The 45,549-nt window shown below is 62.4% G+C and carries 44 protein-coding genes; 31 read left to right on the top strand and 13 right to left on the bottom strand.

What is annotated here, in order from left to right; genetic code table 11:
• Positions 1–273 precede the first annotated feature (273 nt).
• Genes WD767_05765 through WD767_05715 form a run of 11 tightly spaced genes read left to right on the top strand, consistent with a single transcriptional unit; the run spans position 274 to position 11,251 of the window.
• Positions 274–2,541 carry an NADP-dependent malic enzyme gene (locus WD767_05765; protein MEX2615583.1) on the top strand — a complete coding sequence of 756 codons (2,268 nt, stop codon included), beginning with the start codon at positions 274–276 and terminating at the stop codon, positions 2,539–2,541.
• A 47-nt stretch (positions 2,542–2,588) separates the two neighbouring features.
• Entirely contained in the window at positions 2,589–3,986 is a 1,398-nt protein-coding gene (gene mgtE, locus WD767_05760) for a magnesium transporter (protein ID MEX2615582.1), read from the top strand.
• Between the two features lie 53 nt (positions 3,987–4,039).
• Complete coding sequence (locus WD767_05755; protein ID MEX2615581.1) at positions 4,040–5,212, top strand: isovaleryl-CoA dehydrogenase; 1,173 nt, start codon at positions 4,040–4,042, stop codon at positions 5,210–5,212.
• Positions 5,213–5,222: 10 nt separating this feature from the next.
• Positions 5,223–5,558: a diacylglycerol kinase gene (locus WD767_05750; GenBank protein MEX2615580.1), complete on the top strand. Its 336-nt coding sequence runs from the start codon at positions 5,223–5,225 to the stop codon at positions 5,556–5,558.
• Between the two features lie 44 nt (positions 5,559–5,602).
• Positions 5,603–6,079, top strand: coding sequence for a cupin domain-containing protein (locus tag WD767_05745; protein MEX2615579.1), 477 nt, complete (start codon positions 5,603–5,605; stop codon positions 6,077–6,079).
• 27 nt (positions 6,080–6,106) lie between these two features.
• Positions 6,107–6,520, top strand: coding sequence for an MAPEG family protein (locus tag WD767_05740; protein ID MEX2615578.1), 414 nt, complete (start codon positions 6,107–6,109; stop codon positions 6,518–6,520).
• 13 nt (positions 6,521–6,533) lie between these two features.
• The gene (locus WD767_05735) at positions 6,534–7,193 is read left to right on the top strand and encodes an SDR family oxidoreductase (GenBank protein MEX2615577.1); all 660 of its coding nucleotides are present in this window, start codon (positions 6,534–6,536) and stop codon (positions 7,191–7,193) included.
• A gap of 51 nt (positions 7,194–7,244) precedes the next feature.
• A complete protein-coding gene (locus WD767_05730; protein MEX2615576.1) occupies positions 7,245–8,852 on the top strand; it encodes a carboxyl transferase domain-containing protein in 1,608 nt (535 codons plus the stop codon).
• A 13-nt stretch (positions 8,853–8,865) separates the two neighbouring features.
• Positions 8,866–9,663, top strand: a complete 798-nt coding sequence (locus tag WD767_05725; protein ID MEX2615575.1) for an enoyl-CoA hydratase/isomerase family protein — start codon at positions 8,866–8,868, stop codon at positions 9,661–9,663.
• Entirely contained in the window at positions 9,660–10,463 is an 804-nt protein-coding gene (locus tag WD767_05720) for an enoyl-CoA hydratase-related protein (GenBank protein ID MEX2615574.1), read from the top strand. Before WD767_05725 ends, WD767_05720 begins: the two co-directional genes overlap by 4 nt.
• Positions 10,460–11,251: an enoyl-CoA hydratase-related protein gene (locus tag WD767_05715; GenBank protein ID MEX2615573.1), complete on the top strand. Its 792-nt coding sequence runs from the start codon at positions 10,460–10,462 to the stop codon at positions 11,249–11,251. Before WD767_05720 ends, WD767_05715 begins: the two co-directional genes overlap by 4 nt.
• Positions 11,252–11,257: 6 nt before the next feature.
• Here the strand turns inward: WD767_05715 and WD767_05710 are convergent, their stop codons facing one another.
• The gene (locus WD767_05710) at positions 11,258–12,016 is read right to left on the bottom strand and encodes a hypothetical protein (GenBank protein MEX2615572.1); all 759 of its coding nucleotides are present in this window, start codon (positions 12,014–12,016) and stop codon (positions 11,258–11,260) included.
• Positions 12,017–12,215: 199 nt separating this feature from the next.
• On the opposite strand from WD767_05710, the gene WD767_05705 reads away from it, so the two are divergent.
• From WD767_05705 to WD767_05670, 8 genes are all read left to right on the top strand, one after another.
• The gene (locus WD767_05705; GenBank protein MEX2615571.1) at positions 12,216–12,719 is read left to right on the top strand and encodes an RT0821/Lpp0805 family surface protein; all 504 of its coding nucleotides are present in this window, start codon (positions 12,216–12,218) and stop codon (positions 12,717–12,719) included.
• Positions 12,720–13,074: 355 nt separating this feature from the next.
• The gene (locus WD767_05700; protein ID MEX2615570.1) at positions 13,075–13,932 is read left to right on the top strand and encodes a xanthine dehydrogenase family protein subunit M; all 858 of its coding nucleotides are present in this window, start codon (positions 13,075–13,077) and stop codon (positions 13,930–13,932) included.
• Entirely contained in the window at positions 13,932–14,408 is a 477-nt protein-coding gene (locus WD767_05695; GenBank protein MEX2615569.1) for a (2Fe-2S)-binding protein, read from the top strand. The genes WD767_05700 and WD767_05695 overlap by 1 nt, the downstream gene beginning before the upstream one ends.
• A gap of 115 nt (positions 14,409–14,523) precedes the next feature.
• On the top strand, positions 14,524–14,772 hold the full coding sequence (locus WD767_05690; protein MEX2615568.1) for a MoaD/ThiS family protein: 249 nt from the start codon (positions 14,524–14,526) through the stop codon (positions 14,770–14,772).
• Positions 14,773–14,840: 68 nt separating this feature from the next.
• Positions 14,841–15,722 (top strand): alpha/beta hydrolase, encoded by an 882-nt coding sequence (locus tag WD767_05685; GenBank protein ID MEX2615567.1) that lies wholly within the window; start codon positions 14,841–14,843, stop codon positions 15,720–15,722.
• A 247-nt stretch (positions 15,723–15,969) separates the two neighbouring features.
• Complete coding sequence (locus tag WD767_05680; protein MEX2615566.1) at positions 15,970–17,346, top strand: MmgE/PrpD family protein; 1,377 nt, start codon at positions 15,970–15,972, stop codon at positions 17,344–17,346.
• Between the two features lie 61 nt (positions 17,347–17,407).
• On the top strand, positions 17,408–20,980 hold the full coding sequence (locus WD767_05675) for an ABC transporter ATP-binding protein (GenBank protein MEX2615565.1): 3,573 nt from the start codon (positions 17,408–17,410) through the stop codon (positions 20,978–20,980).
• Positions 20,981–21,372: 392 nt separating this feature from the next.
• On the top strand, positions 21,373–21,747 hold the full coding sequence (locus WD767_05670) for a helix-turn-helix transcriptional regulator (GenBank protein ID MEX2615564.1): 375 nt from the start codon (positions 21,373–21,375) through the stop codon (positions 21,745–21,747).
• A 47-nt stretch (positions 21,748–21,794) separates the two neighbouring features.
• Here WD767_05670 and WD767_05665 read toward each other — a convergent pair whose 3' ends face one another.
• Positions 21,795–22,229, bottom strand: a complete 435-nt coding sequence (locus tag WD767_05665; GenBank protein ID MEX2615563.1) for a hypothetical protein — start codon at positions 22,227–22,229, stop codon at positions 21,795–21,797.
• Positions 22,230–22,280: 51 nt separating this feature from the next.
• Entirely contained in the window at positions 22,281–22,508 is a 228-nt protein-coding gene (locus WD767_05660) for a hypothetical protein (protein ID MEX2615562.1), read from the bottom strand.
• Between the two features lie 316 nt (positions 22,509–22,824).
• Here WD767_05660 and WD767_05655 point away from each other — a divergent pair, with 316 nt between their 5' ends.
• The gene (locus WD767_05655) at positions 22,825–23,433 is read left to right on the top strand and encodes a glutathione S-transferase family protein (GenBank protein MEX2615561.1); all 609 of its coding nucleotides are present in this window, start codon (positions 22,825–22,827) and stop codon (positions 23,431–23,433) included.
• 1 nt (position 23,434) lies between these two features.
• Here WD767_05655 and WD767_05650 read toward each other — a convergent pair whose 3' ends face one another.
• Positions 23,435–23,809, bottom strand: coding sequence for a DUF983 domain-containing protein (locus WD767_05650; GenBank protein MEX2615560.1), 375 nt, complete (start codon positions 23,807–23,809; stop codon positions 23,435–23,437).
• Between the two features lie 121 nt (positions 23,810–23,930).
• On the opposite strand from WD767_05650, the gene WD767_05645 reads away from it, so the two are divergent.
• Complete coding sequence (locus WD767_05645; protein ID MEX2615559.1) at positions 23,931–24,854, top strand: polysaccharide deacetylase; 924 nt, start codon at positions 23,931–23,933, stop codon at positions 24,852–24,854.
• Between the two features lie 122 nt (positions 24,855–24,976).
• Here the strand turns inward: WD767_05645 and WD767_05640 are convergent, their stop codons facing one another.
• A complete protein-coding gene (locus WD767_05640; GenBank protein ID MEX2615558.1) occupies positions 24,977–25,384 on the bottom strand; it encodes a LysR family transcriptional regulator in 408 nt (135 codons plus the stop codon).
• Positions 25,385–25,573: 189 nt separating this feature from the next.
• Between WD767_05640 and panB the strand changes: the two genes are divergently transcribed.
• The 4 genes from panB (at position 25,574) to WD767_05620 (ending at position 29,912) form a co-directional block, all read left to right on the top strand.
• Positions 25,574–26,398 carry a 3-methyl-2-oxobutanoate hydroxymethyltransferase gene (gene panB, locus WD767_05635; protein MEX2615557.1) on the top strand — a complete coding sequence of 275 codons (825 nt, stop codon included), beginning with the start codon at positions 25,574–25,576 and terminating at the stop codon, positions 26,396–26,398.
• Positions 26,399–26,412: 14 nt separating this feature from the next.
• Positions 26,413–26,610, top strand: coding sequence for a hypothetical protein (locus WD767_05630; GenBank protein MEX2615556.1), 198 nt, complete (start codon positions 26,413–26,415; stop codon positions 26,608–26,610).
• Positions 26,603–28,015: an amidase gene (locus tag WD767_05625; GenBank protein MEX2615555.1), complete on the top strand. Its 1,413-nt coding sequence runs from the start codon at positions 26,603–26,605 to the stop codon at positions 28,013–28,015. The genes WD767_05630 and WD767_05625 overlap by 8 nt, the downstream gene beginning before the upstream one ends.
• Positions 28,016–28,184: 169 nt before the next feature.
• Positions 28,185–29,912, top strand: a complete 1,728-nt coding sequence (locus WD767_05620; GenBank protein ID MEX2615554.1) for a hypothetical protein — start codon at positions 28,185–28,187, stop codon at positions 29,910–29,912.
• 286 nt (positions 29,913–30,198) lie between these two features.
• Here the strand turns inward: WD767_05620 and WD767_05615 are convergent, their stop codons facing one another.
• Positions 30,199–31,110 carry an NAD(P)-dependent oxidoreductase gene (locus WD767_05615; protein ID MEX2615553.1) on the bottom strand — a complete coding sequence of 304 codons (912 nt, stop codon included), beginning with the start codon at positions 31,108–31,110 and terminating at the stop codon, positions 30,199–30,201.
• 114 nt (positions 31,111–31,224) lie between these two features.
• On the opposite strand from WD767_05615, the gene WD767_05610 reads away from it, so the two are divergent.
• Positions 31,225–32,328 carry an LLM class flavin-dependent oxidoreductase gene (locus WD767_05610; GenBank protein MEX2615552.1) on the top strand — a complete coding sequence of 368 codons (1,104 nt, stop codon included), beginning with the start codon at positions 31,225–31,227 and terminating at the stop codon, positions 32,326–32,328.
• A gap of 5 nt (positions 32,329–32,333) precedes the next feature.
• On the opposite strand, the gene WD767_05605 is transcribed toward WD767_05610, so the two are convergent.
• The 3 genes from WD767_05605 to WD767_05595 form a co-directional block, all read right to left on the bottom strand.
• Positions 32,334–33,284 carry a 2-hydroxyacid dehydrogenase gene (locus tag WD767_05605; protein MEX2615551.1) on the bottom strand — a complete coding sequence of 317 codons (951 nt, stop codon included), beginning with the start codon at positions 33,282–33,284 and terminating at the stop codon, positions 32,334–32,336.
• A 154-nt stretch (positions 33,285–33,438) separates the two neighbouring features.
• The gene (locus tag WD767_05600) at positions 33,439–34,005 is read right to left on the bottom strand and encodes an OsmC family protein (GenBank protein ID MEX2615550.1); all 567 of its coding nucleotides are present in this window, start codon (positions 34,003–34,005) and stop codon (positions 33,439–33,441) included.
• Between the two features lie 44 nt (positions 34,006–34,049).
• The gene (locus WD767_05595; protein ID MEX2615549.1) at positions 34,050–34,964 is read right to left on the bottom strand and encodes a hypothetical protein; all 915 of its coding nucleotides are present in this window, start codon (positions 34,962–34,964) and stop codon (positions 34,050–34,052) included.
• A gap of 253 nt (positions 34,965–35,217) precedes the next feature.
• On the opposite strand from WD767_05595, the gene WD767_05590 reads away from it, so the two are divergent.
• The 3 genes from WD767_05590 to WD767_05580 all read left to right on the top strand — a co-directional run bounded on the left by WD767_05590 (position 35,218) and on the right by WD767_05580 (position 39,253).
• Complete coding sequence (locus WD767_05590) at positions 35,218–35,340, top strand: hypothetical protein (protein ID MEX2615548.1); 123 nt, start codon at positions 35,218–35,220, stop codon at positions 35,338–35,340.
• A gap of 276 nt (positions 35,341–35,616) precedes the next feature.
• On the top strand, positions 35,617–38,706 hold the full coding sequence (locus WD767_05585) for an AAA family ATPase (protein MEX2615547.1): 3,090 nt from the start codon (positions 35,617–35,619) through the stop codon (positions 38,704–38,706).
• 1 nt (position 38,707) lies between these two features.
• A complete protein-coding gene (locus tag WD767_05580) occupies positions 38,708–39,253 on the top strand; it encodes a DUF4242 domain-containing protein (protein ID MEX2615546.1) in 546 nt (181 codons plus the stop codon).
• Between the two features lie 6 nt (positions 39,254–39,259).
• On the opposite strand, the gene WD767_05575 is transcribed toward WD767_05580, so the two are convergent.
• Entirely contained in the window at positions 39,260–40,129 is an 870-nt protein-coding gene (locus WD767_05575) for a TauD/TfdA family dioxygenase (GenBank protein ID MEX2615545.1), read from the bottom strand.
• A 30-nt stretch (positions 40,130–40,159) separates the two neighbouring features.
• The gene (locus WD767_05570; protein MEX2615544.1) at positions 40,160–40,957 is read right to left on the bottom strand and encodes an enoyl-CoA hydratase-related protein; all 798 of its coding nucleotides are present in this window, start codon (positions 40,955–40,957) and stop codon (positions 40,160–40,162) included.
• Between the two features lie 219 nt (positions 40,958–41,176).
• On the opposite strand from WD767_05570, the gene WD767_05565 reads away from it, so the two are divergent.
• Positions 41,177–41,548: a cytochrome c family protein gene (locus WD767_05565; protein MEX2615543.1), complete on the top strand. Its 372-nt coding sequence runs from the start codon at positions 41,177–41,179 to the stop codon at positions 41,546–41,548.
• A gap of 11 nt (positions 41,549–41,559) precedes the next feature.
• On the opposite strand, the gene WD767_05560 is transcribed toward WD767_05565, so the two are convergent.
• Together WD767_05560 and WD767_05555 are read right to left on the bottom strand one after the other, a co-directional pair.
• Positions 41,560–42,909 carry an MmgE/PrpD family protein gene (locus WD767_05560; GenBank protein ID MEX2615542.1) on the bottom strand — a complete coding sequence of 450 codons (1,350 nt, stop codon included), beginning with the start codon at positions 42,907–42,909 and terminating at the stop codon, positions 41,560–41,562.
• Positions 42,906–44,132, bottom strand: a complete 1,227-nt coding sequence (locus WD767_05555) for a CaiB/BaiF CoA-transferase family protein (GenBank protein ID MEX2615541.1) — start codon at positions 44,130–44,132, stop codon at positions 42,906–42,908. The genes WD767_05560 and WD767_05555 overlap by 4 nt, the downstream gene beginning before the upstream one ends.
• 159 nt (positions 44,133–44,291) lie before the next feature.
• On the opposite strand from WD767_05555, the gene WD767_05550 reads away from it, so the two are divergent.
• Positions 44,292–45,497 (top strand): mandelate racemase/muconate lactonizing enzyme family protein, encoded by a 1,206-nt coding sequence (locus tag WD767_05550; GenBank protein MEX2615540.1) that lies wholly within the window; start codon positions 44,292–44,294, stop codon positions 45,495–45,497.
• Positions 45,498–45,549: the final 52 nt, after the last annotated feature.

Below are 45,549 nucleotides of genomic sequence, written 5' to 3'. Positions count from 1 at the left end.
TTGAGGTCGCTGTGGGAGAAATCCCGTGGAAGTTCGAGTCTTCTCGACCGCACCACAGTTCAAAGGGTTCGCCGGAAACGGCGGGCCCTTTTGCATTTTCGGGCCGCGCGCCGCATTTTTTCGGCGGTTCCGGCGGTCATTTTCCCGTCATTGCAACCGGATTTGTGGTATCTGCTTAACAGCGGGTCATACTTCTTTAATGACCGCTGGCTAAACAGCATACGATAACGAAAAGCCGTCGCTCCGGGCGGCGCCAGAGGGGGATTTCAGGCTATGAGCAATGAGCTGGACAAGGCGGCAATCGTCTATCATCAGATGGATCCGCCGGGCAAGCTGGAGATCGTGGCGACGAAGCCGATGGCGAATCAGCGTGACCTGGCGCTCGCCTATTCTCCCGGGGTCGCTGCTGCCTGCATGCTGATCGCCGAAGATCCGAGCGAGGCAGCCAGCGTCACTGTGCGCGGCAACCTGGTCGGCGTCATCACCAACGGCACCGCCGTGCTCGGCCTCGGCAATATCGGCGCGCTGGCCTCCAAGCCCGTCATGGAAGGCAAGGCCGTCCTGTTCAAGAAATTCGCCAATGTCGATGTCTTCGATATCGAAGTCGATGAAACCGATGTGGAAAAATTCGTCGAATGCGTCGCCCGGCTGGAGCCGACTTTCGGCGGCATCAACCTGGAGGATATAGGCGCGCCGGCCTGCTTCGAAATCGAGCGGCTGTTGCGCGCGCGGATGAACATTCCGGTATTCCATGACGACCAGCACGGCACCGCCATCGTCGTCGCCGCCGCGATCTACAATGCGTTGCGGGTCGTCGAAAAGGATATCAGGAAGGTTCGCCTCGTCACCTCCGGCGCCGGCGCCGCCGCGCAGGCCTGCGTGCATCAGCTCATCGCTCTCGGCCTGCCGCTGGAAAACATCATCGTCACCGACCGGACCGGCACGATCTACAAGGGCCGTACCGAGCGGATGGACAAGTACAAGGAATATTTCGCCAACGACACCAAACACCGGACGCTGACCGAAGCGCTGGTCGGCGCCGATATCTTCCTCGGCCTGTCCGCGCCGGGCACGCTCACCGGCGAGATGGTCAAGACCATGGCCGACAAGCCGATCATCATGGCGCTGGCCAATCCGAACCCGGAAATCACCCCGGAGGAGGCCCACAAGGCGCGGCCGGACGTGATCATCGGCACCGGCCGGTCGGACTATCCCAACCAGGTCAACAATGTGCTGTGCTTTCCGTTCATCTTCCGCGGCGCGCTGGATGTCGGCGCGACGGTGATCAACGAGGAAATGAAGGTCGCCTGCGTCAAGGCGATTGCCGATCTGGCGATGGCGGAAAGCTCCGATATCGTGCAGGCGGCGTTCGGTGGGCAGAATGTCGCTTTCGGTCCGGAAAAGCTGATCCCGAAACCTTTCGACCCGCGACTGATCACCGAAATTGCGCCAGCCGTCGCCAGGGCGGCGATGGACAGCGGGGTGGCGACCCGGCCGATAACCGATTTCGCCGAATACCGGCGCAAACTGGCCTCTTTCGTATTCCGTTCGGGTCAGGTCATGCGCCCGATATTCGAAAAGGCGCGGCTCGATCCCAAACGGGTCGTCTATGCCGAAGGCGAGGATCCCCGGATCCTTCGCGCGGTACAGATCGCGGTCGATGACGTGCTGGCCTTGCCGATCCTGATCGGCCGGACGGCGGTCATCGAGGAACGGGTCAAGGAACTCGGCCTGCGCGTGAAGATCGGCAGCGATGTCCAGATCGTCGATCCGCAGGATGAGGCGAACACCGACGCACTGGCCAGGATCTACCACGAAATGAACGTGCGCAGCGGCGTAACGCCGACCCATGCGCAGGAAGTCGTCCGCAACAATCCGACCGTCCTGGGTGCCATGATGGTGAAACAGGGCATGGCGGATGCGCTGATCTGCGGTACCCATGGCCAGTACGAAAAGGACCTGAACGACCTGGCGCAGATCGTCGGCAAAGCCGAGGGCGTTACGGATGTCTCCGCGCTCAGCCTTGTCGTCGTGCCCAGCGGATCCTATTTCCTCTGCGATACCCATGTGTCGCCGGACCCGTCGGCGGAAGAAATCGCCGGGATGGTGCGCCTGGCGGCGGAAGAAGTGAAGCGGTTCGGTCTTGTACCCAAGGTGGCGCTGCTGTCGCATTCCAATTTCGGCACGCGCAACAGCCCGTCGGCGGTCAAGATGCGCGAAGCGGTGGCCCTGCTGCACGCCAGCGATCCGGACCTGGAGGTTGAAGGCGAAATGCATGCGGACGCGGCGATCAACGAAAGCATCCGCGCCCGCGTGTTCCCGAATTCGAAGCTCAGGGGCAGCGCCAACCTGCTGGTTGCGCCGTCGCTGGATGCGGCGAATATCGCCTTCAACCTGCTGAAGACCATCGGCGACGGGCTGTCGGTCGGACCGATGCTGATGGGCATGGCAAAACCGGTGCATATCGTGACCCAGTCGGTCACGACCCGCGGCGTCGTCAACATGACGGCTTACGCGGTGGTGGACGCGCAGGACCACTGATAACGGGGCGCTCGGGGTCGGCCGCCTCAAAGGAAGGGATTTTATAGATGGCCGATCCAGGCGCTGCGGATGTGGAAGAGCGGGAAGAGGACGACCTGGACGGCCTTTACGGCCTGACAGACGAACTCGTACGGTCGGTCCATGAGGCGATTGCCGAGGACGACCGGGAAACCCTGAAGGAACTGGTCGAGCCGCTGCACGCGGCCGACCAGGCCGACCTTGTCCAGGCGCTGTCGACATCCGATCGCGACCTGATCGAAAATTACCTCGGGCGGGAATTCGACCCCGAGCTGTTTTCCTATCTTGACGAATCGGTCCGCGAGGACCTGCTGGAGGATCTGGAACCTGAAGCGCTGGCCCGGGTCGTCAACGAACTCGATACCGACGACGCGCTCGACATCATTGAAGATCTCGATGAAGAAGAGCAGGCTGCGCTGCTGCAGCAGCTTTCGGTCGTTGACCGGGCGCTCTACGAGGAGGCCCTCAGCTTTCCCGAGGAAAGCGCCGGACGGCTGATGCGCCGGGAATTCGCCGCCATTTCGCTGGAATGGAATGTGGGGCAGGCGATCGACTACATGCGCTCCGGCGTCGAACTGCCCGATGCGTTCTACGGGCTGTTCGTGGTCGGGCCCGACCGCAAGCCGAGCGGCATGGTCATGACCAGCCGGCTGCTGCGCCGCCGACGTTATGTGCCGGTCAGGAATATCATGGAGACCGATATCAAGATGATCCCGGCAACGATGGATCAGGAGGATGTCGCCTTCCTGTTCCGCCAGTACGGGCTTGTCGAGGCGCCGGTGATCGACGATGCGGGACGGATCGTTGGAGTTATCACCGTAGACGACGTGGTCGACGTCATCCATGAGGAGCACGAAGAAGACCTGCTGAAGCTGGGCGGCGTGCAGTCCGACGATCTGTATGCGGCGGTCGTCGAGACCACGCGGCTGCGCGGTTCCTGGCTGTTCGTCAACCTGGTGACGGCAATCCTTGCATCGCTGGTGATCGGAATGTTCGAGGCGCAGATCGAAAAAATCGTGGCGCTTGCGGTGCTGATGCCCATCGTCGCCTCGATGGGCGGCAATGCCGGGACGCAGACACTGACGGTGGCGGTGCGCGCGCTGGCCGTGCGCGAACTGACCGCCGCCAACGCCATGCGCGTCCTCGGCAAGGAGATGCTGGTCGGGTTGATCAATGGTATCGCCTTCGCTGTCCTGATGGGCAGCATCGCCTGGTTCTGGTTCTCCGACCTGACGCTGGGCCTGGTGATCGGCGCCGCTATGGTCATCAACCTGATCGTCGCCAGCCTGGCCGGGCTGCTGATCCCGCTGGGACTGGACCGCGCCGGCATCGACCCCGCCGTCGGGTCCACCGTCATCCTGACGACGGTGACCGATGTCATCGGATTCCTCTGCTTCCTGGGGCTGGCCGGGCTGGTGCTTTTCTAGTCAGCGCCGCGAAATCGGCCCATAATTGCCGCGCCTGACCTGAGGGAGCGACGATGATTGCCAATCAACTGCCGGGGCTGAATTTTCATCTGGGCGAAAGCGCCGACATGCTGCGCGACATGGTGCGCAGCTTTGCCGCCGATCATATCGCGCCGCGCGCGGCCGAAATCGACCGGAACAACGAATTTCCCATCGACCTGTGGCCGCAGATGGGCGCGCTGGGCCTGCACGGGATCACGATCGCGGAGGAATATGGCGGCGCGGGCATGGGCTATACCGAACATGTCGTCGCAATGGAGGAACTCAGCCGCGCCTCCGCCGCCGTCGCCCTGTCCTATGGCGCGCATTCGAACCTCTGCATCAACCAGATCCACCGCAACGGGACCGAGGCGCAGAAGCGCCGCTACCTGCCGAAGCTGATTTCCGGCGAGCATGTCGGCGCGCTGGCGATGAGCGAAAGCGGCGCCGGCTCCGATGTGGTTTCCATGCGGCTTCGGGCCGACCGCAAGGGCGACCGCTTCATCCTGAACGGCACCAAGATGTGGATCACCAACGGTCCGGTTGCCGATACGCTGGTGGTTTATGCGAAGACCGACCCGGAAGCGGACAAGCGCGGTATTTCCGCCTTCCTGATCGAGAAGGGATTCAGGGGCTTCTCGACGGCGCAGAAGCTGGACAAGCTGGGCATGCGCGGCTCGGATACCTGTGAGCTGATCTTCGAGGACTGCGAGGTCCCGGCAGAGAACATGCTTGGCGACGAAGGTCGTGGCGTCAATGTACTGATGAGCGGGCTGGACTATGAACGGCTGGTGCTGGCCGGCGGTCCGCTGGGCATCATGCAGGCCTGCATGGATGTGGTCGTGCCGTATATCCACGAACGCCGGCAGTTCGGCCAGGCGATCGGCGAGTTCCAGTTGATGCAGGGCAAGCTCGCGGATATGTACACCACGATGAATGCGACGCGGGCCTACGTCTACGCCGTGGCGCAGGCCTGCGACCGGGGCGACACGACACGCAAGGACGCGGCCGGGGCGATCCTCTATGCCGCGGAGAAGGCGACCTGGATGGCGCTTGAGGCGATCCAGTGCCTCGGCGGCGTCGGCTACATGAACGAGTTCCCCACGGGCCGCCTGCTGCGCGATGCGAAGCTGTATGAAATCGGCGCGGGCACCAGTGAAATTCGCCGCATGCTGATCGGCCGCGAATTGTTCGAGGAAACGAAGTGAGGCGCGCGCGATGCAGCGGCTCATAAACGCGACCGGCTATTCTCTCGCGGGGTTACGGGCGACATGGGCGAATGAGGCGGCATTTCGCCAGGAAGCCATGCTTGCCGCGATCATGATGCCGATAGGTCTCTGGTTGGGCGATACGGGGCTGGAGCGGGCGGTGCTGGTGGGGTCGCTGCTGCTGGTCCTGATCGTCGAATTGCTGAACAGCGCTATTGAAGCCGTGGTCGACCGGGTCGGCAGGGAAATCGTGCCGCTGTCCAAAATCGCCAAGGATGCGGGGTCGGCGGCAGTGCTGGTCAGCCTGCTCAACGTCGTTGTGGTGTGGACGCTTGTGCTGGTTTGAAGGCATGATGACATCTGCGGCGGCAAGCATGCGGGAGATAAACCATGAGCGGAAAACCGGAAAAACCGGCTCTTGACCCGGCGACCCTTGCCGTGCGCCACGGCGCCGGCTACCCGGGCGATCTCAATGCGGTATGCGCGGGGCGGGAAAAGCGCGCGCTGGGCGATGCGGCCGGGTTGACCAATTTCGGCGTCAATCACGTCATCCTGCCGCCGGGCGTCGCCTCGGCGCACCGGCACTGGCACGCAAAGCAGGATGAACTGATTTATGTGCTGGAAGGCGAGATCGTGCTGGTTAGCAATGCGGGCGAACAGGTGCTGACGCCCGGCATGGCGGCAGGGTTCCCGGCGGGCGTGGCCGACGGACACCAGCTTGTGAACCGCACGGACCGGCGGGCCGTGTATCTGGAAGTCGGCGACCGTACGGCGGGCGACACGGTGGATTACCCCGATATCGACCTGACGCTGACAAACGGGCCGGAGGGGCGCGTTTTCAGGCACAAGGACGGCAGGCCCTATTGACCTGCCCTGAACCGGGAGGTGTGTGTCATGATGAATGAAGCGATGTTGTCAACGGACCTGATGATGCTGACCTGGAGCGCCGCGCTCTGCGCCGTGATCTGGGTGCCGTATATCCTGGCGCGACTCGCCGCTTGGGGCGTGCTCGACGCCGTCGGCTACCCGGAATCGCCGCCGCAGGTGCCGGCCTGGTCGGCGCGGATGCACAAGGCGCATCTCAACCTGGTGGAAAATCTCGTGCCGTTTGCGGCGCTGGTGCTGGTGGCGCATGTCGCCGGCGTTGCGAACGAGACGACGGCGCTGGGCGCGCAGATTTTCTTCGGGGCCCGGGTCGTGCATGCTGTCGCCTATATCTTCGCGGTTCCGTTTGTGCGGACAGTGGCATTCGCCGCTGGCATCGTCGGCATGGCGATGATCTTCATGGTCATCGTCGGATTGATATAGCAGGGAGACATTCATGCCTACCGTATTGATCACCGGGGCGGGCCGGGGGATCGGCAAGGGGTTTGCAGGGCATTATGCTGCGGAAGGCTGGCGCGTGATCGCCACTGCCCGCAATCCCGAGGGGCTGCCGGAGGAGGCGATGCCGCTCGATGTCACCAGCGACGGTTCCGTGCAGGCGCTGGTGGACAGCCTGACGGGCGAACCCATCGACCTGCTGATCAACAATGCGGGTATCACCGGGCCACGCGGTTCCGGCGTGAGCAATCTCGATTACGAGGCCTGGGCGGAAGTTCTCGAAGTCGATGCAATCGCCCCGATCCGGGTCGCTGCTGCGCTGGCGGATAATGTCGCGAAATCCGACCGCAAGCTGATGGTCTTCATCTCGTCCAGGATGGGCAGTATCGGCCAGACCCATTCCAGCGATTCGATCTTCTATCGTTCAGCCAAGGCATGCCTGAACCAGGCGGTGAATGTGATGTCGCATGACCTGAAATCGCGCGGCATTGCCTGCGTGCTGTTCCATCCCGGATGGGTGCGCACCGATATGGGCGGGGCTGGCGCCGCCATCGACGTGAAAACCAGTATTCGCGGTATGACCAGTGTCATCGCCCGGCTTGGCGCCAGGGATAACGGCCGGTTCATAAATTATGACGGGTTCGATATTCCCTGGTAGGACCGGTTAGCGTAAACACATCATCCCGATCCACGAGGAGCCGATCCTGATATGAGTGTTCTGCAATCCGCCATCAAACCGCGCGCGGCGGAATTCAAGGCGAATGCCGAGGCAATGGCGGCATTGGTCGACGACCTGAACGAAAAGCATGAAACCGTCGCACGCGGCGGCAGTGAGGCGGCGATGGAACGCCATGTTGCGCGGGGCAAGATGCCGGTGCGCGAACGCATCCGCGTGTTGTGCGATCCGGGTGCGCCGTTTCTGGAATTCTCGGCGCTCGCCGCCCACGGCATGTATGACGACAATATCGCCGCCGCCGGAATCGTTACCGGCATCGGCGTGGTGTCCGGCATCGAATGCGTCATCGTCGCCAATGACGCGACGGTGAAGGGCGGGTCGTATTATCCGATCACGGTGAAGAAGCATTTGCGCGCGCAGGACATCGCGCGCGAAAACAACCTGCCCTGCATCTACCTGGTCGATTCCGGTGGCGCCAACCTGCCGAACCAGGAGGGGATATTCCCCGACCGCGACCATTTCGGGCGGATATTCTATAATCAGGCCACCATGTCCGGCCTGGGCATTCCGCAGATTGCCTCGGTCATGGGGTCCTGCACGGCGGGCGGCGCCTATGTGCCGGCGATGTCGGACGAGGCCGTGATCGTACGCGGGCAGGGTACAATCTTCCTTGGCGGCCCGCCGCTGGTGAAGGCGGCAACTGGCGAAATCGTCACGGCGGAGGATCTCGGCGGAGCCGACCTGCATTCCCGGACCTCCGGCGTGACTGATCACTTCGCAAACGACGACGCGCACGCGCTGTCGATCTGCCGCCGTATCGTCGCCAACCTGAACCGGACAAAGCGGGTGGATTTGGCGCTGCGCGAACCGCGCGATCCGGTCTACCCGGCGGAGGAACTCTACGGCATCGTCAATGCTGACCCGCGAAAGCCCTATGACGTCCGGGAAATCATCGCCCGCGTCGTCGACGGCAGCGAGTTCGACGAGTTCAAGCAGTTGTACGGCCCCACGCTGGTTTGCGGCTTCGCCCATCTGCACGGCTATCCGGTCGGGATCGTCGCCAATAACGGCATCCTGTTTTCCGAATCGGCGCTGAAGGGCGCGCACTTTATCGAACTCTGCTGCCAGCGCGGCATCCCGCTGATCTTTCTGCAGAACATTTCCGGCTTCATGGTCGGACGGAAATACGAAGCCGGCGGTATCGCCAAGGACGGCGCGAAGCTTGTAACCGCTGTCGCCTGCGCCAATGTGCCGAAATTCACCATGATCATCGGCGGCTCGTTCGGCGCGGGGAATTACGGCATGTGCGGCCGCGCCTTCGGCCCGCGCATGCTGTGGATGTGGCCGAATGCGCGGATTTCCGTCATGGGCGGGATGCAGGCGGCCAGCGTGCTGGCGACCATCCGCCGCGATGCGATGGAAGCGAAGGGCGATGCGTGGAGCGCCGAGGAGGAGGACGCCTTCAAGGCGCCGATTCTCGACCAGTATGAACGCGAGGGGCATCCCTATTACGCCACCGCCCGGCTGTGGGATGACGGGGTAATCGACCCGGTCCGGACACGGCAGGTGCTGGCGCTGGGCATTTCCGCCGCACTGAACAAACCGATCGAACCGACCCGGTTCGGCGTGTTCCGGATGTAAGGGCCAGAAATTTATGAATGACGAAATCCTGTTGTGTGAAACGGACGGGCGCGGCGTCACCACGGTGACGCTGAACCGGCCGGATATCCACAATGCGCTGAATGCGGAACTGATCGCGGCGTTGACCGAAACCTTCGAGCGGCTGAACGCCGACGATGCGGTGCGCGCGGTGGTGCTGACCGGAAACGGCAAGAGCTTTTCCGCCGGCGCGGACCTCAACTACATGAAACAGGCGGCGGGCCAGAGCGAGGCGGAGAACCTTGCCGATGCCCGCCATATCGCGGCCATGTTCCACGCGCTGAATACAATGCGCCATCCGACCGTGGCGCGGGTCAACGGGGCGGCCTATGCGGGCGGCACCGGGCTGATCGCCTGTTGCGATATCGCGATCGGCGCCGACCATGCTCAATTCGCCGTGACGGAGGTGCGGATCGGTATCGCGCCCTCGACCATCAGCCCCTATCTGCTGGCGGTGATGGGCCCGCGCGCCGCGCGGCGCTACTGGCTGACGGCGGAGCGGTTCGGTGTGGAAGAGGCGATGCGCTACGGGTTACTGCACGACGCCGTACCGGCGGCGGAACTTGAGGTGAAGGTCGCGGCGGTAATCGACGACCTGCTGCTGGGCGGGCCCGGCGCCATTGCGGCGTGCAAGGCGCTGGCGCAGCAGTTGCACGGTCCGGTGACCGCTGAGATGCGGGAACGGACGGCGGCGGGCAACGCCCGGATCCGGGTCACGGATGAAGGCCGCGAGGGGCTCAACGCCTTCCTGGAGAAACGAAAGCCTTTCTGGCAGACGGGGGGCGCAAGATGAATGACGAACCGGTTGTCCTTTGCGATATCGACGCGCGCGGGGTCGCGACGGTCACGATCAACCGGCCCCGGGTCAACAACGCCTATAACGGCGAGGTCGTCGATGCGTTGCTCGACGGCGTGCTGGCGCTGGGCGCGAATCCCGATGTCCGCCTCGTGGTGATCCGCGGCAACGGCCGCCATTTCCAGGCCGGTGCGGACCTGAAATGGCTGAAGTCTGTCTCCGCCCTATCGGTCGAGGAAAATATCGAGGTATCGCGCCGCACGACGAACGCCATCCTTTATCTGGACGCCTGCCCGAAACCGACCCTGGCGCTGGTGCATGGCGGCTGTTTCGGCGGCGGCACCGGTATCGCGGCGGCCTGCGATATCGTCATCGCCTCGGAGGACGCGGTGTTTTCGATTGCCGAGGCCCGCTGGGGCGTCATGGCGGGGCCGATTTTCCCGCAGCTCAATGCGGCCATGGGCGCGCATAATGTCCGACGCTACGCGCAGACCTGCGAACGCTTCACGGCGGCGGAGGCGCGGGAGATGGGGTTCGTGCATGAAGTCTGCCCGACCGGCGGGCTGGACGCGGCGGCGGCGCCGGTGATCGCGGCGACCCTGTCGAACGGCCCCAATGCGGTGACGGCGACCAAGGCGCTGATCCGCGAGATGGCGAGGCTTGATGTCGACGAGGCAGCGGCAGAGTCGCTGGCGCGCGGCCACGCCACGAAGCGAATGTCCGCCGAAGCGGAGGAAGGCCTGACGAGTTTTGCCGAGAAACGCGAAGCCGCCTGGTATCCGGGAGCGGAATCATGAGCGGTCCTCTACTGGAAACGCGAGACAGGCGCGGGGTTGTTACACTGACAATCGACCGGCCGGTACGGCGCAATGCACTGGATATGGCGGTAATTGACGCCATGACGGAAGCCTTTGCGCGCGTCGAGGCGGACGTTTCGGTGCGGGCCGTGGTTATCGCCGGGACCGGGCTGGTCTTTTGCGCCGGCGTGGATTTCGATTGGCTGCGGCGCGCGCAGGGCCAGGACGAGGCCGCGAACCGGACCGATTCGGACAGGCTGGCGGCGATGTACCATGCCGTCGACGCCTGTACCCGGCCGGTCGTGGCGCGGGTGCAGGGCGGCGCCTGGGCCGGCGGATGCAGCCTGCTGGCGGCCTGCGACGTTGTGGTGGCGGGAGAGAGTGCGCGCTTTGCCATTACAGAGGCGCGGATCGGCCTGACGCCGTCTCTGATGCTGCCGTATATGATGGGCAGGGTCGGATTGCGGCAGGTCCGCCGATACTGCCTGACCGGCGAGGTCTTCGACGCGGCGACGGCGCGGCGGATCAACCTGGCCAGCAGTGTCGCGCCCGATGCGGAACTCGACTCCGCCGTGGCGGGGATTGTCGATGCGCTGCTGCACTGCGCGCCGGATTCGCTGGTCCAGACCAAGGCACTGGTCCGGGAATGGACCCGTCCGCCCGTGACCGTATCCGTCATCGCCCTCTCGGCCGGGGCCTTCACGCGGGGAAGGGGTGGCGACGAGGCGCGGGAGGGACTGGCCGCCCGCGCCGCTGGGCAGCCGCCGCAATGGGCTACCAGTGGCTGAACGCTACTACTTCGGGAAAATATCGTCGCCTGTGAGTTCGGTGAACTTGTACGCCATATTGAAGGGGAAGTGGGCGTTTCCGGTGTCCGGCGTGCTGCCCTGCGCAAAAGCCAGGGCGCCGGCCCGGTTCGCGCCCTGGGGCGGGATCGGCTGGAACCGCGTATTTCGCCGGGTCGTAATGCCGCGGATCCGGATATTGTCCAGCAGGTTGGCGACCTGGGCCTCGGAATAGGCCGGCCCCCCGACCTTGCCGCAACTGTACCCGAACAGCACCTTGCTGTTGCGGAAATCGGGATCGTCCTGGCGGGCATCCCATTCATTGGCGAAACCGACGCAGGGACGATTGTTATCCGCCAGCCTGAAATGCTGGTAGAAATAGGAACCGAGCGCGGTGCCGAGTTGGCCTTTCGCGCCCCAGGAAACACCGTGATTGCGGGCGATATTCCAGGTTTCGACCATGCGCTGTATCGTCATTCCATAGTTCAGCACGATGGTGTCGCGCTCGTTGGCGACGGACAAAATGATTTCACTTTGCGCATCTTCGCCCTGGAACAGGGCGTATTCCTCACGCTGCCACATATCCGTAAACACGACATGGCGCGACGGCGCGTTTGCGAATTCGTCGGTGGTCAGGAGGATGGCGGCGTCATCGATGCCGGCCCAGGCGACGTCCGGCCCGCTAGTCCCTGTCGTCTCGCAACCTGTCAGGGCAAGCGCGGCGACAAAGAGCGGCGCAATGAATTTTGACTGGAAATCCAAAGACATTTCAATCGTCCCGCGCAGTTCTATTCCTCGCCATTAGATAGGCAGCGGATCAATAAGAACAAGTATTAAAAGTACAGTCAATATTGAATGTAAATAGTTAACGAATTATTTCCAGTCCCCTGCACCGCCATATTGTAGTCACAATGTTTGTTATCCTGTGATAAATCGGAATCGGGTCCGCTCCCGGCCGGATGTGAACATGTGGAAAAAACGAATAAGCACCTTTCGGTTCATCCATGTCGGCCCCCTCTTTGGAATGTTGCTGGCTGGCGTGTTCCTGGCTGGCTGTGCGGGGACGACCGTGGGCGGTGCACTAAGCGAGGCGGATCATGCTATTCGTGTCGCCGCCCGCGCCGATGCGTTGGAGAATCGCAAATCCGGCGAAGCCGCCAACTGGCATAATCCCGATTCGGGCAACCGGGGAACGGTGGTGCCGACGCGGACGTACAAATCCGATTATGGCGAGGATTGCCGGGAATTTCAGGAGACAGTGACCGTCGGGGACCGCACTGCCGTCTACAATGGCACATCCTGCCGCCGGGCGGATGGCACCTGGCGCATCGCGCGCGGCCCGTACCAGCGGGACAGTGCGGCTTATTACGATCCCTGGGGACCACATTGGAGCTACGGCGCCCGCCACCGCCATTTCGGTTACTGGGGACCGCACCGCTTCGGTTACGGGGCTTATTACGGCGGCTGGTAGGGCGTTCGCCAAATGGTTGCGGCGGCCATTCCGCCGTCCCCGGTGAAAATGCTGTCGCGACGCTGGCGAAAAGCAGCATTCCGCCCTTAAACACTGCCCGCAATACTTGATGCGACGGGGGCGGCACTGTATGTATAAGATAGGCGTTTGCCGAGAGGCCGCTTCGCTCTTGCGCGAAGCGGTGTACCTTGGCAAGGTAACGTTTGAGGCGATTTCATCGACATCACGTCAAGCGCGTCAACGGGGACACCGAACTATCCCGCGCGTTAGTGTGGGCGGTGCATGTCGTGGCGTCGCAATACGCGATGCTAAGAGGAAGTCAGGCTAAAAACCCATAGGGAGTGACATGGACACATTGCGATATGAAGCGCCAGGTTCGGTCGATGAGGCGGTAGCCCTGCTGGCTGGCGCGGACGGATGCCGGGTTCTGGCAGGTGGGACCGATTTGCTGGTGCAACTGCGGGCCGGCATGATTTCGCCGTCTGTCATTGTCGATATCAAGAATATTCCGGAACTGACGTCGATCTCGGAAAAGGACGGTGTCTTTACGGTCGGCGCCGCGGTGCCGGGCGCGGAGCTCAGCGAGCATGCCGCCCTTTGCAAGGCATGGCCTGGCGTCGTGGAAGGCATGGATCTGGTCGGATCGACACAGATACAGGGGCGCGCCTCTCTCGGCGGCAACCTGTGCAATGCCTCGCCGGCGGCGGACAGCGTTCCCGCGATGATTGCCGCGCGTGCGGTCTGCATTATTGCCGGGCCGAATGGACAGCGCGAAGCGCCGGTGGAAGACGTCGCGATCGGTCCGGGCAAGACCTCGCTCGCCAAGGGCGAGTTCGTGGTCTCGATCCGTTTGCCGAAGCGTCCGCCGCATTCCGGGGATGCCTATCTGCGGTTCATTCCGCGGACGGAAATGGACATCGCGGTCGTCGGCGCCGGCGTCAGCCTGACACTGGATGACAGCGGTACCTGCACCGATGCCCGGGTTTCCCTCGGCGCGGTCGCGGCACGGGCGCTTATCGTCGATGCCGGCGCGAAGGCGCTGATCGGAACGAAGGTGGACGATGCCGCGCTCGAAGCGCTCGGCGCCGCCTGCAGTGCCGCCGCGACGCCGATCACCGACAAACGCGGCACCATCGAATTCAGAACCAAGGTCTCCGGCGTCATGGCCCGCCGGGCGGCCGCAATCGCGCTAGAGCGTGCGAGGAGCAACTAATGGCGAAAAATCACGTAATAACGACGATCAATGGCGAACCGGTCGAGTATCTGTGCGAAACCAGCCAGACCCTGCTCGACGTGCTTCGCGATGAACTCGGTCTGACGGGAAGCAAGGAAGGCTGCGCTTCGGGCGACTGCGGCGCCTGCAGCGTCACGATTGATGGGCGTCTCGTCTGTTCCTGCCTCGTGATGGGTGCCGAAGCCAATGGCAAGTCGATCACGACCATCGAAGGGATGGCCGACGGAGAGAAGCTGCACCCGCTGCAGCAGAAATTCCTGGAGCAGGCGGCGCTGCAATGCGGCATCTGCACCCCGGGTATGCTGATCGCGGCGAAATCTTTGCTGGAACGCAATCCGGATCCGACGGAAACGGAAGTCCGCTACTGGCTGGCCGGCAACCTGTGCCGCTGCACCGGCTACGACAAGATCATCCGCACGGTTATGGACGTCGCGGCGGAGATGCGCAGCGCCTGATCGCGTCGCATCGCTATCTGAAAACCCCGTCGCGGGAAGTCGCGGCGGGGTTTTTCTTTTGTTGTGCAAGCCGCGTCGGAGATATCATTGCATCGCATTGATGGGGTGAAACACTATGGCCAACGTTATTTTGTCGACCGATCTGGCGCGTGAATTCGCAGATGGCGAAACCGAATTTGAAATCGATGCGGACAATATCCGCGCCGTAGTAAAGGCGCTGGACGCCCGCTTTCCCGGAATCCGCAAGGCGCTGGGGCCGGGCACCGCCGTCGCCATTGACGGGCAGATCCACCGTGAATTTTTCCTGGAGCCTGTCGGACCGAACAGCGAAGTCTGCTTTTTCCCCGCGGTCGAAGGGGGTTGATGGCGGCGTTTCCTCCCGTGTTGCGTTGTGCCTAAGATGAGCCGCACACGAATCAAGGAGGGAAATCCATGCCACACGCGACGACCGATGACGGCGTAAAGCTGTATTATGAAGAAACAGGAACTGGCGACCCGGTTCTGTTCATCCATGAATTTGCCGACGATTATCGCGGCTGGGAACCCCAGGTGCGGAGCTTCTCGCGCCGCTACCGCTGCATCACCTATAACGCGCGTGGCTTTCCGCCCTCCGACGTGCCGCCCGATTCGAGCAGCTATTCGCAGATGCGGGCCGTTGGCGACGCCATCGCGGTGCTGGATCATCTTGGCATCGAAAAGGCGCATATCGTCGGGCTGTCGATGGGCGGTTTCTGCGCGCTGCATTTCGGTCTGAACCATCCGGACCGGGCCCTGTCGCTGACGGTCGGCGGCTGCGGCTACGGTGCAGAGGCGGACAAGCGTGCGCAGTTCCGTGCCGAGGCGCTGGCGACTGCCGACAGTTTTGAAGCGGACGGCATGGCGAAGACCGCCGAGCGTTACGCCATCGGGCCGACCCGGGTGCAGTACCAGAACAAGGACCCGCGCGGCTGGCAGGAATTCGCCAGCAAAATGGCCGAACATTCCGCGCTCGGTTCCGCCAACACGATGCGCGGCATACAGGCCGAGCGGCCGTCGCTGTATGACCTCGTGGACGACATGAAGACGCTGACGGTGCCGACGATGATCATCACCGGCGACGAGGACGAGCCCTGCCTGGAGCCGGGACTGCTGATGAAGCGCTCGATTTCCAGTTCAGGTCTGGTCATTCTGCCGCTGACCGGCCATGCCTGCAATCTGGAAGAACCGGAGTTGTTCAATCAGGCGGTACAGGATTTCTTCACCGCCGTGGAACACGGTTCCTGGGGGCCGCGCGATCCGCGTTCGGTTACCGCGAGCATCACCGGAATGAAATGACACGTCCTGCGGCCAATATATGAGGCTGTATTCGGTTCTTCCCGCGCGGCTTGTGTCGGCGACCACATCCTTGTCGCCGGCACAACGGCGCCGGTACCGGATTCGGCGCGTCCAATTTCCCGCGTCTCGATATCCGGCGCAAATTACCGAACGGGAAAATGACGGCAGCGGGTATACTGGACAATAATCCCGGCCGCATGGCACTCTTTCATGCAAGACAAACCACAGGAATTCACGGGGGTAAATCATGGCCGACGCGTCTTTGCAACAGGCTGACGATACGGATCTGACGCTTCAACTCGCCGGGAACAGCATGCGCGTGACGCTCGAAACGCTGCCGCCGGAAGTGGTCGAGGTTGCCCGGCACTGCCTGCTCGACTGGCTGGGGGTGACCCTGGCCGGGTCGCGCGAACCGCTGACGCGTATCCTGCTCGACGAGGCGCTGGAAGAAGGGGGAAACCCCCAGGCGACCGTCATCGGGGACGGGCGCAAGCTTTCGATGCTGCAGGCCGCGGTCGTGAATGGCTCCGCCGGACATGCGCTGGACTATGACGATGTGATCCTGGTCATGCCGGGGCACCCGACGGTGCCGGTCGTGCCGGCATTGCTGGCGCTGGGTGAAAAGCTGGGCAGCAGCGGGCGGGAATTCCTGACCGCGCTGGTGGCCGGGATCGAGGCGGAATGCCGCGTCGGCGCGCTGGTCAACAATTCGCATTACGAGGCGGGCTGGCACACCACCGGGACGGTCGGCACATTCGGCGCGGCGGCGGCGGCGGCACGGCTGCTGGGGCTCGATGCGGAAGCCTGCGCCAACGCCATGGGTATCGCTGGAACCCAGGCGGCGGCGCTGAAATCCATGTTCGGCACCATGTGCAAGCCGTTCCATGCCGGCAAGGCGGCGTCGAACGGGCTCTATGCGGCGTTACTGACCGGGAAGGGCTTCGAGAGCCGTCCCGACGTGCTGGAATGCAGCCAGGGATTCGCCGATACACAGACGAAAAATTACGACCCGGCGGCGGCGCTGGACGGGCTGGGCCACGTCTTCCATACACCGGATGTCCTGTTCAAGTATCACGCGGCCTGTTACGGCACCCATGCGGCGATCGACGCGACGGCGGCCCTGAAACGCAACAACAATATCGACCCGGCGAATGTCGCGCGCATCGAAGTGCATGTGAAGGAAGCCAATCTGAAAATGTGCAATATCCAGAACCCGGTCACCGGGCTGGAGGGAAAATTCAGCCTGCGGTTCACGGCGGCAATGGCGCTGTTGGGAGAAAATACCGGATTGATCGCCAATTTCAGCGATGACAAGGTGCAGGATCCGGAGGTCATTGCCATCCGCGACAAGATCACGGTGGTGCCGAGCGCCGAAATGGGACTGGCGGAAGCCGAGGTCGTCATTTCGATGCTGGATGGCACGGTGCATCGGCTGCGCCTGGATGTGGAAACGCCGGAATCGGATCTGGATCGTCAGTGGTCGCGGCTTTCGGCAAAATTCCTGGACAACGCGATGCCGGTGATCGGGGCGGCCAACGCGAAATCGGTCGTCGACCGGGTGCGCCGGCTGGAGGATTGTCGCGATATCGGCGAAATCGTGCGGTTATGCGTCGCGTCGTCCTGAGCGCGTAACCGCACGGAGACGAATGCCGGGCAACGGGCCTGGCAGAGCAGGAGATAGGGTTTTGTATTTCGACCGGCGTCTCTGGGGGTTCACGAAGGGCGTGCGGCTGCGCATCCTGTGGGCGGTATTCGTCGGCCTGGCCTCTGCCACGGTCGGGGTGGCGCGGCTGGCCCTGCTTGGCTGGTTGCTGGCAAGCATCTTTGCCGGCGAATCCTTCGAGTCGATGATAATTCCCTTCGCGGTCGTCGCGGCGATTATGGTGCTGCGCGGCTTTCTGGAATACGCCCGCAACATGGTGGCGCACCGGACGGCGGCGGCGGTGCAACTGCATATCCGCGAACAGCTTTATAACAAGGTCGTCGCACTCGGCCCGGCCTATTTCGGGCAGGAACGGACCGGCGATGTCATCCTGGCGATGGTCGACGGGGTGGAGCAGCTTGAAGTCTATTTCGGCCAGTACCTGCCGCAGTTGTTCATTTCCGCGCTGACGCCGATTGGCATTTTCGCCTTCGTCGTGTTCCTCGACCCGCTTTGCGCGGCGATTCTGACCGGCGCGGCGCTGATAACAATGGTTGCGGCCCAGGCCTTCCATCGCTGGGACAGCCGCAACAGCCTGTCGCGGTCGCGGGCCTATAAATCCTTCGCGGCGGAATTCCTGGATTCCGTGCAGGGCCTGGGGACGCTGAAATCCTTCGGGCAGAGCGGCGCACGCGCCAGGATGCTGGCGGAGAAGGCGCATACGCTGTTCCGCAGCACGATGTGGCTGCTGGCGACCAGCGCGCTGTCACGCGGTATTACCGATGCGGGGATCGCCATCGGCGCGGCGGCAACCCTGGCGGTGGGCGCTTACCGGGTCGCGGACGGCGCAATGAGCATTACAGCGCTGCTGATCATCCTGATGATGGGGGTCGAGGTCTTCCGGCCATTGCGCGAATTGCGGGTGTTGCTCCACCAGGGCATGGTTGCGCAAGCGGCGTCGCTCGGCATTTTTAACCTGCTGGATGCAAAGCCGCCCATCGCGGCGCCCGCGCGGCCGCTGTCGGTCGACCGGATCGCGCCGACGATCGCCTTCGAGCATGTCGGGTTTTCCTATCCGGGCGGCCGGCATGCGGCGCATCGGGACCTCGATTTCACGGTGGCAGAGGGCGAAAGGGTCGGCATCGTCGGGCCCAGTGGGTCGGGCAAATCCTCCATCGTCAAGCTGCTGATGCGCAATTACGACCCCACCGAAGGGACCATCCGGCTGGGCGGCCACGATATGAAGGCGCTGTCCTTCGACGATATCCACGCACAGCTCGCCGTGGTCAGCCAGGACGCCTATCTGTTCCACGGCACGGTCGAGGACAATCTGCGCTTCGGCAAGCCGGACGCGACACAGGCGGAACTGGAGGCGGCGGCGGACGCGGCCAATGCGCACGAATTCATCGCCCGCCTGCCGCAGCGCTACCAGACGGTGATCGGCGAACGCGGGATCCGCCTGTCCGGCGGCCAGCGCCAGCGCATCGCCATCGCCCGCGCCCTGTTGCGCGACGCGCCGATCCTGGTGCTGGACGAGGCGCTGTCGGCGGTCGATGCGGAAAACGAGGCGGTGATCCAGCAGGCGCTGGACCGGCTGATGCAGGGCCGCACGACGCTGATTTTCGCCCACCGTCTGTCCAGCGTGATCGATGCGGACCGCATCCTTGTGCTGGATGAAGGGCATGTGGCGGAAAGCGGGACCCATGAGGCGCTGATGGCACGCCACGGCAAGTATTTCACCCTGATGGCCGCGCAGGCTGAAGGCGACGATACCGCCGATGCGCCGCTTGAGGGACTGACGGCCGACAAGCCGGTCTTGTCCGAAGCGGCCTATGTCGATTCGCAGGAACCGACCGATTCGATCCTGCGCGCCGAAGGGCTGGGCTGGGGGCAGGCGACGGTCGCGCTCTTCCGCCACATCATGCCCTACAAGCTGAAACTGACTGCGACATTCCTGTTTGGCGTCGCGCGGGTCGTAGCCTTTATCGGCGTCGGCGTGGTCAGCGCGCTGACCGTCGCGGCTGTAAAGCAGGGCGAGCCCTTCGACGACCTGCTGATCCTGCTCGCCGTGCTGGCGCCGCTTGCCGGTATCCTGCACTGGTTCGAATCCTGGATCGCCCATGACATGGCGTTCCGCCTGCTGGCGAATATGCGCGTTGCGCTGTTCAAGCAGCTCGACCGGCTGGCCCCGGCTTATCTGCTGCGGCGACGCACCGGCGACCTGGTGGCGATGGCGACACACGATGTGGAACTGGTCGAATATTTCTTCGCCCATACGGTGGCGCCCGCCTTCGTCGCATTGCTGGTGCCGGGTGTGGTGGTGGCGACACTGTTTGCCTACGGCTGGCCGATGGCGGTCGCGCTGCTGCCGTTCCTCGCCATTGTCGCGCTGAGCCCGTTTTTCATGCGCAAGCGGATCGACGATCTGGGTTCAAGGGCGCGCGAGGCGCTGGGCGACCTCAACGCCTTCAGCGTCGATACGATTCAGGGGCTGGGCGAGGTCGTCGCCTTTCAGCAGGAGAAAGAGCGCGGCCGGGTGTTTCTGGAAAAGGTTGAATGGCACCATCGGATCCGTCTGCCCTTCTTCCGCGACCTGACCATGCAGACCGCCGGGCTGGAAGCGGTGACAGGGCTGGGCGGACTGGTGGTCGTGATCGTCGGCGCGTATCTTGTGTCCGCCGGCGAACTGGATCGGACGATGCTGCCGATGCTCAGCCTGCTGGCGATGTCCGCCTTCCTGCCGATTTCCGAGATCGCCAATATCGGCCGGCAGCTGGCAGATACCCTTGGGGCGACACGGCGACTGAATGCGGTGGAGCAGGAAACTGTACCGGTGACGGACGGCCCGGGTGTGCCGGAATCGGACGGGCGCGGCGCCTCGCTGGAACTGGAAGGCGTCGGCTTTTCCTATTTCGGCGCAAACCGGCTGGCGCTGAACGATGTCAGCCTGTCGGTCCCGGCGGGGCATACGGTGGCGCTGGTAGGCGCGTCCGGCGCGGGCAAGAGCACGCTGGCGCATCTTCTGATGCGGTTCTGGGATCCGGATACCGGCGTGGTGCGCATGGATGGCCATGATCTGCGCGATTTCGAACTGGATGACCTGCGGTCCCGGATCGCGCTGGTCGCGCAGGATACCTATCTGTTTAACGACACGCTGGCGGCCAATATCCGCATCGCCAGGCCGGATGCCACGGATGCGGAACTGATGACGGCGCTGCGCCGGGCGGCGCTGGCTGATTTTGTCGACTCCATGCCCGACGGACTGAACATGAAGGTCGGCGAACGCGGCATGCGCCTGTCCGGCGGGCAGCGCCAGCGGGTCGCCATCGCCCGGGCTTTCCTGAAGGACGCGCCGATGCTGATCCTCGACGAGGCGACATCGCATCTGGACGCGGTAAACGAACAGGCGGTGCGCGGCGCGCTGCATGAATTGATGACCGACCGCACCACGGTGATCGTGGCGCATCGCCTGTCGACCATCCGCAATGCCGACCAGATTGTTGTAATGTCGGATGGACGGGTTGTCGAAGCGGGCAGTCATGAAGTGTTGCTCGCCCGGGGCGGCACCTATGCCCGGCTGGTCGCGCGCCAGATATCCAGCGCGGCGGCGGAATAAGACCGCCCAGGTCCGGTGCAAAACCGTTTTGGACCGGTCGATGGAAACGGAATTCGACCGCGTGTTGCTGATCGCCGGCACCGCGAGATTCGCCCGGATAACCGGGCAGGGTTTCCATGTCCGCAGCTCAGAATCTGTATCCGATCCCTGCTCCGATGACGACGGGATCCATGCCTATTTTCGCGGCTGAGGTCGGTAAGGTTTCACTTATTGTATAGAGTTCATTTCGCAACTGATGTGTTCCAGGTGCCATTGAATTGCGCGTGATAGCGCCTATTTCAAACACGAATACATATAAAATCGCACCATGCGAAATTTCAGCATGGATTTTGTTGTGTTCCGCAGCGTAAATTGAATTTTTACATTCTTTGTAACAATTGAAAAGAGAGACCATGGCCAGAGCCAAGAGACGTACCGTTCAGGAATTCGGCGCCCATCCTGTGGATGTTTATGTCGGGCAGCGCGTGCGGATGCGCCGGGTTATGTGCGGTCTGAGCCAGACGGCGCTTGCCAACAAAATCGGTTTGACGTTCCAGCAGCTGCAGAAGTATGAAAGCGGCATGAATCGCATTTCCGCCAGCAAATTATGGCTGATCGCGCAAGAACTTGATGCGCCGGTGCAGTGGTTCTTTGCCGACGCTGCGGAAGGGCGCAGCCCTGCGGCAGAATTTGGCACGAAGCGTGAAACGCTGGAACTGGTCCGCAATTTCATGACGATTGCGCCGGACGTCCGGCAGCATTTTCTGTCGCTGGTCAAGTCCGTCTAAGGGCGCAGCGGCGCCTGACCGATGCGCGCCGGGAAAGGCCGGACGCCTTACCGGACCACCGGTAGCGTCGTCATCGTGAAGGCGGGATAATTGTTTTCGCTATGCTCTATGGTCGTGCCGAGGACCTTGAACCGCTTGCCCTGATCGTCCAGGTTTTTCGGGCCCGCATAGACGATGGCATCCGGCAGATGGCGCATCTTTTCCGTCACGAAACAATGACGCTCTTGTAGCGCCTTTTCCAGGGCGGTCCAGTAAGCGTCGTATTCCGGACTGCCCTTCTGTCCGCCGCTCAGGTAGAAGGTGTTGGCACGGGTGGCGATATCGACGATGATGTTGCCGGCCTCGCCGCTGCAGACCAGCGACTTTGCGGGTTCTGTGCGCCATTCACCAATTGTGATTGTTTCCTCGGCGGCCAGGGCGGCGCTGGTTGCCGCGAAGCCGATGATCGCGGCCAGCACCAGTCCACGAAGCGTTGTCAGCATTCTTTATCCTCCATTGTATCTTATAAACCATCACCTGTTCTTGGGGTCGGATTATGACCAGGATGTGAGCCGGCGCAACGGGTATGGCGGCAAGCTGTCGGCTTTCCGGCGCCGCGGACCGGGGTGATCGAATTTCTTCGGCGGCAGTGCGATGCCGAAATCCGGCGCAGCGCCGCTGCCACGCTCCTGTATTGCATCCGTATTCTGGATGGCGCCGGCCCCGTCCGATGCCGGGCGACGCGTGCCGCTGCGCTGGCTGGTGGAACGGCTGGAGATCATTGAATTGTCACCGCAACAGGATATTGCGGATCCTGTGATTTGCGTCACTGCGATTGTGCCCGCAATCGGCGATTATGGCTCCACGTTAGACAGACATGCTGGCAACGCCGAAAGGCGGCCGCTGAGGTGAATGGAGAAAAGAATGAAAAACCTTGCCGCTGCTATTGTTCGCTTCTTTCAGACCCGCTTCAGTTCCTACCATCCGGAACGCCGCTATATGCGCGGATAATTCTGCCCGGGGCTCCACAGCCCCTTGTATGAAACGTTCTGACGCCGTCTACTGTGGTGCATGACACACCGTAGCAGGATGGCCGCCATGAAGCTCTATACAACAAAAATCGCCCCGAACCCGCGCCGGGTGCATATTTTCCTCGCCGAGAAGGGGATCGAGGTCGAGTCGGTGGAAATCGATCTCGCGGGCAAGGGTAACCTGACAGCGGATTTCATCGCCAAGAACCCGCTGGCCCGTGTTCCCGTCCTGGAATTCGACGATGGAACATACCTGGCGGAATCGGTGGCGATCTGCCGCTATTTCGAGGAAATCCAGCCGGAACCGCCGCTGTTCGGTACAGACGCTCGTGACAGGGCGAATGTGGAAATGTGGAACCGGCGCATGGAATCGGAAATTCTGGGCCAGATATCAGGATGTTTCCGGCACAGCCATCCCTATTGGGAGGGACGGATAACGCAGGTGCCCGATTTCGGCGAATTGTGCCGGACGACGGTCCTGGAACGCATGGCCTGGCTGGATGGCGAAATGGCGGATCGCGAATTTATTGCGGGCGACCGCTTTTCTGTGGCGGATATCACGGCTTTCTGCGGCATCGCGCTGGGGCGGATCCCCAAAATCCGGATTCCGGAAGACTGCGGCAATCTGCAGCGCTGGTATGACGCAATCGGCGCCCGCCCCAGCGTTGCGGGCTAAGCTAATGCTGCTCGTCGCCACGCATACCGAGCCATAGCATCCAGCCCAGCACCGACCCTTTGACGCGGGGCAGAAACCAGTATGTCAGTGCTATGGTCACGGGGGGCCAAATGAGCCAGTGGACCCAGCCGGGCGGGGAGGCTACCTGCTCCAGGCCCAGCAGTAGCGGCACGACAATATGCCCGACGATCATGATGGTGAAATAAGGGGCGATATCGTCGGTACGGATATTGCCGACCGGCGCGCCGCATGACCCGCAATCGGTTTCGGTCTTCAGGTAGCGGCGGTACAGGTTGCTGTTGCCGCATTTTGGACAAAGGCATGCAAACCCGCGCCTGATCGCGCGGCGCAAATCGATACGGGCTGAAATTTCCATGATTGCTCCGAAACCGTTTCAGGTATTTGCCGGGCGGTTGTACCCTTTTCCGGCGAACGCCGCCATTGCGGTGAATTGCCACGGGCTGTCCGGACTGGATGTCCGGGAAGGGGAGGATGACATGGCAGCCGATTCCAGTGGAAAAACCGCGCCGGGCGATTTGCCGTGGCAATGGCCCGAAGCGCGCTGGCGCGGCATCGTCGGAAAAGTACGCGCCGGCCGGTCGCTGAAACCCGAAACCTGGCCGAACGGCGCCCGGGCGGCGGTGGCGCTGTCCTTCGATTCCGACCATGAATCGAGCACGCTGCGCTTTGGCGATTCCTCGCCGGGCAGGCTGTCGCAGGGCGAATATGCGGCGCGTGTATCGGTGCCCCGGATTCGCCGTCTGCTGGACAGGTACGACATTCGCGCCAGCTTCTTCGTGCCCGCCGTGGTGGCGATGCTGTGGCCGGACGAACAGCGGGCCCTCGCGGACGAGGGCCATGAGATCGGCATCCACGGCTGGATTCACGAACTCAACAGCGAACTGCCGGCGGCCGCCGAACGCGATTTGCAGATGCGCGCGGCGGATGTCCTGGAGTCGATCTGCGGCGTTCGACCGGTCGGTATCCGCACGCCGTCCTGGGACTTCAGCCCGAACACCCTGGCCATCACCCGCGAAATGGGACTGATTTACGATTCCTCCCTGATGGCCGATGACGATCCCTATGAACTGTTGGAAAACGGCGAGGCGACGGGCGTGGTGGAACTGCCCGTGGAATGGATCAAGGATGACGCGGTCTACTTCAACATGGACCGGTTTTCGGGGCTGCGTCCCTATACGCCGCCATCGGCCGTCCTGGAAATTTTTAAATCCGAATTTGATGGCACCTATGTCGATGGCGGGTTGTTCGTGCTGACAATGCATCCGCATTTCATCGGCCACCGCTCGCGGCTTGCGATGCTGGAGGAGCTGATCGAACACATGAAAACCCGGTCGGATGTCTGGTTCGCAACCCATGCGGAGGTGGCGCGCTATTGCCTGGCAGAGGCAGCGGCCCGTTAGATCAGATCGTATTTGTTTGAATTTGCCTGAGCGGTCCAAATAAACACGATCTGATCTGAACGGTTAACGAAGCACTGAATTACCCCACCCCTGCTACGCGGGTTTTGTTAAAGGGATCTGAGTTACAGGGCTTTGACCTTCGCGATCTTGGCCTGGAGGCGCTCCGCGGATTTGCTGGTATCGATGATGAAACGGGTATGGCTGCCCCGGCCCATCGGTTCGATATCGTCCACGGCTGAAATCTCGAATACAACCTTGCGGCGGTCGATTTCCTTTACCGTGGCGATGATGTTCACCGACATACCCATCAGCGTCGGCGCGATATGGTCGATATTGACGTTGGTGCCGACCGAGTCCTCGTTCACATCCGCGAAGTCCAGAATCAGGCCCTTGCAGGTCTGCTCGATGTCCCGAATCAGCTCCGGCGTCGCGTATACGCGCAGTTCCTCGCCCATGACATCGATGGTGCGGGGGCGGTCGACCGTGATCCGGCGGGTCGTGGTAACTCCTGTCTTGAAGCTGTCCTGCATTATGTTTGTCTCCCCATCGTTTGAATTCGGCTTCGTCCGCAGACTGATCCGCAGATTAGCCTGGATCGACCGGTGCTTCATAGAGCCGCGAGAACATACCCGCGGCATCCGCCTTGCGGCGCGAGGCGCCACTGGTTACGCTTTGCGGCAATGCAGCAAAATAAGCTGCGCCATGGTGGATGAACGACAATGAGCGCCGTCAATCGGAACAAGCGGGTTACCGTGCGCGATATCCGCGCCGCGAAACATAATACGCCACTGGTCTGCCTGACCGCCTATACCGCGCCGGTGGCGTCGGTCCTGGACGAACGGGTCGACCTGTTGCTGGTCGGCGATTCGCTGGGCATGGTGGTCTATGGCATGGACAGCACGCTGGCGGTGACGCTGGACATGATGATCGCCCATGGTCGCGCCGTGATGCGGGCGACGAAACACGCCTTCGTGCTGGTCGACCTGCCTTTCGGCAGCTACGAGGCCAGCCCGGAACAGGCATTTCGCAGCGCGTCGCGCATTATGTCGGAAACCGGCTGCCAGGCCGTGAAGATCGAGGGCGGCGTGGAAATGATGGAAACCGTTCGCTTTCTGGTCGACCGGGGCATTCCGGTGATGGCGCATATCGGGCTGATGCCGCAGGCGGTGAACGCCATCGGCGGGTTCCGCGCGCAGGGGCTGTCGGACGATGAAGCACAGCGGATCGCCGCCGATGGCGCGGCGATGGTCGCGGCGGGGGCCTTTGCCATTGTCATTGAAGGTACGTCGGAGTCGCTGGCGCGGAAACTGACGGCGGAACTGCCGGTGCCGACCATCGGTATCGGCGCGTCGCCCGCATGCGACGGCCAGATCCTGGTGACCGACGACCTGCTGGGGCTATTCGCCGATTTCACACCTAAATTCGTGAAACGCTATGCCGATCTGGCGGCGACCATCGGTGATGCGGTCGACGCCTATGCGGCGGACGTCCGGACGCGGGAATTTCCGGGACCGGAACATTGCTACGGGATTGTCAAAAAGTAACCGGGGGACCACAGATGGATGCGAAGCAGGTGTATGCGCTGGCTGCCGAATGGTACGGCGTCGCGCTGGAAGACGCGGCGGCGGAACGATTGGCGGCAAATTCCGCGGCCATAACCGACACGCTGGCGACCGTGGGGGGCCGGTCGCTGTTCGACACGGAACCCGCGCATTTCGAGCGCGCGCTTGTTGCGATGGCGAAACGCGATGACTGAACTGACGCATCTGAGCCTCACCGAAGTCGCCGAAGCCATTGCCGCGAAACGGGTCTCCTCCCGCGAGGTCACCGAAGCCTGCCTCGCGCGGATCGAACAAAAGCAGCCGGCGTTGAATATGTTTATCTCGCTGGAGGCCGACGAGGCGCTGGCCGCCGCCGATGCCGCCGATGCGGCGCTGGCGAAGGGCGCGGCGTCGGGCCCGTTGCACGGCGTGCCGCTGGCGCACAAGGACATGTATTACCGGGCGGGGAAGGTGTCGACCTGTGGCTCGAAGATCCGGCAGGACTTCGTGCCCGACCACACGGCGACGACGATCAGTCGGCTCTCCGACGCGGGTGCGCTGCATCTGGGCGGCCTCAACATGTCGGAATTCGCCGTCGGCCCATTCGGCCACAACGACCATTTCGGCTCCTGCCGCAACCCGTGGAACCCTGACCACGTCACCGGCGGTTCGTCCAGCGGCGCGGGGGCCTCGGTCGGCGGGCGGATGGTCTATGGCGCGCTCGGTTCCGACACCGGCGGGTCGGTGCGGCTGCCCGCCGCCTGTTGCGGGCTGGTGGGGATGAAGCCGACGCAGACGCGGGTGAGCCGCTACGGGCTGATGGGCCTGTCCTTCTCGCTCGACAGCGCCGGGCCGCTGACCCGCACCGTGCGCGACAATGCCCGCCTGCTGGGACTGATCGCGGGGGCCGACCCGATGGACCATACCGCCAGCGCCATGCCGGTGGATGATTACGAGGCGGCGGCGTGTTCGCCGATGGCGAAGGGGCTGCGTATCGCCGTGCCCTACAGTTACTATTACGATAATGCCGCGCCGGAGATCCGTGACCTGATGCAGGCCAGCCTGAAGGTGTTCGAGGGAATGGGTGCGGAAATCGTCGAAGTGACAGTGCCCGATCACCACCGGATACGCGCGCTCTGCACGACCCTGCGCGGGCCGGAAGGCACCGTGTTGCACGCCGCCTGGCTGCGTGATCGGCCGCAGGATTACGGCCCGCAGGTTCGTGCACGGCTGGAACCGGGCCTCGCCATCGGTGCCGCGCAATACCTCGCGGCCCTGCATATACGCCCGCAGGTGACGCAGGCTTTCGTCGACGCGGTATTCGCGAAGGCGGATGTCTTCCACGCCCCGACCATCGCCATGCCGGTGCCGTCGATCGCGGAGACGGATGTGAAGGATTCGCCGGCTTTCCCCGCACTGATCGCCGGCATGACCCACTGCACCCAGCCGCTCAATTACCTGGGCCGGCCTGCACTGGCGGTTCCGGCCGGCTTCACGGCCAACGGGTTGCCGGCCTCCTTCCAGCTTGTCGGCCGGCCGTTCGCCGAGGCGGCGCTGTATCGCGCGGCGGCGGCATATGAGGCGGAAACGCGGTTTTCGGAGAATGCGCCGGGTGAATAGCGATGCAGCGTCCAATTCGGACGTAGAAGTGGGGTTTCGCGCCTGCTTTTAACAGGAAGTACAGTCGCGATTAATCTGTAAGACTAAATTTCTATATTGCGGAAAGTTTCTTGACTGAGAAAGGGCCGTTCAGTAAATACTGATTAAACGATGCTAATATGAGTTTATAATGAAAAAAGATTCATATTTAAATATCAAGATGAAACTTAAAGACCTTTATTGTGTGTGTATGGGGCTTTGCTCCCTATTTTTATTAACTCTGGCATTCTCGTATGGAATCACTAAAGGATTTCATCACTGGGTTACCGAAGGTATAGAATACCAGAATGTCAATATAGCGACGGCGATCACTAAGTACGCCTATGGTATGGATTTGGGCGGTATGGCGCATCGTGAGGTATACGATGCGTTACGGGCAGGGGGCGTTGCCTACTATTCAGAATTTCTGGACCCTTTAGGTGTGACTTTTCCCGACAATCTCCACAATCCGACATTGATAAATGACGCGTTCCGGTCTGCTGCCTCTATAGAGGCGTTGCGGTCGCCTGCGGTTGTTTTCAAAGATTTTAAACCGGTTGAGCCTACTGATATAGGTATGGCGCAATATTACGAGCTTGCATTCAATCTGTTCGGGCTAAAAGTCCAGTCCTTTTATTATTTATATTCCCTGATTCTTTTGATTTCAGTCGTGCTGTTCTTTATCAGGCATTATGGAAACCCATTGTATTGTTCTGTATTGGCAGCGGTGGTAATGCTGCATCTTTTCATGTTTGTATATTGTGCGGAGTTCCTGCCGCCGGAGCACCGTTGGGGTGTCGGTACGGTCTATTCCTCGAGGTTCATTTCTATACTGGGAATTCTTCCGGCATTACACCTTGTTATTGATATTCTGAAGGGTTCCCGATTCCAATGGATAAACGCTGTCCTGTTCGGCTTCCAAGGCCTGCTTCTGCTATGGCTGGTAACGGTGCGAGGCACCGTAATGTGGGAAAACCTCTGGGTGATTGCGACAGTTGCGATTTTGGCCGGTATGGTCGTCGTTGCGCGAGTCTGGCATGGCAAGGGCGGTGACGAAAGAACGCTACTGCATCTCCGTCGCTTGATATCGTGGCCCGTCGGAATATTTGTACTGATTACAATAGGGTTCGGTGCCTATAAAAGTACTTCCACGAATGCATTCTACAGGATTTCAGACGAATCTCTTTCCTACCACATGGTCTGGCATTCGATTTACGCAGGTCTTTCGCAACATCCCGGTTGGCATGACAAATACGGACAATATCATGCACGGGATGGCAAATTATTTGTTGGCGACGGCGCGCCAATCTTTGCTGCAGAGCATTTGCTTGAAACGCAATATGGAATTCAACGAGATTACATTATTTCAGATTTATGGGGGCATCGTTATAAGGTAACGGAGCGAGTAATCAAGGAAGCGTATTTCCAGTTTATTAAAAAGGATCCCAGGTTTTTTGCCGAACTTGTATTCCTGCATCGGCCTTCATTGATATACAATTCCATACGAGATAATTTTACCAGAATATTTTCATTCGCTCCGTTCTTCATTTACGTAGGGTTTGCAGTTACCATAGCGTCCTTGATGTTCGCGCTTTACCGGTTCTGGTCGGACATCCGAATGGATTATTTGTTTCTTTTGGGCGGCGTTTTTCTTGGAACCCTCGGTTCTATTGGTCCTGTAATGTTAACTTTTGCCGTAAGGCATGCGATTAACGATCAGGCGTTCATGTTATGCCTCATGTTCTTGTTGGTTTTTCCGTTAGGTGTGATCCTCATATATGAAGGTATCCGATGCCGAAATATTGGTGCGATATTTGAAATACTGAAGGGAGAACGGGAGTTTGGCGAATATCGAAGCATAGTGGGACGCACACAATAGAGTGGCTGAGAAGACTGCGATAAGATATTTTGCGGAAACGTTTGATCATTCGATTAATGTTAATTCTGATTGTTCCGGCTTGCGCCGAATTGGTGTAATCGCTCGGTGCGGCGAGCCTGAGCGCGTCATATCCGCGCACTGACCGGCTTGACGTTCCCGCAATGGCGCGAGGGTCGCAAGGTCGAACGCCATTATATCAGTTTCGGCAAGCCCACCCGGAATGCTGTTCCATTCAGTCAATTCGCAGGCGCGGCAGCCCTCCCGGCCGCCGCGTCTTCAATGCTCCTCAGTTCCGGTACTTCTCCCCGCCAAACGTCGTCCCTGCCCAGCCTTCGACATGCTTGATCAGCGACACGGACGTGTCGTCCCCCGTGCCCTGGCTGACCGCATAGCTCAGGAACTGGCGGACCGTGTTGCCGAGCCACATCGGCACCTTCATCGCCTCGGCCTCGCTCATGCATAGCGCCACGTCCTTGAGCAGCAGCTTCTGCTTCATGCTCTTGGCGAAGGTGCGCGTGAGGACCGCGTAGGGGTATTTGTCCCTTGTGGCGGAGTTGTAGCCGCTGCTGGCGTTGACCACGTCGAGCAGCACCTTCGGATCGATCCCGGCCTTTGCGCCCATTACGCAGGCTTCGGCGGCGGCGATGTTGTTGGCGGCGGACAGGAAGTTGTTGACCAGCTTCATGGTCTGGCCCAGTCCCGGTTCGCTGCCGATGAAGAACAGGTTGTCGCCGATTACCTCCAGCGCCGGGCGGTTTGCGTCCAGCAACGACTCGGGTCCGGACAGCATGAGCGACAGCGTACCGGCCTCGGCGCCGCGGATGCCGCCGCTGACCGGACAATCCAGCGACTGGATGCCTTTCGCCGCCAGCCCCTCGGACACCGCTTTCGCCGTGCTCGCGCCGCTGGTCGAGAGATCGATATAGGTCTTTATGGCGGTGCCTTCGACGATCCCGTCCGGGCCCAGCGCCACGACGCGCACCACATCCGGGGTCGGCAGGCTGACCATCACGGTGGCCTCGCGGCTGGCGACATGGGCCGGGCTGGAACACGCCGTTGCGCCCTTCGCCACCGCTGCCGCCATCGCGTCCTTGCGTACGTCATAGACGCTGAGAGTATATCCCGCGTCCAGCAGGCGGCCCGCCATCGGTCCGCCCATATCGCCCAGCCCTATGAATCCCAGTGATTTTTCAGCCATTTCAACCAGTGCTCCTTGTCGGCATGTTGTCGCCCCAGGCGCATGCGGTTGATCGCATGCCGGGGGCATCCTATCGTTCGGCCACTACTGTGCAGGAAATTCAGGGAATTGGGAATGAGCGGCAACGGCAAAATCACCTTCGGCTTCCAGGTCGCGCCATCGAGCGATGCGGCGACCTCCGATCACGACCTCTACCAGGACGTGATCGAGGACTGCAAACACGGGCAGGCGCTGGGATATGAGGCCGCCTGGCTGCTGGAGCATCATTTCAGCGATTACTACCCCACGCCCAGCCCGCTGCTGTTCATGGCGCATATCGCCGCCGCCTGTCCCGATCTCGGCCTCGGCACCTCGGTGCTGGTGCTGCCCTGGTACCACCCGCTGCGCATCGCCGAGGAAATCTCGATGGTGAATACGCTGACCCGCGGCACGCTGCATCTCGGCATCGGGCGCGGCACGGCGAAGTCGGAATACGACGCCTATGGTATCGACATGCGCGAGGCGCGGGGCCGCTTCGATGAAATCTACCGTATCGTCGCGGCCGGGCTGTCGGGCGAACCCTTCACCTTCAAGGGGAAATATTTCGATATTCCGCGTGAAATCCGTATCCGTCCGGCGCCGACCGACAAGAAGGTGAATTTCTACGGCGCCATCGGCAGCCCCGGCAGTGCGGCAATCATGGCGAAGCTGGGCCTGCCGCCGCTCTGCCTGGCGCAGTTCCCGGACTCGCTGCTGGCGAAGATTCTCGGCAACTGGCGGGCGGCGTCGGAGGCGGCGGGCCATGTGACCGACGTCACCACCCCGATCCAGGTGAAATGTTTCATCGCCGACACGGATGAGGAAGCGCGCGACCTGGCCCGGATCTACCTGCCGCGCAATTTCGTGGTGCAGGCGAAGCATTACGAGGTCGATGCCAACCCCTGGGAAGGGATCGAGGACTACGCGGTCTTCACGAAGATGTTCGGCAACATGCGGGCGATGATGGACCCGGACAACCTGGGCCCGCTGATCGACCAGAATCTGGTCGGCAGTCCGGAAACGGTGGCGCGGCGGGTGCAGGCGATGAACGACCTCGGCTTCAATTACTTCCTGGTCTCGACCGCCATGCCCGGCACGCCGAAGGAAGTGCGCCGCGAGATGTACCGCCGCTTCGCCGTGGATGTCGCGCCGCGCTTTGATTCATCCTTCGGCAAGAGGCAGGCGCAGGCGGCGGATTAGCCGCCTCAGCCGGCCAGTTCCGGCACCGGCGTCACCGGCGCTTCGCCGGTCAGCACGTTTTTCAGGTTGTTCTTGAACAGGTCGATCATGATCGTCCGGGTTTCCGGCGCGCGGCCGGCGATATGGGGGGAGAAGACGATATTCTTCGCCGTGCGCAGTTCGAACGGGATATCCGGTTCGGTTTCGAACACGTCCAACCCGGCGCCGGCGATGGCGCCGCTGTTTAACGCTTCGATCAGGGCGTCGGTGTCGATCACGCTGCCGCGCCCCATGCTGATCAGGTAGCCGGTCGGTCCCAGCGCCATCAGCACTTCGGCATTCACGGTATGGAATGTCGAATCCCCGCCCGGTGCGATGACGATCAGGTAGTCGGAAACCTTTGCCAGATCCATCAGCGAGTCTTCGTAGGCGTAGTCGACATCGTTGCGTTTTTTGCGGTTGTGGTAATGCACCGGCATGTCGAAGCCCCGGGCGCGCTTCGCGACATGCAACCCGATCCGGCCCATGGCGTAGATGCCCAGCGTCTTGCTGTTGATCATCGGGCGCGAGGTGTTGACCGTCTTCCACCCGCCGGATTTTACCAGCGCATCGAAATGCGGAATGTCGCGGATGATCGCGAAAAGCAGCGCCATGGTGTGGTCGGCGACTGCGGTATCGTTGGTGCCCGGCCCGTGCGTGACCATGATGCCGCGCTGGCGGCAGAGGTCGAGGTCGACCCCTTCGTAGCCGGCCCCGAGGCAGCAGATGACCTTCAGCCCGGTCATCGCGGCCATTTCCTCCGGGGAAACGCCGAGGCTGCCATTGGTCAGCACCGCATCCACCGTGCCCCCGCTCTGCGTCAGGAAGGCGGCGCGCGGTGCGTCTTCGATATGCTGCTGGACGTGGTAAATTTCGGAAAGGTCTGCGAGTTCATTGTCCCGTACGGGGACCTTGATCAGGAGTGTCGATTTGGCCATCGCTTCGGCTCCGGTCTGGTGGGGGAGAGGGGGTAAATTTCGGCTGGAACTGCGAAAACGTTGCCAGAATGCAGGAGCGCGCGCAACAATGGTCGCGGCAGGGCAGGCACGCCTGGCATGCAATCGCATCCCGGGGTGCCTGCCGCCATGACGGTCAACCGACGACGAGTTCGCAGTCGACGGCGACCGGTCGGGTGATGTTGAAGTAGTTGGGCGAGGTCTTCTTCACCGTTTCATGGATTTCGGCAAACTGTTCCGGCGTGCCATCGCCCTTTATCCGCACCACCGTGCTGATTTTTTCGTAGCCGGCGGCGACATTCTCATCGAGACCGAGGAAACCGCGCAGGTCGAGCGATCCGGTCGTTTCGATCTGGACACTGTCCAGCCGGATACCGCGCAGCGCCGCGCCCGCGACGTAGCCGACCATGATGCAGGCGTTGAAGGCCGCCATCAGCAGTTCCTGCGGGTTCGGGGCGGAATTCGCGCCGAGAAATTCCAGCGGCTCGTCCGCGACGATCGTGAAGGGGCGGGGGATGTAATTGCCGCCAAGCGTCAGGCCTTCGATCTGGTGCCTGCTTTTCGTCCGGCCCTGCCAGTCGGAGTTTACATTGAACCATACGATCCCGTTAGCGGGGTCGTCGCTGACCTGCTGGACGATTTCGCCCAGCGCGTCCAGGTCCAGCCCGTTGACGATGTTTTTTTCGAGTGTGGTTGTGTTCATGATTCGATTCCTTTTCGTTTTCGTTGGGAGGAGGGGAAGGGCGGTCAGCAGAAAGCCGGCGCGACTTCGGTTTCAAGGCGGCGCCGGGCGGGGGGATCGAGCCGTTCCACCGTGGCCAGGAAGTTGGGATGGGTCATGCCGCTGCCGATGAAGGTCCAGCGCAGGGCGCGTTGCTGCGCGGCCAGCAGGCGGTCCCGTTCCGCAGTGTCGAAATGCCGTCCGGTCGCCCGTGTCAGCGCATCGACATCGAATTCCGCCTGCTGCTTCAGGCCGTCGTCGATCATGCCGCCGATCGCGAGATAGGCGTCGATCCCTTCCGCAATTTCGGCTGCGCTGTGGACTTCGGCCAGGGATTCGACCATCAGCGTATCCAGCCGGGCGTGCTGCGCTTCCTCCATCCAATGGTGCCGCAGCAGGCTGCTGAACAGCGGGTCGATATCCCGATCTTCCCGGACGCTGCCGGTATAGTGGCGCTGGGTCATCCACTCGATATGCAGGATGATCAGTGAGACGCCGAGCGGGTGGTGCGACAGCACGGCGCGGGCGATTTCTTCCGGCGGCCCGATGACCTCGCATTCCGAGCCGAAACCGCTGGTGAATTCTTCCCGGAAGCGTTTGAACAGGTGGATATGCTTTGCTTCTTCCGCGGCGAACTGCAACAGGGCGCGGGCGCGGAAATCGTCGCCATGCAATTGCGGGCGCGCGTGGTCCAGAACGAAGGGCAGGATGAATTCCTCGACCATGCCGAAGGTATAGAGGTAGCCATGTGCCCGGATGTGGTTGAGGCACCGCTGCTCGTCCGGTCCAAGGAAATCGAGCTTTTGGACGCCAGCCAGGGCTTCCGGAAGGAATGGTCTGTCGAAATCCAGCCGCTTTTCGCCGCCGATGATATCTTCGATCTCCCAGGCGATCTTCCGGGAGGCCTTGAGGGCCGCTTCGTAACTGTACGGGGCGTGCATTTTCTGTCTCCTTGTCGCTGTGCCGGCCGGTGTGGCCGTGTTGAAAGGAACGTACCGGGATGCCGTTGTGGCGAACGTGGTAGGAAGCGTTGGATTTGGCTGCGCGGCACGGGGCGACCGTGGAATTCTTCCGGCTTGCTGATTTCGTTCCGTTGAAAAAAAACCGCCACGCAATGTGACGTGGCGGCAATTCCGGACAGCGGCAGCTCCGGTTTCACGGTTCGGTACGCAGGACCAACGGGATCATTGACCGGTGCAGGCCTATATCCCGCAGGGTCCGGTCGTCGATGGCGGCGAACTGGGCCGCGCGCCGGGGCGCCGTGAGACGGTGCTGTATGGCCCGATGCAGGCGGCATGTCCTGTCGAAGAGGCCTGAGGCGACGAGCCGAAAGTGACTGCCGACCGATACCGGAAAATCATTATTCACGAAATTTGTTGAATACTGTAACGACATGGCAATACTCCTGCGCTGGTTTTTGATGTCCCTGCCTGGTTGTGACGGTTATGCTGATTTGCCGTTTGAGTCGCCGTGGTAGACAACGCTGTATTTTCTGCGGGATTGAAAAAGCGGCAGTGGGTTTGCTTTGATGGCCCGCCATCCGGCGTTTCGGGAATGCGCCGTTTTCTCCGTTCCGCTATGGGAAACATGGCCGTGCTGGAACTGAAGCTACTGGGTGAGTTCAGGATTCTTCGCGATGGAGTGGCGACACCATTACCCCCGTCGCGAAAGACACGGGCCCTGTTAGCCTATCTGGCAGCGTCCGGGGGGAAGCATCGCCGTGATCGCCTTTCAGCGTTACTGTGGGAATTGCCGGACGATCCGAGGGGCTCGCTGCGCTGGAGCCTGAGCAAGATCCGTTCGCTGGTCGACGACGACGAAACGAGGCGTATCCGCGCCGACCGCGAAACGGTGGCGCTGGATGCGGCCGGTATGACGATTGACCTGCTATCGGTTCGTGAACTGGTTTCCGGCGCCGGGCTGGCGGAAACGGAGACGGACAGGCTCGTTGCGGCGGCGGCGCTCTTCCACGGGGATTTCCTCGAAGGGCTCGATATGCCGAACCTGCATGAATTCCACGAATGGTGCTTGGCGGAACGGGAAAATACCCGCGACCTGCATGCGCGGATTCTGCGGGCGCTGCTGTGCCGCTTCGCCGATGATCCGGACCGGGCAATTTCCTACGCGAGGCTGCTGGTCCGGATCGATTCCTTCGATACCGAAGCGCGCGCCAGCCTGGTCCGCCTTCTTGATGGCGCGGGGCGGCGCAAAGAGGCGAAGGAACAGTACGAAGCCGGGCTCCGCGCCCTGCAGGAACTGGGCCCCCGGGCCGGGGATCCGCTGACCGTAGCCTGGCGCGCGATATTGACGGAACGCGACCAGCCGGATTCGGAGGTTCCGACCGGCGGCGCCGGCAATTCGGAACCGGCGCGGGTTGAAATGCCGCCCGCCGCATCCGGCGGTATCGTCGGTCGAGATGCAGAAGCCCGCAAACAGCTAACAGTGCTGGCGCAGGTCCGGGAGACGCGGCAGGCGCGTGTGCTTCTGATCACGGGGGAGCCGGGTATCGGCAAGACCCGGCTGGCGGAAGAACTGGTCGGATCGGTTCGCCGGTCCGGCGGGACGGTTCTTGACGGGGTCTGTTACGAGGTTGAGGCGGCCCGGGCGTTCGGCCCCTGGATCGATGCCCTGCGGCAAGTGCATGCTTCCGTACTGGGACCGGACCTTTCGGCGGACCTGGCCCCGTTGCTGCCGGAACTGTCCCGCGGCATCGTGGCGGAATCCAGCCGCGAACGGATGTTCGGGGCGGTTGCCGAACTCGTCGCCGCGCGTGCCCATAGCGCGGCGCCGGTCCTGCTGTTCATCGACGATGTCCACTGGATCGACGAGGCATCGGCGGAATTACTGCATTACGTGATCCGGATGAACCGGCATCGGCCGCTGCTCGTCGCGCTGACCGGCCGCGAGGGTGAATTGCCGGATAACCTTCCGATGCTGCGGGTTCTGCGCGTGTTGCGGCGCACCGGAATTCTGGAGGATATCCTGTTGCGCCCGCTGGATGCGGTGGGGACCGCGGCGCTGGCCGGTACGGTTGCATCCGATGTGGATGCGGCGGCCGTCTTCGCGGAAAGCGCGGGAAACCCGCTCTACGTGATCGAACTGGCCCGCGCCCTGAACCAGGGGCAGGGCACGCTGCCGCACAGTCTGGCGGAACTGGTGCGCGATCGGATCGAGCGGCTGCCGCAGGCTGCGAGAGACGCTGCGCGCTGGGCTTCGATACTGGGGCGGAGCTTTGCCGTGCCGCATCTGGAGGCATTGGCCGGGCTGTCGACGGATGCCCTCGTCGATTCGCTGGAAACACTGGCGCGGCATTCCATTCTAAAACTGACCGGTGCGCCGGGCCAGCCGCCGGCAACCTGCCGGTTTATGCACGAACTTCTGCGCCGCGCCGTCTATTACGATATTTCGGAGCCGCGCCGCCGGATGATGCATGCGCGCACGGCGAAAATGCTGACCGGTGGCGAGGTGGTTGGAGAGGACGTTGCGCCGGAAGTCGTTCGCCATGCTGCGCTGGCGGGGGATGAAGGGCTGGCGGCGAGCGCCTGTCTGGCTGCGGGCACACGATGCCTGCGCATCTTTGCCAATACGGAAGCCGAGATCCTGGCGCGGCGCGGATTACGTCATGCCGCCGCCCTGTCCGAACCGGAACGGACCATGCGGCAGATCGAACTGACCCGCGTCCTGATCGGGGCGCGGCGACCGGATGATCTGGATGCGGCGGCACGGGATATGAACGTCATGGCGGAACGGGCGCTTGACCTTGGCGCCCTGCCGCAGGCGAGGCTGGGATTCCAGGTCATGTCCTATCTGCACTGGGAGGGCGGTTTTTCGACCGATGCGCATCGCGCCAGCATGCATGCGGAAATGATCAGCCGTTCGGTCGGGGATGACGGCGAGGCACGGATTGAAGCGCTTGCGGAAGCCGCAAAGTGCCTCGTGATTCTGGAGCGCGACCTGGGTCAGGCGGAGGCGCTGGTGCTTGAGGCGGCTGCACTGTCGACGCGGTCCGGAACGGAAATCAGTGGGGTGCCGGGCGCCCAGGGCATGCTGTGTCTGCATCGGGGCGAACTCGACAAGGCCGAGCGGCTGCTGGACCAGGCGCGCTTGCTGGCGCGTCGCGACGGCAACCGCGCCGCCGAGTTTCATGCCCTTGAACAGCTGGCGATGATCGAAATCCAGCGCGGTTCCTACAAGGCGGCGCGTCGCCGGGCCTCCGACCTTGTCCTGCTTGCGGAAAAACTGCGTCAGGGCAGCGAGCGTCCGTGCGCGCAGGCGCTATCGGCGCTGATCGATTACGCTGCGGGGCCGGCCCGGGACGAAAGCGGCATCATTGCCGCGCTGGAAGCATTGCGCGTTGCGGATAACAAGCAGCGCCACGCCTATATCCTGAATCGTTCGGCCCAGGTCGATCTGGCGCGCGGCGATGCGTCACGGGCAATGTCCCGCGCCGATACGGCGCTGGACATTGCCACGATGCTTGACCGGTCAAGCGAAGTGGCGCTGGCGCGCGCCATTATCGGCGACGCCGCGGCGCAATTGGGAGACAGGGCGCTTTGGGCGCAGCAGGTCGAGGCTCTGCGGGAGTTACCCAAGGACATGCTGTCGCGGGAATCCGTCGAACGCATCCGTGTCATGGCGCGCGAACCGCGAGACGGCGGCCGGCTTTCTGCCGCGGGAGAATGAAATGGAACATGTGATCAGCGAGCGTGTATTCGATACGCCGATGACCGTGCAGCGTTACGGGCAACTTGGCGACGAAGGCAAGTCCTGTCTGGATTTGTACGGGGTAACCTATCGGGGCAGTTACCTTGGTCTGGATGGCTCCCGTGCCATCTGCGTCTTTCTGGCGCCCGATGCGGAGGCGGTGCGCAATGTCGGACGGGAGGTGCCGATAGTACCGGCGACTGTCTGGACCGGACATTATTTTCACCCGCCTGAAACGGCGGATATCGCGCCGCCGGGCCGTCAGACCGTTGTCGTGGAGCGGAGCTTTACGGAACCGGCGACGATCGAAGATCTCCAGGCGCGGGAGGATGCCAGTTCCTGGTGTCTCGACATGCACGATGTCAGGTTTCTGAAAACCTATGTTGCGTTGGATCGGCGACGGATGATCTGCTTCTACACGGCGCCCGACGCCGAAGCGGTTCGGAAGGTGCATGAAACCACCGGTCTGCCCTATGACCGCGCCTGGGCGGCAAACACGCTGGGCTGGCCGTCGCCGGCGGCATAAGGCCGGCTACTCCTCCGGTGTCGGCCCCGCGCCGCGCACCCGTGTCTGCCGCATGTAGCGGCGGTACTTATCCGCGTCATAGCCGCTGCCGCGATGCAGCAGGCAGCGATTGTCCCAGATCACCAGGTCGCCCGGCTGCCAGCGATGGGCATAGGCGTGTTCGGGCCGTGTCGCCCGTTCCAACAGGTCGTCGATCAGGGCGCGGCTTTCCGCGTCGGGCCAGCCCTGAATGGCCTTGGCGTGGGCGCCGACATAGTAGTTCTTCGCGCCGGTATTGGGGTTCCTGCGGACCAGTTTCTGCGGGATCGGCGGCAAAGATTTCGCCAGCGAAGGCGACACCGCGTCCGGCGCCACCTTGGAGCGCGAGAAGACATAGTCGTGGATCACGGTCAGCGGGTCGATCTCCGCCTTCTTTGCCTCGGGCAGCCGGTTATAGGCGGCGCGGGCGCTCACATATTCGGTGATGCCGCCCTCTGCGGGCACTTCATAGGCACACATGATCGACACGAAGGCGGGCACCTGCCGGAACGAGGAATCCGTGTGCCACATATTGTTGCCGGTCAGGAAGATGGTCTTGCGGTCGGCGTTGCCCAGCTTCGTGCCGTCCGCCTGCACATTGCCGATGGTGCCGAAATAATTGACCCTGCCGTCCTCGCCCAGCGCGACGTGGTTTTCCTCCGGTTCGCCAAGGGTTTTGGTGAAGGCCAGTTGGCGGTCGTCGTCGAAAGGCTGGTCCGGGAAGTGCAGGAATGAATGGTCGTCGATGGCGGCGCGGATTTCCGCCAGCGCCTCCTCGGGCAGCGGCGCGCGCAGGTCGATCCCGGTGATCCGCGCGCCGAAATCCGCGTGCAGTTTCTCGATTTTGAGATTGGTCATGATCGATTCTCCACCTGTTCGTGTTCTGCCCTACCGTCCCTTGAAGTCGGCATCGCGTTTTTCCAGGAAGGCGGTCATACCTTCCGTCCGGTCCTCGGTTGTGAACAGGCTGGCGGTCAGGTGCCGCTCGAACTCCAGCGCCGGCTCCAGGTCCATCTGCATGCCCTTGTTCACGGCAGTCTTCGCGTACCATACACTCAGCGGCGCGCGCGCCGCGTAAGCGCCGATCCGGGCGAGGGCGGTTTCCATGACCGCTTCGGGTTCCACCACGCGGCTGACAAGGCCGATGCGCATCGCGGTGTCGGCGTCAATGAAATCGGCGCTGAACAGCATGTCCTTGGCCCGTTCCATGCCGACCGTGCGGGGCAGGCGTTGCGTACCGCCGCCGCCGGCAACGGAGCCGATTTTCGAGCTGGTGACGCCGAACTTCGCCCCTGTTCCCGCGACGCGGATATCGCAGGCCAGCGCAACTTCCAGCCCGCCGGTCAGGCAATAGCCGTTGATCGCCGCGACCACCGGTTTGCGGGAGCGTTCGATAGAGCGATTGCAGTATTCGAAGGATTCCAGCATCGTATGGGTCGCGGGCAGGTTCTGTGCTTCCAGCGCGTCGCCCAGATCGGCGCCGGTCGAAAAATACCTGTCCGCACCGGCCAGCACGATGCCGCGGACATTCCAGTCCACGTCCAGTTCACGCACCTTGTCGCCGATGGCGCGCAGCAATGCGTTGTTCAGCGCGTTGTATTTCTCCGGCCGGTTCATGGTCAGGATCGCGGCCGGGCCGCGGATCTCGGTTAAAAGCACGGTCTTGCCATCTGAATCCAGTTCCATGATCGTTGTCTCGCAGTGTTTGAGGGATTGCACCCCATGCCGGCGCCAGGATGACTTGCCGTTTCCCGAACGGGTTCAGCGCCAAGATGTCGGGCAGCGCCAGCCCACGCCGGTTTTTTGTCCCGAGAGCCGGGTTGAACCATGCACCGGTCGCGGCGATATAGGCTAGGGGCTTTTGGAAAGTGGGCGCAAGTATTTATGTTGAATTATAAAATCGGAATGGCGGCGCTAGCTTTCGTCGCGCTTTGCGCCGGCCAGACCGCGGCGCAGGAAGGCGACTGGCGCGAAGGGCGCCAGGTTTTCCAGAAATGCAAGGCGTGCCACAGTTTTACCGAAGGGCAGCACCAGTTTGGTCCCTCCCTGTACGGCATCTTCGGACGGGAGGCGGGCACCGTGCCCGATTACGCCTATTCCGCCGAGATGCGGGCGAAACTGGTCGGGGGGCTGGTCTGGACCGAGGAAACAATGGATGAATTCCTGACAAAACCCGGCGCCTTCATCCCGAAGACGAAGATGAATTTCCCCGGCCTGCCGGACGCCCAGGACCGCGCCAATGTCATCGCCTTTGTCAAACGCCGCGCGGCGAAATAGCCAGATGCGCTCTACGCCGAAGCCATCAATTCCGCGATAGAATCCATCGACTCGCCGTCGCCGAAATTGCGCAGCATATCGTAAAGTTCCCCGGCCCGGTCGCCGAGCACCGGTTCGACCAGCGGCATGAATTTTGCCCGCATGTCGTCCCAGGTCATCGGGTTGTCCGGATTGCCGCGCGCCAGCGCCGTTTCCGCGTCCAGCACCTCGCCATCGGCGAAGGTCATTCGCATGTTCGCCGAGGTCAGAACCCGGCCCGGCGCGGGCGACAGCGTCACCAGCCGCAATGTCTCGCGCAGTGTTTCGTCCGACACCCGGGTCGCGGTGAAATCCGCCGCTGAAACCGGATAACCATGCAGGCCCAGCGCCGCGCAATAGGCGGTGCTGAACTTGCCCTCCAGCCCGGTCTGCGGATCGGGCTTGCCGGCCAGCTGGATACAGGCCGGATGGACCTCGATCTCGATCCCGGCGATGGCCCGGCCCTTCGCCGCCTCGGACAGGCTGCGCGCCGCATCGATCACCGGATGGGTCAGCAGGCAGGAGGCATAGGGTTTCAGCGTATTGCGGGTGATTTCCAGCGGACCGTCGAAATCGATCATTTTGATCTTCGCCGATCCGTCCTGGACCGCCGCGGCGCCGATGCCGCCCTCGGACTCCAGCAGCGACTGCTTGGCGACGAAACCCTGCGCCGCCAGTTCCGCCGACAGCACGCCGTTCATCGCCGCCTTGCCCGCGTGGAAGGGTTTGGACATGGTGCCGAAACTTTCCGCCAGCCCGGCGGCCTGCGTCGCCGCCGCGCCCAGGGCGTTGCGGATGCCGTCCTCGTCCAGCCCCATCAGCACCGCCGCCGTTGCCGTCGCCGCCAGGCAGCCGAAAATGCCGGTGGAGTGGAAGCCGTGTTCATTGGCGATGCCGCCGAAGTCATAGCCCAGTTTCGCGCCGACCTCGAACCCGGTGATGAAGGCGTTGAGTACGTCCCGGTCGTTGGCGCCCAGGTGCTGGCCGACCGCCAGGGCAGCGGCCCAGGTCGGATTGCCCAGGTGGGCGACCGCGCCGACATGGGTGTCGTCGTAGTCGAGGCAGTGGCCGTAGGTTGCGTTGATCAGCGCGGCGATGGCGGGGGCGGCCGTCGCGCCGCCCAGGATCCGCGCCCTGCCGGTGGATTGCCAGGCGTCGGCGACGCGGCGCACGGTTTCGCCGGCATCCTCCTTCAGCCCGCAGGCGCCGATGGCGACGCTGATCGTATCGACCAGCGCCATGCGCGCCGCCTCGATCACGTCCGGGGGGTCGTTCCGCCCCGGGGATGCGGCGATGAACCGTGCCGCGATGTCTGCGTTGGGTATCTGTGCTGCCGTTGTCATGTTACCGCTCCTGATTGCCGCAATAACTGTTGTTCCGCCTCGGAATAACCCAGTTCCTTCAGCACGCTGTCGCCATCCGCGCCCAGTGCCGGGGCCTCCCGGTAAGGGGCGGCGGCGAGCCCGCTGCGCGTCAGCGGATTGACGAGATGGGGAATGCGCCCCTCTGTCGGATGAGCACTATAGGCGATCAGCCCGCGATCCTCCACAGGCGCGGATCGCACGGCCTCGTCGGGTGTATTGATCGCGCAGATCGGAATCTGTTCGGCTTCCATCTTGGCCAGCAGCGAATCCCGCGTATGCGCGCCGATATAGCCGGCAATGGCGTCGCGATAGATCGTTTCGCGGTCGCCATGGGTGGTGTGGCGGTCCGCCGGCGATTCGTCCGGATCGACCAGTTCCGGGCGCTCGATGAAATCGCAGAACTGTTTCCACGCCTTGGCTTCCAGCAGGGACACCGCTACCGGCCTGCCGTCGCCCGCAAGATAGGTGCTGTAGCGCGGGTTGCCGCCCCAGCTCTGCATCCCCGGCTCGCCGTCCTTGCCGGCCAGGCGCCCCATCGCGCCGGAGAGGACGATATTGCACATGTAGAAAAGGCAGTCGAACATCGACAGGTCGATATAGGCGCCTTCGCCGGTCCTGTCCCGGCGCATCAGGGCGGCCAGGATCGCCGTCGGCGCCACCGCGCCCGCCGCGTAATCCGCCGCCTGGAACCCCGGTACGGGGGGATGCGGGTCGCGGTCCAGCGTCATGCCCATCAGCCCGGTCATCGACTGGATGACAAGGTCGTGTCCCGGCACGGTCGCCATCACCCCGTCCTGTCCGTAGCCGGTGATCGAGCAGTAGACGGTCTTTTCGTTCAAAGCCCGGGCGCGTTCGTAATGCACGTCCAGGTTCCGGGGCACGCCGGTGCGGAAGGATTCCACCACCACATCGGCCCCGGCGATGAGTTTATGCGCCACGGCGCGCCCGTCGGGCCTGGTCAGGTCCAGCGCGATGGAGCGCTTGCCCGCGTTGACGCTGTTGAAATAGATACTGCCGGTTTCATAGTTCGGGGGGTTGTGTCGGCTGTAATCGCCGATGCCCGGCTGTTCCACCTTGATTACATCGGCGCCCAGGTCGGCCAGCAACTGCGTGGCCCAGGGGCCCGGCAGCAGGCGGCTGAAATCGATAATCCGGATACCGGAAAGGGCCAGGGTCTGGCTGGACGCGGGTGCATTGTTCATGGAGGTTCCTTTGACGTGCGTATTGTTTAAGCCGCCAATTGCTACGGCATCCGGCGGCGCAGGTAAATACGCCGCCTTATGGTTGCGGTGCTCCTCGACACGCCGGGCGCCGCCGGCGAATATGCGGGCAAGGGTTACAGCCATCGGGGAGGATGAGTCATGAAAATCGCCAGGGTAGAAACACGGCATTGCGATGCGGGCTGGCGGAACTATCACTTCGTCAAGGTGACGACCGAAAGCGGCATCGTCGGCTGGAGCGAATTCGATGAGGGCTTCGGCTCGCCCGGCGTGTCGCAGGTGGTCGAGGCGATGGGATCGAAGATCGTCGGCCAGTCGGCGGATGACCATGAGAGGCTGTATGCGCTGATGTATGCGCTGACCCGGCCGGCGGCGGGCGGCGTGGTCGCGGAAGGGCTGGGCGCGATCGAGAACGCGCTGCTCGACGCCAAGGCCAAGGGCATGGGCGTGCCCTGCTACCAGCTGCTGGGCGGCAGGATGCGCGACCGCATCCGCGTCTACTGGTCCCATTGCGGCACCTGGCGCATCAACCATCCGAAATACTACCCGCCGCAAATCACCGATCTGGATGGGGTGAAGGCGATGGGGGCGGAAGTGCGCGAGAAGGGCTTCACCGCCCTGAAAACCAATATTTTCATGCATGACCAGGACAGGCCGGGTGGCTGGCGGCCCGGTTTCGCCTCGCCCTTTTATCCGGAACTGAATGTGGACCGGAAAGTGCTGCGCAACCTGCGCACCCATCTGGAGGCCTTCCGCGACGGGGCGGGGCCGGACATCGACATCCTGCTCGACCTGAACTTCAACGCGAAGACCGAAGGCTATGTGAATATCCTGCGCGAGATCGCCGACCTGGACATGTTCTGGATCGAGATCGACAGCTACAACGCCGACGCGCTGGCCTATATCCGCCAGCAGAGCAATCACCCGATCAGTTCCTGCGAGACGCTGTTGGGGCTACGCGACTTCCTGCCCTATTTCAGGGCGCAATCGATGGATGTCGCCATCGTCGATGCGGTCTGGAACGGGGTCTGGCAGTCGATGAAGATCGCCAACGCGGCCGAGGCGTATGAGATCAACGTCGCGCCGCATAATTTCTACGGCCATCTGTGCTCAATGATGAACGTCCATTTCGCCGCTGCCGTACCGAACCTGCGAATCATGGAAATCGATATTGACCGGATACCCTGGGATGATGAGTTGTTCAGCCACAGCCCCGAATTCGAGGACGGCCATATCGTCGTGCCCGACCGTCCCGGCTGGGGGTGCGATCCCATCGAGGAAGCGCTCGAGGCGCATCCGCCGACCGCCGTCACCGGCAATGCCGACTGGGCGATGCGGAAGAATTAGCAGGCTGCGGAAAAACGCAATATTGCGGCCCCTTTCCGCTTGGGACCAGGCT

The organism is Alphaproteobacteria bacterium (assembly GCA_040905865.1).
GTDB lineage: Bacteria > Pseudomonadota > Alphaproteobacteria > UBA8366.
Note: the sequence above shows the minus strand (reverse complement) of the source record. Positions and strands in the feature narration are given on the sequence as shown.

Excerpts from the sequence above, each read along its gene's own strand:
- panB (MEX2615557.1), top strand. The coding sequence starts at position 25,574 with ATGAGCGCCGTCAATCGGAACAAGCGGGTTACCGTGCGCGATATCCGC.
- WD767_05610 (MEX2615552.1), top strand. The coding sequence starts at position 31,225 with ATGAGCGGCAACGGCAAAATCACCTTCGGCTTCCAGGTCGCGCCATCG.
- WD767_05570 (MEX2615544.1), bottom strand. The coding sequence starts at position 40,957 with ATGGAACTGGATTCAGATGGCAAGACCGTGCTTTTAACCGAGATCCGC.
- WD767_05600 (MEX2615550.1), bottom strand. The coding sequence starts at position 34,005 with ATGAACACAACCACACTCGAAAAAAACATCGTCAACGGGCTGGACCTG.
- WD767_05720 (MEX2615574.1), top strand. The coding sequence starts at position 9,660 with ATGAATGACGAACCGGTTGTCCTTTGCGATATCGACGCGCGCGGGGTC.
- WD767_05580 (MEX2615546.1), top strand. The coding sequence starts at position 38,708 with ATGGAACATGTGATCAGCGAGCGTGTATTCGATACGCCGATGACCGTG.
- WD767_05625 (MEX2615555.1), top strand. The coding sequence starts at position 26,603 with ATGACTGAACTGACGCATCTGAGCCTCACCGAAGTCGCCGAAGCCATT.
- WD767_05650 (MEX2615560.1), bottom strand. The coding sequence starts at position 23,809 with ATGGAAATTTCAGCCCGTATCGATTTGCGCCGCGCGATCAGGCGCGGG.
- WD767_05690 (MEX2615568.1), top strand. The coding sequence starts at position 14,524 with ATGGCCAACGTTATTTTGTCGACCGATCTGGCGCGTGAATTCGCAGAT.
- WD767_05555 (MEX2615541.1), bottom strand. The coding sequence starts at position 44,132 with ATGAACAATGCACCCGCGTCCAGCCAGACCCTGGCCCTTTCCGGTATC.
- WD767_05630 (MEX2615556.1), top strand. The coding sequence starts at position 26,413 with ATGGATGCGAAGCAGGTGTATGCGCTGGCTGCCGAATGGTACGGCGTC.
- WD767_05680 (MEX2615566.1), top strand. The coding sequence starts at position 15,970 with ATGGCCGACGCGTCTTTGCAACAGGCTGACGATACGGATCTGACGCTT.
- WD767_05710 (MEX2615572.1), bottom strand. The coding sequence starts at position 12,016 with ATGTCTTTGGATTTCCAGTCAAAATTCATTGCGCCGCTCTTTGTCGCC.
- WD767_05725 (MEX2615575.1), top strand. The coding sequence starts at position 8,866 with ATGAATGACGAAATCCTGTTGTGTGAAACGGACGGGCGCGGCGTCACC.
- WD767_05665 (MEX2615563.1), bottom strand. The coding sequence starts at position 22,229 with ATGCTGACAACGCTTCGTGGACTGGTGCTGGCCGCGATCATCGGCTTC.
- WD767_05595 (MEX2615549.1), bottom strand. The coding sequence starts at position 34,964 with ATGCACGCCCCGTACAGTTACGAAGCGGCCCTCAAGGCCTCCCGGAAG.
- WD767_05765 (MEX2615583.1), top strand. The coding sequence starts at position 274 with ATGAGCAATGAGCTGGACAAGGCGGCAATCGTCTATCATCAGATGGAT.
- WD767_05655 (MEX2615561.1), top strand. The coding sequence starts at position 22,825 with ATGAAGCTCTATACAACAAAAATCGCCCCGAACCCGCGCCGGGTGCAT.
- mgtE (MEX2615582.1), top strand. The coding sequence starts at position 2,589 with ATGGCCGATCCAGGCGCTGCGGATGTGGAAGAGCGGGAAGAGGACGAC.
- WD767_05755 (MEX2615581.1), top strand. The coding sequence starts at position 4,040 with ATGATTGCCAATCAACTGCCGGGGCTGAATTTTCATCTGGGCGAAAGC.
- WD767_05615 (MEX2615553.1), bottom strand. The coding sequence starts at position 31,110 with ATGGCTGAAAAATCACTGGGATTCATAGGGCTGGGCGATATGGGCGGA.
- WD767_05705 (MEX2615571.1), top strand. The coding sequence starts at position 12,216 with ATGTGGAAAAAACGAATAAGCACCTTTCGGTTCATCCATGTCGGCCCC.
- WD767_05645 (MEX2615559.1), top strand. The coding sequence starts at position 23,931 with ATGGCAGCCGATTCCAGTGGAAAAACCGCGCCGGGCGATTTGCCGTGG.
- WD767_05730 (MEX2615576.1), top strand. The coding sequence starts at position 7,245 with ATGAGTGTTCTGCAATCCGCCATCAAACCGCGCGCGGCGGAATTCAAG.
- WD767_05745 (MEX2615579.1), top strand. The coding sequence starts at position 5,603 with ATGAGCGGAAAACCGGAAAAACCGGCTCTTGACCCGGCGACCCTTGCC.
- WD767_05750 (MEX2615580.1), top strand. The coding sequence starts at position 5,223 with ATGCAGCGGCTCATAAACGCGACCGGCTATTCTCTCGCGGGGTTACGG.
- WD767_05565 (MEX2615543.1), top strand. The coding sequence starts at position 41,177 with ATGGCGGCGCTAGCTTTCGTCGCGCTTTGCGCCGGCCAGACCGCGGCG.
- WD767_05740 (MEX2615578.1), top strand. The coding sequence starts at position 6,107 with ATGATGAATGAAGCGATGTTGTCAACGGACCTGATGATGCTGACCTGG.
- WD767_05605 (MEX2615551.1), bottom strand. The coding sequence starts at position 33,284 with ATGGCCAAATCGACACTCCTGATCAAGGTCCCCGTACGGGACAATGAA.
- WD767_05715 (MEX2615573.1), top strand. The coding sequence starts at position 10,460 with ATGAGCGGTCCTCTACTGGAAACGCGAGACAGGCGCGGGGTTGTTACA.
- WD767_05695 (MEX2615569.1), top strand. The coding sequence starts at position 13,932 with ATGGCGAAAAATCACGTAATAACGACGATCAATGGCGAACCGGTCGAG.
- WD767_05640 (MEX2615558.1), bottom strand. The coding sequence starts at position 25,384 with ATGCAGGACAGCTTCAAGACAGGAGTTACCACGACCCGCCGGATCACG.
- WD767_05660 (MEX2615562.1), bottom strand. The coding sequence starts at position 22,508 with ATGATCTCCAGCCGTTCCACCAGCCAGCGCAGCGGCACGCGTCGCCCG.
- WD767_05575 (MEX2615545.1), bottom strand. The coding sequence starts at position 40,129 with ATGACCAATCTCAAAATCGAGAAACTGCACGCGGATTTCGGCGCGCGG.
- WD767_05560 (MEX2615542.1), bottom strand. The coding sequence starts at position 42,909 with ATGACAACGGCAGCACAGATACCCAACGCAGACATCGCGGCACGGTTC.
- WD767_05685 (MEX2615567.1), top strand. The coding sequence starts at position 14,841 with ATGCCACACGCGACGACCGATGACGGCGTAAAGCTGTATTATGAAGAA.
- WD767_05670 (MEX2615564.1), top strand. The coding sequence starts at position 21,373 with ATGGCCAGAGCCAAGAGACGTACCGTTCAGGAATTCGGCGCCCATCCT.
- WD767_05735 (MEX2615577.1), top strand. The coding sequence starts at position 6,534 with ATGCCTACCGTATTGATCACCGGGGCGGGCCGGGGGATCGGCAAGGGG.
- WD767_05620 (MEX2615554.1), top strand. The coding sequence starts at position 28,185 with ATGAAAAAAGATTCATATTTAAATATCAAGATGAAACTTAAAGACCTT.
- WD767_05550 (MEX2615540.1), top strand. The coding sequence starts at position 44,292 with ATGAAAATCGCCAGGGTAGAAACACGGCATTGCGATGCGGGCTGGCGG.